General features: G+C 73.3%; 48 protein-coding genes and 1 tRNA gene (2 of these 49 cut by a window edge). 17 read left to right on the top strand and 32 right to left on the bottom strand.

The features are described from left to right. On the bottom strand, positions 1-2594 hold the 5' portion of the coding sequence (locus EDD54_RS13120) for an NAD-glutamate dehydrogenase (protein WP_126539850.1). 2188 nt of this gene lie to the left of the window's left edge; 2594 of the gene's 4782 nt are visible here — the first part of the coding sequence; it begins with the start codon at positions 2592-2594; its stop codon lies beyond the left edge, outside the window. A 76-nt stretch (positions 2595-2670) separates the two neighbouring features. Continuing rightward, complete coding sequence (locus EDD54_RS13115; RefSeq protein ID WP_126539848.1) at positions 2671-3213, bottom strand: MarR family winged helix-turn-helix transcriptional regulator; 543 nt, start codon at positions 3211-3213, stop codon at positions 2671-2673. A gap of 156 nt (positions 3214-3369) precedes the next feature. Between EDD54_RS13115 and EDD54_RS13110 the strand changes: the two genes are divergently transcribed. Then, entirely contained in the window at positions 3370-4263 is an 894-nt protein-coding gene (locus EDD54_RS13110; RefSeq protein WP_126539846.1) for a DMT family transporter, read from the top strand. A 16-nt stretch (positions 4264-4279) separates the two neighbouring features. Here the strand turns inward: EDD54_RS13110 and EDD54_RS13105 are convergent, their stop codons facing one another. Continuing rightward, on the bottom strand, positions 4280-5347 hold the full coding sequence (locus EDD54_RS13105; protein WP_126539844.1) for an acyltransferase family protein: 1068 nt from the start codon (positions 5345-5347) through the stop codon (positions 4280-4282). A 106-nt stretch (positions 5348-5453) separates the two neighbouring features. Continuing rightward, positions 5454-5993, bottom strand: a complete 540-nt coding sequence (ppa, locus tag EDD54_RS13100) for an inorganic diphosphatase (protein WP_126539842.1) — start codon at positions 5991-5993, stop codon at positions 5454-5456. A 257-nt stretch (positions 5994-6250) separates the two neighbouring features. On the opposite strand from ppa, the gene EDD54_RS13095 reads away from it, so the two are divergent. The 4 genes from EDD54_RS13095 (at position 6251) to EDD54_RS13080 (ending at position 13648) form a co-directional block, all read left to right on the top strand. Next, on the top strand, positions 6251-8467 hold the full coding sequence (locus EDD54_RS13095) for a glycosyltransferase (RefSeq protein ID WP_126539840.1): 2217 nt from the start codon (positions 6251-6253) through the stop codon (positions 8465-8467). Positions 8468-8525: 58 nt separating this feature from the next. Then, complete coding sequence (locus EDD54_RS13090; RefSeq protein ID WP_126539838.1) at positions 8526-9197, top strand: LbetaH domain-containing protein; 672 nt, start codon at positions 8526-8528, stop codon at positions 9195-9197. A 96-nt stretch (positions 9198-9293) separates the two neighbouring features. Then, on the top strand, positions 9294-13058 hold the full coding sequence (locus tag EDD54_RS13085; protein ID WP_126539836.1) for a glycosyltransferase: 3765 nt from the start codon (positions 9294-9296) through the stop codon (positions 13056-13058). Then, complete coding sequence (locus tag EDD54_RS13080; RefSeq protein ID WP_126539834.1) at positions 13055-13648, top strand: hypothetical protein; 594 nt, start codon at positions 13055-13057, stop codon at positions 13646-13648. Before EDD54_RS13085 ends, EDD54_RS13080 begins: the two co-directional genes overlap by 4 nt. Before the next feature lie 154 nt (positions 13649-13802). Here the strand turns inward: EDD54_RS13080 and EDD54_RS13075 are convergent, their stop codons facing one another. From EDD54_RS13075 to EDD54_RS13055, 5 genes are all read right to left on the bottom strand, one after another. After that, positions 13803-14315: a GNAT family N-acetyltransferase gene (locus tag EDD54_RS13075; protein WP_126539832.1), complete on the bottom strand. Its 513-nt coding sequence runs from the start codon at positions 14313-14315 to the stop codon at positions 13803-13805. A gap of 167 nt (positions 14316-14482) precedes the next feature. Continuing rightward, positions 14483-16177 (bottom strand): L,D-transpeptidase family protein, encoded by a 1695-nt coding sequence (locus EDD54_RS23220; protein ID WP_208112194.1) that lies wholly within the window; start codon positions 16175-16177, stop codon positions 14483-14485. Between the two features lie 122 nt (positions 16178-16299). Beyond that, complete coding sequence (locus tag EDD54_RS13065) at positions 16300-17259, bottom strand: acetyl-CoA carboxylase carboxyltransferase subunit alpha (RefSeq protein ID WP_126539830.1); 960 nt, start codon at positions 17257-17259, stop codon at positions 16300-16302. 127 nt (positions 17260-17386) lie between these two features. Next, positions 17387-18310, bottom strand: coding sequence for a site-specific tyrosine recombinase XerD (locus EDD54_RS13060; protein WP_126539828.1), 924 nt, complete (start codon positions 18308-18310; stop codon positions 17387-17389). Between the two features lie 17 nt (positions 18311-18327). After that, positions 18328-18498 (bottom strand): histidine kinase, encoded by a 171-nt coding sequence (locus tag EDD54_RS13055; protein WP_126539826.1) that lies wholly within the window; start codon positions 18496-18498, stop codon positions 18328-18330. Between the two features lie 111 nt (positions 18499-18609). On the opposite strand from EDD54_RS13055, the gene EDD54_RS13050 reads away from it, so the two are divergent. The 4 genes from EDD54_RS13050 to EDD54_RS13035 all read left to right on the top strand — a co-directional run bounded on the left by EDD54_RS13050 (position 18610) and on the right by EDD54_RS13035 (position 22926). Further along, positions 18610-19242 carry a shikimate kinase gene (locus tag EDD54_RS13050; RefSeq protein WP_126539824.1) on the top strand — a complete coding sequence of 211 codons (633 nt, stop codon included), beginning with the start codon at positions 18610-18612 and terminating at the stop codon, positions 19240-19242. Continuing rightward, positions 19239-20360, top strand: coding sequence for a 3-dehydroquinate synthase (gene aroB / locus EDD54_RS13045; protein WP_126539822.1), 1122 nt, complete (start codon positions 19239-19241; stop codon positions 20358-20360). Before EDD54_RS13050 ends, aroB begins: the two co-directional genes overlap by 4 nt. Before the next feature lie 243 nt (positions 20361-20603). Beyond that, positions 20604-21407 (top strand): thermonuclease family protein, encoded by an 804-nt coding sequence (locus EDD54_RS13040; RefSeq protein ID WP_208112192.1) that lies wholly within the window; start codon positions 20604-20606, stop codon positions 21405-21407. A gap of 49 nt (positions 21408-21456) precedes the next feature. Then, positions 21457-22926, top strand: a complete 1470-nt coding sequence (locus EDD54_RS13035; protein WP_245515760.1) for a M48 family metalloprotease — start codon at positions 21457-21459, stop codon at positions 22924-22926. A 30-nt stretch (positions 22927-22956) separates the two neighbouring features. Here the strand turns inward: EDD54_RS13035 and EDD54_RS13030 are convergent, their stop codons facing one another. The 8 genes from EDD54_RS13030 to EDD54_RS12995 all read right to left on the bottom strand — a co-directional run bounded on the left by EDD54_RS13030 (position 22957) and on the right by EDD54_RS12995 (position 34232). Then, complete coding sequence (locus tag EDD54_RS13030) at positions 22957-24513, bottom strand: acetolactate synthase large subunit (RefSeq protein WP_126539816.1); 1557 nt, start codon at positions 24511-24513, stop codon at positions 22957-22959. A gap of 111 nt (positions 24514-24624) precedes the next feature. After that, positions 24625-26319 carry a methyl-accepting chemotaxis protein gene (locus tag EDD54_RS13025; RefSeq protein ID WP_207620521.1) on the bottom strand — a complete coding sequence of 565 codons (1695 nt, stop codon included), beginning with the start codon at positions 26317-26319 and terminating at the stop codon, positions 24625-24627. 265 nt (positions 26320-26584) lie between these two features. After that, positions 26585-27448 carry an RNA polymerase factor sigma-32 gene (locus tag EDD54_RS13020; RefSeq protein WP_126539814.1) on the bottom strand — a complete coding sequence of 288 codons (864 nt, stop codon included), beginning with the start codon at positions 27446-27448 and terminating at the stop codon, positions 26585-26587. Positions 27449-27809: 361 nt separating this feature from the next. Next, positions 27810-28397, bottom strand: coding sequence for a CarD family transcriptional regulator (locus EDD54_RS13015; RefSeq protein ID WP_126539812.1), 588 nt, complete (start codon positions 28395-28397; stop codon positions 27810-27812). A gap of 408 nt (positions 28398-28805) precedes the next feature. Then, the gene (fdxA, locus tag EDD54_RS13010) at positions 28806-29144 is read right to left on the bottom strand and encodes a ferredoxin FdxA (protein ID WP_126539810.1); all 339 of its coding nucleotides are present in this window, start codon (positions 29142-29144) and stop codon (positions 28806-28808) included. A gap of 142 nt (positions 29145-29286) precedes the next feature. After that, on the bottom strand, positions 29287-29586 hold the full coding sequence (locus EDD54_RS13005; RefSeq protein ID WP_126539808.1) for an RNA-binding S4 domain-containing protein: 300 nt from the start codon (positions 29584-29586) through the stop codon (positions 29287-29289). Positions 29587-29623: 37 nt separating this feature from the next. Next, entirely contained in the window at positions 29624-32884 is a 3261-nt protein-coding gene (locus tag EDD54_RS13000; protein WP_126539806.1) for a helicase-related protein, read from the bottom strand. 499 nt (positions 32885-33383) lie between these two features. Further along, positions 33384-34232: a DUF3108 domain-containing protein gene (locus tag EDD54_RS12995; RefSeq protein WP_165644706.1), complete on the bottom strand. Its 849-nt coding sequence runs from the start codon at positions 34230-34232 to the stop codon at positions 33384-33386. Positions 34233-34663: 431 nt separating this feature from the next. Between EDD54_RS12995 and rpmB the strand changes: the two genes are divergently transcribed. Continuing rightward, complete coding sequence (gene rpmB, locus EDD54_RS12990) at positions 34664-34963, top strand: 50S ribosomal protein L28 (protein ID WP_126539802.1); 300 nt, start codon at positions 34664-34666, stop codon at positions 34961-34963. Positions 34964-35800: 837 nt separating this feature from the next. On the opposite strand, the gene EDD54_RS12980 is transcribed toward rpmB, so the two are convergent. From EDD54_RS12980 to EDD54_RS12965, 4 genes are all read right to left on the bottom strand, one after another. After that, on the bottom strand, positions 35801-36835 hold the full coding sequence (locus EDD54_RS12980) for an esterase-like activity of phytase family protein (RefSeq protein WP_126539800.1): 1035 nt from the start codon (positions 36833-36835) through the stop codon (positions 35801-35803). Further along, the gene (gene cobT, locus EDD54_RS12975; protein WP_126539798.1) at positions 36832-38766 is read right to left on the bottom strand and encodes a cobaltochelatase subunit CobT; all 1935 of its coding nucleotides are present in this window, start codon (positions 38764-38766) and stop codon (positions 36832-36834) included. Before cobT ends, EDD54_RS12980 begins: the two co-directional genes overlap by 4 nt. A 169-nt stretch (positions 38767-38935) precedes the next feature. Beyond that, positions 38936-39922, bottom strand: a complete 987-nt coding sequence (gene cobS, locus EDD54_RS12970; RefSeq protein WP_126539796.1) for a cobaltochelatase subunit CobS — start codon at positions 39920-39922, stop codon at positions 38936-38938. A gap of 139 nt (positions 39923-40061) precedes the next feature. Then, a complete protein-coding gene (locus EDD54_RS12965; protein ID WP_321184077.1) occupies positions 40062-40676 on the bottom strand; it encodes a J domain-containing protein in 615 nt (204 codons plus the stop codon). Positions 40677-40790: 114 nt separating this feature from the next. Between EDD54_RS12965 and EDD54_RS12960 the strand changes: the two genes are divergently transcribed. The 3 genes from EDD54_RS12960 to EDD54_RS12950 all read left to right on the top strand — a co-directional run bounded on the left by EDD54_RS12960 (position 40791) and on the right by EDD54_RS12950 (position 42042). After that, positions 40791-41060 carry a BolA family protein gene (locus EDD54_RS12960; RefSeq protein WP_245515759.1) on the top strand — a complete coding sequence of 90 codons (270 nt, stop codon included), beginning with the start codon at positions 40791-40793 and terminating at the stop codon, positions 41058-41060. An 84-nt stretch (positions 41061-41144) separates the two neighbouring features. Next, positions 41145-41495, top strand: coding sequence for a hypothetical protein (locus EDD54_RS12955; RefSeq protein WP_126539790.1), 351 nt, complete (start codon positions 41145-41147; stop codon positions 41493-41495). Between the two features lie 175 nt (positions 41496-41670). Further along, positions 41671-42042 carry a hypothetical protein gene (locus EDD54_RS12950; RefSeq protein ID WP_126539788.1) on the top strand — a complete coding sequence of 124 codons (372 nt, stop codon included), beginning with the start codon at positions 41671-41673 and terminating at the stop codon, positions 42040-42042. A gap of 39 nt (positions 42043-42081) precedes the next feature. Here the strand turns inward: EDD54_RS12950 and EDD54_RS12945 are convergent, their stop codons facing one another. The 3 genes from EDD54_RS12945 to EDD54_RS12935 form a co-directional block, all read right to left on the bottom strand. After that, complete coding sequence (locus EDD54_RS12945; RefSeq protein ID WP_425374997.1) at positions 42082-42534, bottom strand: YaiI/YqxD family protein; 453 nt, start codon at positions 42532-42534, stop codon at positions 42082-42084. Between the two features lie 272 nt (positions 42535-42806). Continuing rightward, entirely contained in the window at positions 42807-43265 is a 459-nt protein-coding gene (locus tag EDD54_RS12940; RefSeq protein WP_126539784.1) for an SRPBCC family protein, read from the bottom strand. A gap of 88 nt (positions 43266-43353) precedes the next feature. Further along, positions 43354-44661 carry a PQQ-dependent sugar dehydrogenase gene (locus tag EDD54_RS12935; protein ID WP_126539782.1) on the bottom strand — a complete coding sequence of 436 codons (1308 nt, stop codon included), beginning with the start codon at positions 44659-44661 and terminating at the stop codon, positions 43354-43356. A 221-nt stretch (positions 44662-44882) separates the two neighbouring features. Here EDD54_RS12935 and EDD54_RS12930 point away from each other — a divergent pair. From EDD54_RS12930 to htpG, 3 genes are all read left to right on the top strand, one after another. Then, a tRNA-Ala gene (locus EDD54_RS12930) sits at positions 44883-44958 on the top strand. A gap of 197 nt (positions 44959-45155) precedes the next feature. Next, on the top strand, positions 45156-47705 hold the full coding sequence (gene mgtA / locus EDD54_RS12925; RefSeq protein WP_126539780.1) for a magnesium-translocating P-type ATPase: 2550 nt from the start codon (positions 45156-45158) through the stop codon (positions 47703-47705). Between the two features lie 83 nt (positions 47706-47788). Beyond that, entirely contained in the window at positions 47789-49672 is a 1884-nt protein-coding gene (gene htpG, locus EDD54_RS12920; protein WP_126539778.1) for a molecular chaperone HtpG, read from the top strand. A gap of 69 nt (positions 49673-49741) precedes the next feature. On the opposite strand, the gene EDD54_RS12915 is transcribed toward htpG, so the two are convergent. The 8 genes from EDD54_RS12915 to argC form a co-directional block, all read right to left on the bottom strand. Continuing rightward, a complete protein-coding gene (locus tag EDD54_RS12915) occupies positions 49742-50533 on the bottom strand; it encodes a DUF1223 domain-containing protein (protein ID WP_126539776.1) in 792 nt (263 codons plus the stop codon). 114 nt (positions 50534-50647) lie between these two features. Further along, positions 50648-51031: a RidA family protein gene (locus tag EDD54_RS12910; RefSeq protein WP_126539774.1), complete on the bottom strand. Its 384-nt coding sequence runs from the start codon at positions 51029-51031 to the stop codon at positions 50648-50650. A 17-nt stretch (positions 51032-51048) separates the two neighbouring features. Then, positions 51049-51675: a LysE family translocator gene (locus EDD54_RS12905; RefSeq protein WP_126539772.1), complete on the bottom strand. Its 627-nt coding sequence runs from the start codon at positions 51673-51675 to the stop codon at positions 51049-51051. A gap of 73 nt (positions 51676-51748) precedes the next feature. Then, positions 51749-52354, bottom strand: a complete 606-nt coding sequence (gene leuD / locus EDD54_RS12900) for a 3-isopropylmalate dehydratase small subunit (RefSeq protein ID WP_126539770.1) — start codon at positions 52352-52354, stop codon at positions 51749-51751. A gap of 153 nt (positions 52355-52507) precedes the next feature. After that, positions 52508-53377: a collagen-like protein gene (locus tag EDD54_RS12895; RefSeq protein WP_208112190.1), complete on the bottom strand. Its 870-nt coding sequence runs from the start codon at positions 53375-53377 to the stop codon at positions 52508-52510. A 55-nt stretch (positions 53378-53432) separates the two neighbouring features. After that, on the bottom strand, positions 53433-54278 hold the full coding sequence (locus tag EDD54_RS23660) for a collagen-like protein (protein WP_126539768.1): 846 nt from the start codon (positions 54276-54278) through the stop codon (positions 53433-53435). Between the two features lie 56 nt (positions 54279-54334). After that, entirely contained in the window at positions 54335-55201 is an 867-nt protein-coding gene (locus tag EDD54_RS23655; RefSeq protein ID WP_208112188.1) for a collagen-like protein, read from the bottom strand. 420 nt (positions 55202-55621) lie between these two features. Next, the gene (gene argC / locus EDD54_RS12880; protein ID WP_126539766.1) at positions 55622-56572 is read right to left on the bottom strand and encodes an N-acetyl-gamma-glutamyl-phosphate reductase; all 951 of its coding nucleotides are present in this window, start codon (positions 56570-56572) and stop codon (positions 55622-55624) included. 170 nt (positions 56573-56742) lie between these two features. Here argC and zigA point away from each other — a divergent pair, with 170 nt between their 5' ends. Continuing rightward, positions 56743-57671 carry the 5' portion of a zinc metallochaperone GTPase ZigA gene (zigA, locus tag EDD54_RS12875; protein ID WP_126539764.1) on the top strand. It continues 277 nt past the right edge of the window, so 929 of the gene's 1206 nt are visible here — the first part of the coding sequence; it begins with the start codon at positions 56743-56745; its stop codon lies beyond the right edge, outside the window.

The following is a 57671-nucleotide window of genomic DNA, read 5'->3' as shown; positions in this document are numbered from 1 at the left end:
AACACCGCCTCGCGCCCGCCGCCCGCCGGCAGGCGCTTCGGGAAGAAACCGCCCTTGGCGCCGACCGGTACGATCACCGCGTTCTTGACCTGCTGCGCCTTGACGAGGCCGAGCACCTCGGTGCGGAAGTCCTGCGGCCGGTCCGACCAGCGCAGGCCGCCGCGCGCCACCTTGCCGAAGCGCAGGTGCACGCCCTCGACCTCGGGTGCGTAGACCCAGATCTCGGCGAAGGGCCGCGGCTCCGGCAGGCCGTCGACCCGATGCGGGTCGAACTTCAGCGAGATCTCGCCGCGCGGTCGGCCGTCGGCGCCGAGCTGGTAGAAGTTGGTGCGCATGGCCGCCTGGATCAGGTTCCTGAGCCGGCGAAGGATTGCGTCGTCGTCGAGGCTTGCGACCGCGTCGAGCGCGGTGTCGATCTCGGCGGAGATCCGGGCCTCCGCGACGGCGCGGTCGCCGGCGAGCGCCGGGTCGAAGCGGGCGCGGAACAGCGCGACCAGCGCGGTGGCGATCGCCGGCTGACGGTTCAGCGCGTCGGCGACGTAGCCCTGCTCGTAGGGGATGCGCGCCTGCTGCAGGTAGCGCGACAGCGCCCGGATCAGCGCGATCTCGCGCCAGGCGAGGCCGGCGGAGACGACGAGGGCGTCGAGCCGGTCGCTCTCGGCGGCGCCGAACCAGATCGCCATGGCGAGCGCGCGCAGCGGCTCGCCGTGGCGGGCGAGGTCGATGGCGCGGCCGTCGGCGCGCTCCAGCGCCATGTCGTGCATCACCACGCCGCGGCCGTCGAAGGCGATGTCGACCGAGCGCTCCTCGATGACGCGGAAGCCCATGGCCTCCAGCACCGGCACCCGCAGCGACAGCGGCACCGGCCCGCCGGCGTGGAACAGCTTCAGCGCCACCTCGGTCGGTGCCGCGCCGGTCGGCTTGCGGAACACCAGCGACACCCGCCGCTCGCCCGTCAGACGCTCGAGTTCGGCGATGTCGGCGATGGCGTCGTCGGCGCCGTAGACGGCCCGGTAGGCCGGCGAGAAGGCACCGGCGAAGCGCTCGGCCACGGCGCGGGCGCGGTCGGGCAGGAAGCGGACGCGCACGGCGTCCTGGAAGGCGTCGGCCCAGGTGCGCACGATCGTGGCGACGGCGGCCTCGAGGTCGGCGCGCGCCGGGTTCGGCGTCTCGCCGCCGTCGCGGCCGACGATGAAGTGGACCCGGGTCAGCGTGCCCTCGGGGAAGGCCGGGTAGAAGGCGGAGACGCGGCCCTGGAACACGGTGCGGAAATGCTCGCCGAGGGCGATGCGCACCTCGGTCGAATAGCGGTCGCGCGGCACGAAGCACAGGATCGAGACGAAGCGGTCGAACTTGTCGCGGCGGGCGAGCACCCGGATCCGCGGCCGCTCGCCGAGTTGCAGGATGGCGATGGCGAAGTCGTGGAGCGTCTCGCCGTCGATCTGGAAGATCTCGTCGCGCGGATAGCTCTCCAGCACGTTGAGGAGGGCCTTGCCGGAATGGCTGTCCGGGTCGAAGCCGGCGCGGTCCATCACCGCCTGCGCCTTGCGGCGCAGATACGGGATCGCCAGCGGCGAGCGGGTGTAGGCGGACGCGGTGAACAGGCCGACGAGGCGCAGTTCGCCCACCAGCGTGCCGTCGGCGGCGTAGTGCTTGACGCCGACGTAGTCCATGTAGGCGCGCCGGTGCACCCGGCTCTTGACGTTGGCCTTGGTGACGATCAGCGCCTCGGGCCGGCGCATGAAGTCGCGGATCTCCGGCGTCACCTGGACGAGTTCGCGGCCGCGCCGGAGCACCCGCACCTCCGGGTCGGCGAGCAGGCCGAGGCCGCTGCCGGCCTTCAGCGCGATCCGGTCCTCCTCGCCGCCGGCGAGGTCGACGTCGTAGTCGCGCATGCCGAGGAAGGTGAAATTGTCGTCGGCGAGCCAGGACAGGAACGCCACCGCCTCGGCGACCTCGTCGCGGTCGAGCGCCGCCGGCGGGTTGGTGCGGTAGCCCGCGATCACACCGTCGAGCCGCTCGCGCATCGCCGGCCAGTCGGCGACGGCGGCGCGCACGTCCGTGAGCGTGGCGTCGAGCTGGGCGGCGAGGTCGGCGCGGGCGCGGGCGTCGGGCAGGCGGGCGACATGGACGTGGATCAGGCTCTCGCGCAGCGCGCCGGGTGCGCCGGGCTCGGCGAAGCCGGTGAAGCGGCCGTCGCCGTCGCGGTACACCGACAGGATCGGGTGGACCAGGAGGCGCACGTCCATGCCCGCCTCGGTCAGCGCCAGCATGGTGCTGTCGACGAGGAAGGGCATGTCGTCGTTGAGGAGTTCGACCACCGTGACGCCGGTGTGCGCCGTGCCTGCGCCGCCGAGGTCGGGATCGTGGATACGGATACGGTGGCGGCCGGGCTCGCGGGCGCCGAGGTCGTCCATAGCCGCGGCGGCGAAGCCGGCGAGTTCGGCGGCGGTGTAGCGCGTCACGTCCTCGGCGGCGCCGCGGGCGAGGAAGACGCGCAGGAAGTCGCCGCGCTCCGGCCCGCCCGCCGCGGTCGCCAGCGCCGCCGCCTCGTCGATGCGGGCCTGTTCGAGTGTGTCGAGATCGATCTGCATGTCGCGCCTCCGGCCGTCGGCCTCGGGTCCCCGGCGAGGGGCCTCGCGACCTTCTTAGGCGCATCCTCCGGTGGCCTTAAGTGCTAATCCGGTCTGCGTCATCCCGTTTCGGAATGCCCCCGTCCACCGTCCCGGTCGCCGCGAGCGACGCGATGAGCCGGCTAAGGAGCGTCGCCAATGTCGCGCGCTCGGCGCCGTCGAGCCCGGCGAGCATCCGGTGCTCGTTGGCGACGTGGACCGCTACGACCTCCTCGACGAGCGCGAATCCGGCCGCCGTCAGCTCCACCAGCACGCCGCGGCGGTCGTCCGGGTTGGGTCGCCGCGCGATCAGGCCGGCGCGCTCCAACCGGTCGAGCCGTGCGGTCATCGCGCCCGACGACACCATGGTGCTCTCGTAGAGCGCCGTCGGCGTCAGCCGGTGCGGCGCGCCGGAGCGGCGCAGCGTCGCCAGCACGTCGAACTCGCCGGGGGCGAGGCCTGCGCGGGCGAACACCGCGCGGATCCGCTCCTGCGCCAGCGCGGCCGCCTCCGAGAGCCGCCCGAACACCGCCATCGGCGAGACGTCGAGGTCCGGCCGCTCCCGCCGCCACTGCGCGATCGCCCTGTCCGCCCGATCCATCCGGTCCTCCGATATGTCTCGACATCGAGTATCTTGACACAAAGGTAAACCCGACCGAGGATCCGCGTCCACTCCCTCCCGGACACCGCCGCCGGGTTTTCGCGCGCCGCGCCGGTTGCGACTTTCCGGCCCGGCTCCGCCACAGGTCCTCGTCCGATGTCCCCCCGCTTCGATTCGCCGCTCGTCCTCCTGCTCGTCACCGGCACGCTGCTCGGCCTCGCCCCGCCGCTCGGCAAGGCCGGGATCGCCGCCGGCGTGCCGCCGCTCGGCTGGGCGCTGCTGATCTCGGCAGGCACGGCAGCGGTGTTGACGGCGATCCTGGCGGCGCGCGGCACCCCGCCGCGCCTCGACCGCGCCCGCGCGGTCTACGCGACGGTGACGGCGGCGCTGTCCTACGCCATCCCCAACGCCCTGATGTTCCTCGCCATCCCCCATCTCGGGGCGGGCTACGCCGGCATCATGCTGACGCTGTCGCCGGTGACGACGCTGTGCATCGCGATCCTCTGCCGCGTCCGCCGGCCGACCGCGCTCGGCGTCGCCGGCATCGTGGTCGGGTTCGTCGGCGCCGTGGTGGTCGCCTCGACCCGCGGCGAGGTCGGCCGCCCGGCCGATCCGCTCTGGGTCGCCGCCGGCCTCGCCATGCCGCTGTTCCTCGCCTCCGGCAACGTCTACCGCAGCCTCGGCTGGCCGCCGGGCGCGACGCCGACCGAACTCGCCGCCGGCAGCCACCTCGCCGCCGCCGCGATGCTGCTCGCCGCGCTGGTTCTCGCCGGCGACGCCGGCGGCCTCGTCCGGATCGCCGACGTCCCCGGCCTCGCCCTCGCCCAGGTCGCCGCCTCGGCGGCGATGTTCGCCTGCTTCTTCCGCCTGCAGGTCGCCGGCGGCCCGGTCTATCTCAGCCAGATCGGTTACGTCGGCGCCGCCGTCGGCCTCCTCGGCGGCATCGCCTTCCTCGGCGAGCACTACGGCCCGGCCACCCTCGCCGGCGCCGTGGTGATCGCCGCCGGCGTCGCCATGACCACCGTCGCCCAGCGTCGCGCTACGGCCTGAGCGCGGGCGGCCGACGTCAGGCGGCGAGCGCGCCGAGCCCGATCCGCTTCAGGACGACGCCGACCGCGAGGCACGCCGCCGTCGTCGCCGCCACAACCGCCGCGGCCGCGGCGAGGCCCGCCGATCCGGACGGCGGCGTCGTGCCGGCGGCGGCGGCGAGGCGGTCGAACCCCACGATCACCAGCGGGTTGAGGCAGAACACCACCAGCGTGTTGCGGCCGAGGAACTCGAGCGGCCGGCATCGCAGGCCGCGGAAGGCCGGGCCCGCGAGCAGGATCGCCGCCACCGACGCCGTCAGCACCGGCAGGTTGAGGTAGGGGCTGCGATCGGCCGGCAGATCGGCCGTGGCGAGCGCGAACGGGATCGCGGCGAAGCCCGCGAGGGCGAGCGGACGGGGGATCCGCCCGGCGAACCGCTCGGCGCGGCCGGCGTCGGCGAGGAGGAGACCGAGGGCGCCATAGGTCGCCCACCAGAGGAACGGCCGATCGGAGATCTTGCCGAGGACGGGGGAGATCGCCAGCAGCGGCCCGGCCGCGGCCACGAGCAGCGCCCCGCAGAGGGCGACGGCGACGAGCAGCGCCGGCGGCGGGCGCCGCGACGCCGCGAGCGCGACCAGCGGCACCAACTGGAACATCACCAGGAAATAATACTGCCCGGCCCAGGCATAGCCGCCAAGGTGGCCCGTCGCCACGTGGAGCAGGTCGAAGCTGCCCGGCGCGCCGAGAACGGCGGCGTAGAGCAGGCTGTAGGCGAAGAAGGGCAGGGCGAGGCGCTTCGACCGATCGGCGGCGAGCCGCCAAGGGTCGGCGCCGGGCCGGGCGACCGCACGGGCGAGATGGAGGCAGCCGTAGAAGACGAAGACCGGAACGGCCCAGCGCGAGGCGGTCGCGAGGGCGAGCGTGGTCGCGGGGTCGAGCACCACGTGGCCGGCGTGGATCGCCACCACCGCGAGGATGGCGAGCGCCCTGACGATGTCGGCGCCGCTGTCGCGGGCCTTCGCGACATTTCCGGTCGAGGCGAGGGTCGGGGCGGCCGGGCTCGGGATGATGCGGCCTCCCGCAATGGACGCGACGCCCGGCGGCACCGCGCGGCGCGAGCATGTGGTGCGTCGGGACGGCGGCCGGTCGGGTCGCCGTCGGGTGACCGGAACCGCACGCGTCCCGACCGTCGGGACGCGTGCGCGCCGGACCTCAGTCCTTCTTGGCGGCCTTGGCGGCCTCGATCGCGGCGACGATCAGCGAGCGCGACTCCTCGGCGTCGCCCCAGCCGATGATCTTGACCCACTTGCCGGGCTCGAGATCCTTGTAATGCTCGAAGAAGTGCTCGATCTGGTGGAGGGTGATCTCCGGCAGGTCGGTGTGGTTCTGCACCTTGTCGTAGCGCTTGGTCAGCTTCGAGGAGGGGACAGCGATCACCTTCTCGTCGTGGCCGCTCTCGTCCTGCATCTTGAGGACGCCGATCGGCCGGCAGTTGATGATGGCGCCCGGGATGATCGCGCGGGTGTTGATCACCACCACGTCGATCGGGTCGCCGTCGTCCGACAGGGTGTGCGGCACGAAGCCGTAGTTCCCCGGGTAGCGCATCGAGGTGTAGAGGAAGCGGTCGACGTACATGGCGCCGGCTTCCTTGTCCATCTCGTACTTGATGGGCTCGCCGCCGATCGGCACCTCGATGATGACGTTGATGTCGTTCGGCGGGTTCTTGCCGATGGGAACGGCGTCGATGCGCATCCGGTGCTCTCCCGTGAGGGGCCCGCGCGGGCCAGAAAGTCGCGCGTGTGTAGCCGGATCCCGGCAAACCGGCAAGTCGCCTATTGTGCAATGCAGCATGAGGCGCCCGCGGCCCGGCGGACCGGCGCGCGCCGAACGTCCGCGGCATCGACGGGCGAAGCCCCTCTCGCCGACGCCAGGCCGTGCCTCGCCGACCTGGACTCTGGTCTGCGCCGCGCATACACCGGTGCGCTAAACCGGCGCATGCAAGATTGGCCATGATTCTCGTCCTCACCTACGGCAAGGTCTGCACGACGTCGCTGCGCCGTCTCCTGGGGGCGAACTTTCCCGGCCGCTTCGCCTTCAGCCACGGCCTCGGATCCTGGATCGTCGATCCGCTCGAGCGCTTCGCGGCGGCGACCACGGCGGACACGTCCGGCCTGCGCGCCGCCTTCGACAACGCTCCGATCCGCGCGATGATCGAGCGCGCCCGTGCGGCGGGTGAGACGCTGACCGTCGTCAGCGGCGTCCGCGATCCCGTGACCCGCTCCCTGTCGGTCGCGATGCAGAACCTCGAAGCCGGCTTCGCCGACTGCCTCGGCCCCTCGCCGGAGGCGTCGGCCGACATGCTCGGCGGCCGGATCGCCGATCTCTGGCTCCGCGACACCGCCGACGACGATCCCGTCCGCGGCTTCCTCGAGCGGATGATCCGCGCGCCGGCCGACTGGTTCCGCGAGGAGCTCGAGACGCCCTTCGGCTTCGATCTCGCCGCCGCGGGCTTCGACCGCGGCCGCGGCTACGCCATCCACGAGCGCGACGGCGTGCGCCTGCTGCTGTTCCGCCACGAGAACGCGCCGGCCGCGATCGAGGCCGGGCTGGCGGAACTCTTCCCCGGCATCGACGTCGCGCTGCCGCACGACAACGACGGCACCGCCAAGCCGACGGCCGCGATCTACCGCGCCCTGCAGCGCCGCTTCCGCCTGCCGCGGGCGGCCCTGCAGGCGATCTACGACCACCCCCACGTCCGCGCCTTCTACGGCGAGGACGAGATCGCCGCCGCGATCGACCGTTGGGCCGAGCCGGCCCCGCGGCGCGCCTGGGTGCCGCCACCGCCGCCCGCCGCGCCGCGCGCCGCCTTCTCGGCGGCGGTGTTCGTGCCCCTGCGCAACCATGCCCGTTGGATCGGCGCCGAGCTCGACAGCCTGTTCGCCCAGTGGCGGCCGGACGTCGAACTGGTGCTGGTCGACGACGGCTCCGACGACGGCAGCCTCGCCGCCGTCATGGACCGGCTCGGCGGCCGGCCCGATGTCGCGGCGACGGTGATGCGCAACGGCAAGGCGCTCGGCCACGGCATGCTGGCGACCGTCACGGCGCTGACGCGCGCGCCGGTGATCGTCCAGGCCGATAGCGACGACATCGCGCTGCCGGGCCGTCTCGACGTTCTCCTCGGCCGCTTCGCCGCCGAGCCGGACCTGCGCCTCGTCACCTCCAACGCGGTGCTCCTCTCCGAGGGCGGCATCCCGATCGGCCTGCTCGACACCCGATTGTCGGACACGGTGCTCGACGACCCGGTGGCGCTCGCCGACATGCAGGAGGCGCCCTACTGGCTCGGCGCCACTTCCGCCTTCCACCGCTCGGTGCTCGAGGCCTTCCCGCCGCTCGACCCGGATCTCTGCCCCTACGGGCTCGACCTCCTCACCGGCTACCGCGCGACGATGCTCGGGCATCAGCGCTATCTCGCCCGGCCGCTGGTCGGTTGGCGCCAGCACGCCCGCAACAGTCACCGGGCGATCGGTGCGCACGGCGCCGATCCGGTCTCGCTCGAGCACATGGGCGCCATCCACGTTATGGTGCGCGCCCAGCGCCTGCGCGACCTCGCCTGGCTGCGCGACCAGGGCGGCATCGCCCCGGAACGGGCGGCGGTGATCGCGGCGCGCTGGCAGGCGGACCAGCACTCGACCCTCGACACCTGGATCCGCGCCCGCAACCGTCTCACGGGCGCGCACGCCGCCCCGGCGCCGCGCGTCGAGGCCGCCGCGGAGCAGGCGCCGCACGTGCCGGCGGTGCCGCCGATCCTCACGCTCCGGCGCGGCGTCGAATGCTCGACCGGCTCGGCGGGCGCCGCCCTGGAGCGCTGGCCCGGCATCCGCCGCCACGACCGGTCCTTCGTCTGGACCGCCCGGCGAACGGCCGTGGTGCTGCGGGTGCCCGATCCCGACGCCACGGCCCTGGTGGTCACGCTCGCCGGCCTGCCCTTCGTCGACCGTCAGCAGGTCGCGCTGTCGATCGACTTCGGCCCGCCGGTCGAGACGACCGTGATCGCCGGCGAGGCGCGGCGGGTGACCGTGCCGCTGGTGCGGCGCCTCGATCCGGCCGGCGGGCTCGTCACGCTGACGGTGCACGCCCCGGCGGCCGCGGTGCTGTCCGAACTCGATCCGACCAGCCGGGACGGCCGCCTGTTCGGCGCCGCGCTGTTCGCCCTCGAGGTGATCTGAGCGAACGCGCGGCACCCCGCCGGGGCGCCGCGAGACCGTCGAAGGGACTTTTTTGCCCATGTACCGACACCCCGTTCTCGACCCCGCCGCCCCCGAGGGCGTGCTGCTGATCGGCGGCGGCCGCAACGCCCGCAACCTGATCTGCATCTTCGAGACGGCGGGCGCGCCGATCCGTGGCGTCGTCGACGACCGTCCGGCCGGGATGGTGCTCGGCCACGACGTCGGCACGATCGACTCGGTCGACGGCGCCGCGGTCGACGCCTTCCTGACGGTCGCCGATCCCGACCACGCCGCCGCCATCCGCGCCCGTCCCGCCCTGCGCAACTGCCGCTGGCCGCGCTTCGTGCACACCTCCGCGGTCGTGTCGTCCCACGCGACCCTCGGCGAGGGCTGCTACGTCGGCCCCTTCGCCGTCCTGACCGACGTCGTGCTCGGGCGCCACGTCCACCTGTTCGCCCACAACGTGCTCGGCGCGCGGGTCGAGGTCGGCGACTTCACGGCCATCCTGCCCCACGCCACCGTGGCGAGCGACACCCGGATCGGCGCGCGCTGCACGGTCGCCATGGGCGCACGCATCCACGCCGGCCTCACCATCGGCGACGACTGCCGGATCGGCGCCGGCGCCATCGTCCGCCGCGACATGCCGGACGGTTCGATCGCGCTGCCAGAGAGCCGGACGCGGGTGCGCTCCCGCCTGTCGTTCCGCCGGCCGGGAGCGGACGGCGCGTGATCGGCGCCCGCGCCGGGCGCATGACGGAGGGAAGCCCGGGCCTCAGGGGGGTGCCGCGGGTCGCCGGACGCCGCAGGGGCGGCGGTGAAGGTCGAGATGACGAAGCTTTTCCAGTACCACGCCGGAAACCATCCGCTGGACGCCATCACCAACGCCATGCTGCTGCTCGCCGAGCGGCTCGGTCGCGTCGGGCTGGCCGGCTCGGTCGGCACCTGGAACGTCCACCGCGACCTGGCGGGCCGGATCGAGCGCTTCTCCGCCGACGCGCTCGGCCCCGACGACGTCCTGCTGATCCACCATTCCGCCGACAACCCCGTGATCGACGAGGTCGTCTCGGCAAAGTGCCGCAAGATCCTCGTCTACCACAACATCACCAAGCCGGCCTTCTTCGGCCCCGGCGACGAGGTCGTCCGCAGATCCGTCGTCGAGGGCTACACCCAGTTGGCGCGGTTGCGCGGGGTCGTCGACGGTGCGGTGTGCGACAGCGCCTTCAACGCCCGCGCCCTCGTCGAGCGCGGCTTTTCCGACGTCGAGCCGATCTGCCTGCTGGCCGACTTCGAGGGCCTGCCCGACCGTCCCCACCGCGCCCGGCCCTACCGCCACCGCGACGACGTCTTCCACGTGCTCTTCGTCGGCCGGATCTGCCGCAACAAGGGGCAGCACGACCTGATCCGCGCGGTGCCCGCGATCGAGCGCGCGGTCGGCCGGCGCGTACGGCTGACCCTGTGCGGCCACGCCGACCACGGTCGCGACCATCTGCGCGCGCTGCGCGACGACACGGCCCGCCTCGGCCTCGGCGACCGTGTCGCCGTGGTCGGCGCGGTCCCGAACGAGGAGCTCTACGGCCTCTACCGCGACGCCGACGCCTATGTCTCCTACAGCCGGCACGAGGGTTTCGGCGTTCCCCTCGTCGAGGCGATGGCCTTCGGCGTCCCCGTCTTCGCCCTGCGCGCCGCCGCCGTGGCCGAGACCCTCGGCGGCGCCGGCCGTCTCCTGGAGAGCCCCGACCCGGAGGAACTCGCCGCCGCGATCGCGGAGGTCTTCCGCACGCGGTCCGGCCTTCGCGGCCTCGTCCGGCGCCAGCGGGCGCGCGCCGCCGAACTGTCGATCGACCGAAGCCTGCCGAAGCTGCTCGCGTTCCTCGACCGCCGCTACGGCCTGTCCCTTTCGGCGGCCCTGGTGCCGACACCCGCGCCGTCCGGCCGCCGGCAGGTCCTCGTCGAGGGCCCCCCCGAACCGGCTAGCACTCCGGCCGGCTTCGACGACGCCTTCGCCCGGGCGCTGCAGGCGATCGACGCGACACCCGTCCACGCGGCCGATCGCGTCGACGAACCGGACGCCGCCCCGGCCGCCGGCACCGCCGCCCCGCTCTCGATCGCCGCACCGAGCGTCGGCTTCCGCGACGCCGCGGCACCGACCGCACGCGGCCAGTTGGCCGACCTCCGCCTGCAGCGGCTCGCCGGCGGCGGGAGCCGGCTGCCGTCGTGGCTGGTGCGCCAGGTCAACGCTGGCCTCGACGGCGTCCTGGTGTCCGGGCGCCACGGCGCCAAGGTCTGCCGCGACAGCGGCGTCCGCGTGCCCGTCGCGGTGATCGACGACGGTTCCGCCGCACCGGCGCCGCCCGCGGCGACGCCGCGGGCGCGGGGCGAAGGGCCCTTCGTCTTCCTGCTCGTCGCCTCGGGACACCCCGACGAGGAGACCCACGCGGTGCTGAAGGCCTATGTTTCCGCCTTCGCCGCCACCGACGATGTGGTCCTGGTCGTCGCGGCCGGCACCGACCCGTCGACCGGCGTCCAGGCCGTGGTGGACCGCATCCGTGCCGAGCCGGACGCGCCGCGCGTCGTCGTCGACGGCGCCGAGCCGACGCCGGCGCGCCTCGCCGCGCTCTGCCGCGCCGCCGACGCCGTCGTCCCGCCGACCGCCGGACCGGTGGTCGAGGCCGTCGCCGCCGCCGCCGTCGCGGCTGGACGACTGGTGATCGCGCCCGCGATCGGCGCGCGGTTCGACCCTCGCCGCGGGGGGCGGGTGATCCGCGTGCGGTCGCGTTTCGTCGCGTCCGGCGATCCCGACGCGGAACCGGGATCGCACCGGGTCGCCTTCGACCGGCTCGACCTCGCGCGGGTGCTGAGAGCGGTCGCATCCGGGCGTGCACCGGGATCGGCGGAGCCGGAGAGAGAACGAGGGGAGGGGGAAATGCCTTGCGAGCACGTCGCGGCCTTGGTCGATCGGCTGGAGGCCCCACGGCCGACGAAGGAGCGGATCCGCCTCGCCGCGATCGCGCGCTACGACGACGGCCCGTCCGGCGACGTCGCGGCCATCGCCCGCGCCTTGCCCGCCGGGCCCTACGAGGTCGAGCACTGGGGCGCCCGGGACGCGGCCGAAGCCGCGCCCGGGACCGTCCGTCGGCTGTGGTCGCCGCGGGCGGGCGATTTCGAGTCGCTGTGCCGCCGCGCGGTCGACGAGCGCTTCGACGCCGTGCTGGTGGGCCACGACCCCGCCGCCTTCGCGGCCGACGACTTCGTCCGCGGCCTCGCCCATTTGCGCGTCCACCGGATCGTCGTGCACGTCGTCCTCGACGAGGCGCCGGAGGACGGCGCCGATGCGCGCGAAGCCTTCCTCCGCGACCACGCGGCCGAACTCGCCGCCGTCGACGGCGTCTTCGTCCACACGCTCGCCGACCTGAACCGTCTCGCCGAACACGGCCTCCACGACAGGGTGACGCTGCTGCCCCGCGTCGTCCCCGATCTCCCGGTGCTCGCGCGCGACGGGCTGCGCCACGTCCTCGGCCTCGCGGCCGACGGACCGATCGTCCTCTCGGTCGGCCCGCCGCCGCCCGACCTGATCGAGGCCTTCGCCCTGTCGCGCGGGCGCTTTCCGCGGGCGCAACTCGTCCTCGCCGCGTCGGCGGGGTCCGCTGCCGACATCCGCTGTCTCGATGCGACCTGCCGCGAGCTGATCGCCCTCCACGGCCTCGCCGACCGGGTCGTCGCCGCCGACGCGGCGCTGGCGGTCGAGCAGGTCCACATCCTCGCCGCGGCGTCCGATCTGGTCGTCGTCCCCGGCGGCGGATCGCGGGCCGAGACCGGCGCCGCCATCCGCCGTACCCTCGCCGCCCGTCGTCCGGTCCTCGCCGTCGGCGCCGACTTGGCCGAGGACGTGCTCCCCGTCGTCGCGCGGGCCGAGCGCGGCGATCCCGAAGGCCTCGCCGAGGCGATGCTCGCGATCCTCGGGTCCGAGCCACGGCTCGCCGAGGCCGACGCGCTCGCGGAGGCCTTCGTCCGCGGCCGGACGGCGCGGGACGTCGCCGAGATCGTCGTCGGCGCCGTCGAGCAGGCCGTGATGCACCGCGACGGCGTCGAGCGGCCGCTGTTCACGCTGGCGGCCGGTCCGCCGCCGGTGGCGCGGGCCTCCGAGACCGTGCTCGGCCGGCGCCGCGGCCGCGAGCTCCTCGCCGGGCTGCTCGGGCGCGCGCCGACCGACGCCGAGGTCGCCGGCATCGACAGGGCGCTCGCCGCCGGCGTTCACCTCGCCCGGGCCGTCGACGAGCTGATCGCCTCGGACGAGTATTTCGAGGCCGTCCACGCGAACCCCCGGCTGCTCGCGGCGCTGGCCCTGCCCGGCGTCGACCTCGCCGAACTGCGACGCCTCGACGGCCGCGCCTTCGTCGAGGCCTGCTACCGCGAGATCCTCGGCCGGGCCGGCGACGAGGGCGGCATCGCGCAGTTCATGCGGGCGTTCGAGCGCGCCGCGCCCGACGACGCCAAGCGCATCGTCGTCGACGTCATGACGGCCTCGCCGGAGTACCGCGACGCCGTCGTGCCGCGGATCGTGGTCGACTCCCAAGCGGGGGACGGATCGTGACCGCGCCGGCGGACCGCCCGGGCCGCGAACGTCCCGGCCGCGATCGGCTCGTCGGCGTGCGCGCGGTCGTCTTGAACGTGGTCGAGGCCGCCCTCGCCGAGCCGGCGTCGGCGTCGGCGGCCCGGGTGGCCCATCTGCGCAACGCGCTCAACTGCTTTCCCGAGCTCCGCGCCGACGTCGCCGCGCGGCTGCGCCGCGCCGGCCGGCCCGACGAAGTCGACCGCTTCGTCCACGGCCTCGCCCCGGCCGACGGCCCCGGGCCGGCCGCCGACGTCCGCTGGTCGGACCTGCGCTCGGGGGAGGCGGTCGAGGCGATCGTCGCCGCGGCGAGCGGCGGCGTCGCGGGCGCGGTCGCGCCCGGCGACCGGCTCGTGCTGGCCGCCTCCGTCCTGCTGCTGCGCCGCATGCTCGCCGACCCCGTGGTCCCCCCCGACGAAGACGTGCCCGCGGAGATCCGGTCGGCCCTCGCCGATCTGCGCCGCCACCTGCCGCCGCGACCGTCGCCGCCCGGTCCGCCCCGACCGGCGGTTTCGCTGGACGACCTTCTCGCCCGCCGCGCCGGCGACATTGATCCGTCCGCGGAGGACTAGCGGGCGCGCGATGGAGGAGGAGCGGAAGGGTCGAAGCGGGTGCAACGGCCGGGCGGCCCGCCGATCGCCCAAGGATCCGGTGGCGACCAGAGGTCCCGGGCGCTGCTCGCGCGCGAAAGCTCCGTCCACGGGTCGGAACGTCGCGAGTGCGGTATCAGCCCTGGTCCCAGCCGAACACGACCACGGGGAGCACGGTGTCGCCGATGCGTTCGCCGGTCTCGACCACGGGCCGACCGCCGCGGCGTTTGTAGAAGGCGACGGCGCCCTCGTTGGCGGCGAGGGCACGGACGGCGACGCCGGTGAACTTGAGGTCGCCGAGCAGTCGCCGGGCGGCCTGGAACAGCCGGCCGCCGAGGCCGAGGCCCTGGTATTCCGGCACGAGGTAGATCTCGTAGATCTCGCCCTTGTAGGGCAGCGTGCGCATCCGGCTCGGCCCCAGCGTGGCGTAGCCGACGATCCGGCGGTCGACCTCGAGCACGAGCACCAGCACGTGCCGGCGGATCGCCTTCTGCCACCACGTCGGGCCGCGGCGCTCGACCATCCGTTCGAGGTCGATGCCGGGCAGGATGCCGCGGTAGGCGTGGCGCCAAGCGCCGTCGTGCACCGCGGCGATCCCGGCTGCGTCGTCAACCCTGGCCCTGCGGACGTCGATCGACAGCGTGCTCATGAGGGTGAGCTTAACCCGGGGAGTCCGGTCGCGGAAGACCCGTCGCGCGCCCGCGTCACGCCGTCCGGATCACGACTTCGCCAACCGGGGCGAGCGGTCCGCGGCGGCGGTCCCCCCTTCTGTCGAGGGCGCCGCGGGGCCGGGTTCCGTACGAACGGACGGTCGGGTCAGAACCAGTTGCCGATGCGGTCCATCAGGCTCTTGTCGCTCGGCGTCGGCTCGGCGGCGGCGGCCGTCACCGGGGCCTGGCAGGGCGCGGCGGCGGTGCAGGCCGGTTCGCCGACGGCGGGGGCCGACGCCGCGAGGGCGGGACCGGACGGCGCCGGGGCGGCGAGCGGCGGGATCGCGGCGGCCGGCGTGACGGCGGGCGGCGCGGCCGCGACCGGGGCCGTCGCGACGGTCGGGTTCGGGCGTGCCGCCGCGGGCCGGGCGGCCGACGGGCGGGCGGTGGCTACGGTGGCGGCAGCCGCGACGGGAGCTGTCGCGACGGGAGCCGTCGCCGCGGGCGCGACGGCGGCGACGACCGGCTCGGGCGCGGCCTCGGCCGGCGGCGCCTCGTCCGATCCGAAGGAGAACAGCCGGCCGAACATCGCGCCGACGCCGGAGGACGGCGGCTGCGGCGCGGCCACGAGGGCGAGCGCCGGCTCCGGCTCCGGCAGGCGCGGATCGCGCCGGGGCAGCGGCGCCGCGTCGACGGCGGCGGTCGTGACGGGGTCGCCGGCGTCGGTCGGCGCCGGTGCGGTCGCGACCAGGGTGCCGGTGGCCGTCGGCTCGCCGCCGACGCCGGCGACGTTGCCGACGCTGGTGGCGGCGCTGCGCACGGTGTCGACCAGCGCGGTGATCAGCTTGCCGCCGTCGCCGCGCGGCTGCAGGGCGGCGATCCGCGCCTCCTCGGCGCGGCGGCGCTCGGCCTCGACGTTCTGGGCGATCAGGATCTGGCGGCGCTCCTCGGCCTCCCGCTCGGTGCGGAAGCGGGCGGCCATCACCACCGCCTTGTCGTCGTCGGCCTTGGCCTTGGCGGTGAGCGCCGCCACCAGTTCCGGCGGCTTGACCAGTTCGGGGCAGGCCGCGGCCGGGTTCAGCGCCGCCTTGGCGGTGGCGTTGAAGACGTACTTGCGGCCGCAGACGTCGACCCGCGGCTCCTGGCGCGTCAGCTCGAAGGTATCGTAGCCCTCCTTGAGCATGCGCCAGAACGGCATGTTGGGGTCGTCCCAGTGCCGCGCCATGTTCTCGGCGGTCATGCGGAAGGGATAGGCCTGCAGCTGGAACGCCTTCTGGCCGCCGCGGAAGGCGTCCCGCGCCAGGGTGTAGATCTCCTGGATCTGCGCGTCGGTCATGGCGTAGCAGCCGCGCGACGAACAGGCGCCGTGCACCATCAGCGCCGAGCCGGTGCGCCCGTTGGCGCGGTCGTAGGCGTTGGGGAATCCGGTGTTGAAGGAGAGGTGATAGGCCGAGTTCGGGTTCATCAGGCCGGGGGTGATGGTGTAGTAGCCCTCCGGCGCCTGACGGTCGCCCTCCTTGATCTTCGGCCCGAGCCGGCCCGACCACTTGCAGATGTCATAGGTGGCGAGCAGGGCGTAGCGTCCGGTCCGGTCCTTGCGCCAGACCTCGAACTTGCTCTCCTCCTTGAAGATCCGCATCAGCACCGGCGCGTCGGACGCGATGCCGAGCCGGCTCATCGCCTCGTTCATCTTCGGCCCGAGCGGACGGGAGGCCTTGGGGCCGTAGCCGAGTTCGTCGGCCTGACAGCCCGCCAGCGTCGCGGCGACGACCAGCGCGCCGACGAGGCGTGGCAGCCGGCCGATGGCGGCCTTGCCGGAGAAGGGCTTGCCCGAGAGGATCTTGCCGAGGAGAGCGCGCATGCGTCGGTTCGCCGTCGATGTGGGACGCCCCCCCGCGCCCTGGACCACCGCCGGCCCCGGGCCGGCATCCGACCCGCATCCTCGGGGGATACGGTTACCGAAAGGTTACCACGACGGGAGCGTCAGAGCTTCAGGTCGCGCCCGATCGCCAGGAACTTGTCGCGCCGGGCCTTGCGCACCTCGGCCGGGGTCAGCGGGTCGAACTCGGCGAGGCCGGCCTCGATGGTGTCGCCGGCCGCCTTCATCACGGCGGCGGGGTCGCGGTGGGCGCCGCCGACCGGCTCCTTGACGACGCCGTCGACGATGCCGAGCCGCTGCAGGTCCTGCGCGGTGATCTTCATGCCGGTGGCGGCGTCCTGGGCACGGGCGCTGTCCTTCCACAGGATCGAGGCCGCGCCCTCGGGCGAGATCACGCTGTAGATGGCGTGCTCGAGCATGTAGGCCCGGTTGGCGGTGGCGATCGCGATCGCGCCGCCCGAGCCGCCCTCGCCGATCACCAGCGCGACGTTGGGCTGGCCGAGGCGCAGGCACGCCTGGGTCGAGCGCGCGATCGCCTCGGCCTGGCCGCGCTCCTCGGCGCCGATGCCCGGATAGGCGCCGGCGGTGTCGACGAAGGCGATCACCGGCAGGCGGAAGCGCTCGGCGAGGTCCATGACGCGGACCGCCTTGCGGTAGCCCTCGGGCCGGGCCATGCCGAAATTGTGCTTGATGCGGGTCTGGGTGTCGTGACCCTTTTCCTGGCCGAGCACCGCGACCGGGCGGCCGCGGAAGCGGCCGAGGCCCGCCAGGATCGCCTCGTCCTCGCCGAAGGTGCGGTCGCCGGCGAGCGGGGTCCAGTCATCGATCAGGCTGCCGATGTAGTCGGCGGCGTGCGGCCGGTCGGGATGGCGGGCGACCAGGGTCTTCTGCCAGGGCGTCAGCTTGGCGTAGAGGTCGGCCAGCGCCTGGGCGGCCTTGGCCTCGAGCTTGGCGATGTCGTCGCCGATCGCCACGGCGTCGCCGGACTGGCCGAGCGCCTTCAACTCCTGGACCTTGCCGTCGAGGTCCGCCACCGGCTTTTCGAATTCGAGGTAGCTGCGCATCCGGTTCTCTCGTCGGGCCCCCGGCGTCGTGGGGCGGGCGGCTCGCGATGGGCGAAGCGACGGCGGCGCACACTGGCCGCGACGCTCGCTCCTGTCAACGGCGATCGCGGCGAATCCAAGGCGGGGCTCAGCCGCCCGACAACGGGTGGTGGTCGGCGACGAGGGCGGCGAGCCGGTGCTCGAGCACGTGGGTGTAGATCTGCGTCGTCGCGATGTCGGCGTGGCCGAGCAGCTCCTGCACCACCCTGAGATCGGCGCCGTTGGAGAGCAGGTGGCTGGCGAAGGCGTGGCGGACGACGTGCGGCGACACCTTGGCCGGCGCGATGCCGAGCCCGGCGGCGAAGGCCTTCAGTTCGCGCGCGAAGGCCTGCCGGGTGACGTGGCCGCTCTCGCTCTCGGCCGGGAACAGGTGGCGCCCGCCCGCCCCGCCGGCCGCCTTCAGCGCCGCGCGATAGGCGAGCACCGCCTCGCGGCCGCGGGCGCCGAGCGGCACCAGCCGTTCCTTGCCGCCCTTGCCGCGCACCGTCATCGCGCGGGTGTCGGCGCGCACCGCCGCCGCGGGCAGGCCGACGAGCTCGGACACGCGCAGGCCCGAGGCGTAGAGCACCTCCATCATCGCCGAGAAGCGCAGCGTGCGCAGCTTGTCGCGCGGCTTCTCGGTGTCGGCGGCGGCGAGGAGGGCGGCGGTGTCGAGCATCCGCCCGACCTCGTCCATCGACAGCACCTTCGGCAGCGGCCGCGCCGGCTTCGGCCGGTCGACGGTGGTGGTCGGGTCGTCGGACCGGCGCCCCTCGGCGAACAGGAACTTGTGCAGCTGGCGCACCGCCGACAGCCGCCGCGCCTGGGTGGTACGGGCGAGGCCGCGGGCGGAAAGGTCCGCCACGAAGGCAGTGACGTCGGCGCGGCCGGCATCCGCCACCGAGCGTCCGCGCGCCTTCAGGAAGGCGGCGTATTCGGCGAGGTCGCGGCCGTAGGCGGCGAGCGTGTTGGCCGCCGCCCCGCGTTCGACGGCGAGCGCCTCCAGGAAGGCCTCGGTGAGATGGGCAGCCATCGGCGCCTCCGTGGCTGTCACCGGTCCGACGGCGCCGGCTTGCCGGCGTCGCGGATGATCCGGGAATCGATCGGCTCTGTGATGGTGCGCGTCCTCGGCGCGACCAGGTTCGCCAGCGCCATCATGGCGCCGACCACCAGGGCGACGGCGATCACGACGGTGCGGGCGAAGCGGCTGAGCGTCGGCATGGCCGCCATCCTCGGCGAAGACGGTTAAGGAGAGCGAAAGCCCGGGGGAGGGCGCGTCGGCGGACCGGGCCGCGCTTGACAGGACGGCCGGGCCGGTCCCAAGAGAAATTCATGAGCGAAGCCACGACGGACGCCGAGACGGCGTCGCACCCGACGGCCGCCGACGCCGACCGTGTCCGCGGGCTGCTCGCCCGCCTGGGCGAGCGTTCCATCGTGCTGGTCGGCATGATGGGCGCCGGCAAGACATCGGTCGGCAAGCGCCTCGCCGCCCGCCTCGGCCTGCCCTTCGTCGATGCCGACCACGCCATCGAGGAGGCCGCGGCCAAGACCATCCCGGAGATCTTCGCCGAGCACGGCGAGGCCTATTTCCGCGACGGCGAGCGCCGCGTCATCGCCCGGCTGCTGCGCGAGCGCCGTCAGGTCGTCGCCACCGGCGGCGGCGCCTTCATGAACGCCGAGACGCGCGAGGCCATCCGCGCCGCCGGCGTCTCGGTCTGGCTGAAGGCCGACGCCGACGTGCTGTTCGAGCGCGTCAAGCGCCGCGCCAACCGGCCGCTGCTCCAGACCGAGGATCCCGAGGGCACGCTGCGCCGCCTCGTCGCCGAGCGCTACCCGGTCTACGCCGGGGCCGACCTCACCGTGCTCTCGCGCGACGTGCCGCACGAGGCCGTCGTCGAGGACGTCTTCACCGCGCTCGAAACCGGGCTCGCGCCGCAACACCGACCCGCCGAGGGCACCCGATGACCGCCGACGCCGTCCGTGTCCCCGTCTCGCTCGGCGAGCGGTCCTACGACATCGTCATCGGCGACGGCCTCCTCGCCGACGCCGGCAGCCTGTTCCGCGCCGTGCTGCCGAAGGCGCGCGCGGCGATCGTCACCGACGTCAACCTCGCCAACCGCCACCTGCCGGCGCTCGAGAAGGCCTTCCTCGCCGCCGGCGTCGAGGCGAGCGCGATCGTGATCCCGCCGGGCGAATCCTCTAAGAGCTTCGAGGTGTTCGAGCTCGTCGTCGATCAGATGATCGGCGGCCGCTACGAGCGCGGCGACGCGGTGGTGGCGCTCGGCGGCGGCGTCGTCGGCGACCTCTCCGGCTTCGTCGCCGGCGTCGTGCGCCGCGGCATGCGCTTCGTCCAGATCCCGACCTCGCTGCTCGCCCAGGTCGACAGCTCCGTCGGCGGCAAGACCGGCATCAACGTCCGCCACGGCAAGAACCTCGTCGGCGTCTTCCACCAGCCCGACCTCGTCATCGCCGACACCGGCGTGCTCGACACCCTGTCCGAGCGCGAGTTCCGCGCCGGCTACGCCGAGGTCGCCAAATACGGCCTGATCGACGATCCCGACTTCTTCGCCTTCCTGGAGGCGAACTGGCGCGAGGTCTTCGCCGGCGGCCCCGCCCGCGGCCACGCCATCGCGGTGTCCTGCCGATCCAAGGCCGCGATCGTCGCCCGCGACGAGCGCGAGACCGGCGACCGCGCGCTGCTCAACCTCGGCCACACCTTCGGTCACGCCCTCGAGGCGGCGACCGGCTATTCCTCCGCGCGGCTCGTCCACGGCGAGGCGATCGCCATCGGCATGGTGCTGGCGCACGACTTCTCCGTGCGCATGAACCTGATGGGCCCCGAGGACGCCGTCCGTGTCCGCCGTCACTTCGAGACCGTCGGCCTGCCGACCCGGCTCGATCAGGTCCCCGGCGGCCTGCCCGACGCCGACGGCCTGATGACCCTGATCGCCCAGGACAAGAAGGTCGCCCGCGGCGCGCTCACCTTCATCCTCTCGCGTGGTGTCGGCCGGTCCTTCATCGCCCGCGACGTTCCGCCCGAGGCTGTCCGCCACTTCCTCGCCGGCGAACTCGGCGCGGCCTGACGCGCCCGACCCCCGTGGCCGGCCCCGCCGTTGCAGCGATGTCGCGTCGGCGCGCGGATGCGGCCGGCCGGTGTCTGCCGCAGTGCAAAAGGCCGCCCGGGCGTGCTATCCCTGCGGTGGACAGGGACCGGGGCGGGCACCCGCCGGGATAATTCGATGCGATCGACGAGGGGGCACGGCGCTTGGCTGCGGCTCCGCGGCAGGCTGGCCGCGGCGGCCCTCGCCTCGTCGGTGGTCGCGCCCTTGACCATCCTCCCGGCGATCGCCGCAGCCGCGGAGGTGTCCGGACCCGTGGACGCCCGCTGTGGCGGCGAGACCGTCGCGGCGGCGCGGGTGGCCGGGGACGCGGCCGACGCGACCCCGGGTCTCCTCCGCCCCGCCACCTTCCGGCCGGTGCTGCCCTTCGCGGCCACCTCCGGCGCCGGCCCGACCGGCGCCGCCCTCGAGGGCGTTCTGCTGCCGGCCGACGCCCGGCCCGCCGACCGCACGGCCCTTGCCGCGGCGCTCGCGGCCCTCGCCGGCCGTGCCGTCGTCGTCCACGGTGCCACCGCGCGGCTCGACCGCCGCGGCCGGATCGTCGGCGCCGTTTCGGTCGACGGCCACGGCCATCTCCAGGCCCGCCTGCTCGCCGCCGGCCTCGTGCTGTTCGACGGCGCCGAAAGCCCTTGCGCGACCGCCCTCGCCGCGGCGGAGGCCGGGGCACGGCGGGAGCGGATCGGTCTGTGGTCGGATCCCGCGCGTCCGCGCGCCGCGGCCGCACCCGCCGTCGGCCTGCCGGACTTCGCGATCCTGTCGGGACGGGTGAAATCGGTGGGCAAGAGCGGCCGGACCACCTATCTGAATTTCGGCGACCGTTTCGCGGAGGACCTCACGGTCCGCGTCGCGGAGCGAGTCGTCGCGGCGCTGCGGGGCGCCGGAACGGACGTGGACGGCCTTGCCGGTCGCCGCGTCCTGGTGCGCGGCTGGGCGAGCCCGCGCGCGGGGATCGACGTCGCGCTCGCTTCGGCGGCCGCGCTCGTCCCCGACGACGACGGCAGGGATCGGTGACGGCATGACGGAGGCGGTTCTGCGACGGCGGCGACGCTCGGGATCCGGTTTGACGGCGGGCGTGTTCGCGCTGCTCGCCGCGCTGGCACTGGCCGGTTGCGCGGACACCCTCGGCGGCGACGAGGGCGTCCGGGCGAGCGCGCTCGCGCCGACGCCGCCACCGCCCGCGGCCGAGACGCCCAAGGTCGATCCGGCCGAGGTGGCGATCGCCGAGCGCGAGCACCCGAAGATTCTCGCCGCCTTCGGGGGCACCTACGAGGACCGCGACGCCGAGATCGCGATCGCCCGTGCGGTCGGCCGTCTGGTCACCGCCAGCGACGAGCCCTGGCGCAACTACCGCGTCACCATCCTGAACTCGCCGGCGGTCAACGCCTTCGCGCTGCCGGGCGGCTACGTCTACGTCACCCGCGGCCTGCTCGCGCTCGCCAACGACACCTCGGAGGTCGCCGCGGTGATCGCCCACGAGATGGCGCACGTCACCGCCCGCCACGCCTTCTCGCGCGCCGAGCGCGCCCAGGCCGCGGCGATCGCCAACCGCGCCGTCCAGAACGTGGTCGACAATCCCGACCAGCAGAAGACCGTGCTCGCCAACACCCAGCTGTCGCTGGCGCGCTTCTCCCAGGAGCAGGAGCTCCAGGCCGACGCCATGGGCATCCGCACCCTGGAGCGCGCCGGCTTCGATCCCTACGCCGCCGCCCGCTTCCTGACCTCGATGGCGCGCTACGCCGCCTGGAAGACAGCGGTCCCGGCCGACGGCGGCAAGGACGGCACCGACTTCCTGTCCTCCCATCCCTCGACGCCCGAGCGGATCAGCCAGGCGGTCGCCGCCGCCGCGGCGGCCGGAACCGGCCCCGGCGACCGCGACCGCGACGGATATCTCACCCACGTCGATGGGTTGATGTTCGGCGACGACCCGGTCGAGGGCTACGTCCGCGGCCGCGAGTTCCTGCACGCCAAGCTCGGCCTCGCCTTCACGGTGCCGGCGGGCTTCCAGCTCGAGAACACTGCCCGGGCCGTGCTCGCCACCGACCCTTCGGGCACGGCGATGCGCTTCGACGGTGCCGACGTGCCGCGCGGCGGCGACCTCGTCGGCTATCTCACCGCCGGCTGGATCAACGGGCTCGATCAGGCGAGCGTGCGCACGCTGTCGATCAACGGCCTGCCCGCGGCGGTCGCTTCGGCTGCGGCCCGCGGCTACCACTACCGCATCGCGGTGATCCGCTTCGGCGACCAGACCTACCGCTTCCTGTTCGCTTCCAAGGTGCCGGGCCCCGCCTTCGACAAGGCCTTCCTCGACACCGTCGCCTCCTTCCGGGCGCTGCCGCCCGGCGAGCAGGCCGGCCTTCGGCCGCTGCACATCCGCGTCGTCACCGTCCAGCCCGGCGACACCGTCGAGACGATCGCCCGGCGGATGTCGATGATGGACCGCCCGGTCGACCTCTTCCGCGTCCTCAACGGCCTGGGGCCGGCCGACCAGCCGACGCCCGGCAGCAAGGTCAAGATCGTCTCCGAGACCTGAAAGGAATTCGGCGATCCCCTTGGGCCGCCGTCAAAGCACGGCCTCGATCAGGAACGGCCCGGGCTCGGCGACGGCGGCGGCGAAGGCGCGGCGGAAGCCGGCGACGTCGTCGCAGCGGATCCCGGGCACGCCCATGCCGCGGGCGAGCGCGACCCAGTCGAGCGGCGGGCCGTCGAGGTCGAACATCCGGCGGGCGTTGCGGCCGATCTCGGCGACGCCGACGCCCCGCATCTCGCCGTAGAGGATCGCGTAGGCGCGGTTGGACAGGATCACCGTGACGACGTCGAGGCCCTCGCGGGCCTGGGTCCACAGCCCCTGCACCGTGTACATGCCGCTGCCGTCGGCCTGCATCGACACCACCTTGCGCCCGGGCGCGCCGACCGCCGCACCGGCGGCGAGCGGGATGCCGATGCCGATCGCGCCCCCGGTGAGCTGCAGGAGGTCGTGCGGCGCCGCGCCGGCGGTGGCGGCGTAGAGCGGCGCGCCGGCGGTCAGTGCCTCCTCGACCAGCACCGCGCCCTCCGGCAGCGCCCGCGCCACCACCGCGGCGATCGCGTCGGCGTCGAGCCGGCCGTCCGCGGGATCCGGCGGCAGCGGCGCGTCGGGACCGGCGGGGATCGTCGCCGAGGCGTCGACGGCGTCGGCGAGAGCGGCGAGTGCCGCCGGCAGGTCGTCGGTGCCCTCGGCGAGGCGGACGATCATGCAGTCGGGTCGGGCGAGGAAGCTCGGCTTGCCGGGATAGCCGAAGAAGCCGGCCGGCGGCCGGGCACCGACGAGCACGACGAGGTCGAGGTCGGCGAGGAAGCCGGTGGCGACGTCGACCGGGTAGGGCACCTTCGGCGCCGCGGGGCGGCCGGCGCCGCGCTCGACGCGGGCGTTGAACATCTCCGAGAGGAGCCGGGCCCCGGTCGCGGCGGCGATCCGGGCGGCGTCCGCGAGGGCGGCACCGCGGAGCGCGTCGCCGGCGAGCAGCAGCCCGGCGCGGCGTCCGGCCCGACGGGCGTCCGCGAGTGCCACGGCGACCGCCGCGACCGCGGCGGCGTCGAAGCCGCGGCGGGCGGGCGCGGGACCGGCGACGGCGGCCGCCGTCTCGGGTCCCCAGGCGACGTCGGCCGGCAGGATCAGGGTCGCGATCCCGGGCGTCGCGCGGGCCGCCTCGAGGGCGCGGCGGGCGCCGGCGGCGACGCTCTCGCCCGGCGCGAGCCGCGTCACGTGGTCGGACATCGGGCGGGCGAGGCCCTCGATGTCGGTCGTCAGCGGCGCGTCGGCGGCGACGTGCCAAGTGGCGTGGTCGCCGACCACCACCACCATCGGCGAGCGGGCGCGGCGGGCGTTGTGGAGGTTGGCGAGGCCGTTGGCGAGACCGGGCCCGAGGTGGAGCAGGGCCGCGGCGGGCCGGCCGGCCATGCGGGCGTAGCCGTCCGCGGCGGCCGTGACGACGCCCTCGGCGAGGCCGAGGATGCAGCGCATCTCCGGCCGGCGGTCGAGGGCGGCGACGAAGTGCATCTCCGACGTGCCCGGGTTGGCGAAGCAGACGTCGATGCCCCCGTCGAGCAGCGCCCCGCACAGGGCTTCGGCTCCGTTCATGTCCTTGCCTCCCGCCTCGCCGCCGCGCCGCCGGACCCGGGTCCGGCGGCGTGGCGCACGCATCGTGGCGGCGAGGATAGCCGTCCGGCGCGCCGGACGCGACCGCCCCGCTCAGGCGGCGTTCAGTTCGGCGACGAAGGCGTCGACCTCCCGCCGCATCTCGGCGGAACGGCCGTCGAGGCCGGTCGACAGCGTCATCAGCTGGGTCGAGGCCGCGCCGGTCATCTCGGCGGCGGTGCCGACGCCGGCGATGTTGCCGGTCACCGACGCCGCCCCGGCGGCGGCGCGCTGGGTGTTGGCGGCGATCTCGGCGGTGGCGGCGCCCTGCTCCTCGACCGCGCCGGCGATCGCCGAAGCCGCTTCCCGGATGGTGGCGATGGTGCCGACGATCCGGCCGATCGCGCCGACGGTCGTGCCGGTCGCCGCCTGGATCTCGCCGACCTTGCGGCCGATCTCCTCGGTCGCCCGCGCGGTCTGGTTGGCGAGTTCCTTGACCTCGGCGGCCACCACGGCGAAGCCGCGCCCGGCCTCGCCGGCACGGGCCGCCTCGATGGTGGCGTTGAGCGCCAGCAGGTTGGTCTGGCCGGCGATGTTGGAGATCAGCTCGACGACCTCGCCGATCTTCTGGGCGGAGTCGGCGAGCGAGTGGACGCTGGCGGTGGTCGCCTCGGCCTCGCGGGCGGCGTCCTCGGCGACGTGGGCCGAGTGGTCGACCTGGGTGCCGATCTCGCGCACCGACACGGCGAGTTCCTCGGTGCCGGCTGCGACGGTGGCGACGTTGGTGGAGGCCTCCTCGGCGGCCCCGGCCACCGACTGGGCCTGCCTGGACGTCTCCTCGGCGGTCGCCGACAGGTTGCGGGCGGCGTCGGCGACCTCGGCAGAGGCGCGCACGAAGCCTTCCGCCAGCTGCTGCATCCGGCCGACGAAGCGCTCGGCGAGGCCGGCGCGGCGCCGATTGGCGGCGTCCTCGGCCGCCTTGGCGGCTTCACGGGCCTCCCGCGCCGCTTCGGCGTCGGCGAGACCGAGCCGCAGGGCGTCGAGGCCTTCGGCGAGCACGCCGATCTCGTCGCGCCGGCCGCGGCCGGCGATCGCCGTCGCGTAGTCGCCGCCGCGCAGCCGCGCCATCGCGTCGGTGACGCCGGCGAGCGGTCGGATCACGGTGACGCGCAGCACCATGAACGCCGCGAAGCCGATCGCCAGGGTGATCGCTACGATGCCGCCGATCGACCAGACCACGGCGCCGTCCGTGGCGACGCTGTTGTCCGCGCTGGTGGTCTGGAGCGCGGCGATGTTCGTCTCGTTGACGGTGGTCATGTCGCGCTGGTAGGCGGCGAGGGCGGTCTCGCAGGGGCCGGTCATCGCCGCCATGGCGGCGGCCTTCTCGGCGGGGTCGAGCGAGTCGGTGCGCTTCACGACCTCGCCGCATGCGCCGGCGAACAGCTTGTCGAAGCCGGCGCGAACGCCCTCGAACGTGGCCGCCTGCGACGGCTGCGCCGTCTTCGCCGCGTCGATGCGATCGTTGAAGCCCTTCACCATCTCGATCCGGTCGGCCTCGGCGGCGTCGACCGTGGCGCGATCGGTCGAGGCGGCCTCGCGGTAGATCGCGCTGCGCACCGAGGCGACGTAGCGGTTGGCGCGGGCGAGCTGGACGCTCGCCATCGCGTCCCCGGAGAGGAGCGCGCTGTAGCGCTGGTCGATGTCCTTCATCTGGAAACCGGCATAGCCGGCCCCGCCGATCGCCCCCAGACCCAGCAGGGCGATCATCGAAACGACCTTCGTCATCAGGGAGATGTTCTCGAGCGACATTGCGCGTCTCCTGCACCGTGATGCCGGAAACGTGGCCGATCGAGGTTAACGAATTCACTTCTCATGCGTGCATATATGAGGCGTGATACCACTTACAGATTATATACATCGCACTAGGACGTTCTGACGAGCGGGCGGCCGGAACGGATCGTCGCAACCGTGGCACCACCGCGAAGACGCCGAGTCCGGAGCCCCGCACCAAGGGACCACCCTCGCATCCGGGACCGCGACGCCTGCGCGGTCGGCGAATCGCCGGCTACCGCCGTCACGCCGGCGCCATCTCCGGGTGGGCGTCGAGCAGCGCCGAGCGCAGCTTCTCGAGCGCGCGGCTCTCGATCTGGCGCACCCGCTCCTTGGAGATACCGAGCTCCGCGCCGATCGCCTCCAGCGTCGCGCCCTCCTCGTCGAGCCGGCGCTCGCGCAGGATCCGCATCTCGCGTTCGGACAGCACCGTCATCGCCTGACGCAGCCAGCCGATCCGGCGCTCGCCGTCGATCTGGTCGCCGACGGTCTCGTCCGGCAGGGGCGCGTCGCAGACGAGGAAGTCCATCCGGTCGGCGCCGCCGCCCTCGGTCTCGCCGACCGGGGCGTTGAGCGAGGTGTCCGGACCGGAGATCCGCGCCGCCATGGTGGCGACGTCCTCGCGGCTGACGCCGACCGCATCGGCGATCCGGCGGTGCACCTCGTCCTCGGTCAGCGTGGCGTCGCCGGCGGCGATCTTGGCGCGCAGGCGCCGGAGGTTGAAGAACAGCGCCTTCTGCGCCGACGACGTGCCGCCGCGCACGATCGACCAGTTGCGCAGGATGTAGTCCTGGATCGAGGCGCGGATCCACCACGTGGCGTAGGTCGAGAAGCGGACGTTGCGTTCCGGCTCGAAGCGCGCGGCCGCCTCGAGCAGCCCGACGTGGCCCTCCTGGATCAGGTCGGGCGTCGACAGGCCGAAGTTGCGGAAGCGGGCGGCGATGGCGATGACGAGGCGCATGTGGGCCTGGGTCAGCCGGTGCAGCGCCTGCTGGTCGCCGGCGTCCTTCCAGGCTTGCGCCAATTGCTGCTCCTCCTCGCGTTCGAGGTAGGGCGCGCGCATGGCGGCGCGGACGAAGGAACGGGCGGCGGTGGGTGTCCTCGTCATGAGACGCTCCCTTCGGGTGGTCCGGCCCCGGAAACGTCCTCCTCTACGCATGATCGGACGGGCCGGATTGTGGCGGTGCCGCGCACGATCCCGTGTACGCGGCGGCACTGACGCGAACGTGATCGCACCGGCGGCCGGACCGACGTCCGGCCCGCCCCGCCCTCGCTGAACACGCGGACCGCGCGGCATGTTCCGCCCGGGGCGCGACGCCGCCCCGTCGGCGCCGGTACCCGCAGAGCCGGTGCGCCTGCCCGTGACCCGGCCACGAAACGCCGAAGGGCGCGGCCTCGTCCGAGGCCGCGCCCTTCGCGCGAAGTCGTTCGCGACCGTCCGTCGGACGGCCCCGGTCGGATCGTTCCGATCAGGCCGCCTCGGCCTCGTCCTCGTCGGCCTCGTCGGTCGTCTCGGCGTCGCCGCGCGCGGCGACCCGGCGCGGGCTCTTGTTCAGGCTGTCCTCGATCCGGCGGATCGCTTCGGTCTCGGTCATCTTCGAGACGGCGGAGATCTCGCGGGCCATGCGGTCGAGCGCGGCTTCGTAGAGCTGGCGCTCGGAATAGGACTGCTCCGGCTGGCTGGCGGCGCGATGCAGGTCGCGGACCACCTCGGAGATGGCGATCAGGTCGCCGGAATTGATCTTGGCCTCGTATTCCTGGGCGCGGCGGCTCCACATCGTCCGCTTGACGCGGGCGCGGCCCTTGATGATCTCGAGCGCCTTCTCCACCGTGTCGGCCTCGGCGAGTTTGCGCATGCCCACCTGCTCGGCCTTACCCGTCGGCACGCGCAGGGTCATCTTGTCCTTCTCGAAGACGATGACGAACAGATCGAGTTTGAGACCGGCGATTTCCTGCTCCTCGATCGAAACGATCTGGCCGACCCCGTGGGCCGGGTAGACGATGTGTTCGCCGGTCTTGAAACCGTTGCGGGCAGCGGCTTTCTTCGCAGTGGCCATTCGGTCCATCCACTCCTGGTGACGGCGGGGCTCACGGCGCTGGCCTCCCGTGCGCACGGGATGCGGACATACGTCGTTGCGACCGGGCTCGCGGCCCGCCCTGCCGGCACGCTCTCGCGTTTGTTTACAGCCGATCGGGGTGATGTCCCGGTTCCGAGGTCGCGTCCCCCACCGGGGTGATGGGGGCGCCGGCTTGGTGCCGGCGGAACGACCGACCATAAAAAAGCCCCGGGAGGGGGGCCTCTTGGCGACCGGGGACGATATGTCGACTGCCGAGATTTCTATAGCACAATATGCGCGGGGATCAAAGCACTAAGCGGCCGCCCCGGCGAAGCGGCCGGCGACGTCCGTCATGCCTGCCCTGCATTTTCTGCAGGTCTCCGGTGCGGGCCGCAACGGCCCGCCCGCTCAGTCGCCCTGGCCGGGCTCGGGGGAGAAATACTTCTCCAGCTTGCCTTCGACGCCGTCGAACTCCTTGGCGTCGGCCGGCGCGTCGCGCTTGGTGGTGATGTTCGGCCACTTCGCGGCGAAGTCGGCGTTGAGCTGCAGCCAGCTCTCCAGCCCCGGCTCGGTATCCGGCTTGATCGCCTCCGCGGGACATTCCGGCTCGCAGACGCCGCAGTCGATGCATTCGTCCGGATGGATGACGAGCATGTTCTCGCCCACGTAGAAGCAGTCCACCGGACAGACTTCCACGCAATCCGTGTACTTGCAGCGAATGCAGTTGTCGGTGACGACGTATGTCATGTCGGCAGGGCTCCCGGTCGGACCCGGTCAAGCGGTATCGATGCGTTCGTCGGCTGCGTAACGGAGTTCGCCGCGGGGTGCAAGAGGGTAGGACCGCGGTCCACCGGTCCTCCTCGACCACCCGCAGGGACGGCGCCGACCGTCAGGACTCCTCGTCCTCCGGCGCCGGCTCAGGGGTCGGCGAGCGGTCGACGTAGAGCCGGATCGCCTCGGGATGGGAGCCGCGGCGCTCGGCGAAGCCGGCCACCTCCAGGATGCGCACGCGCCCGGCGATCCCGATCGTCAGCACGTCGCCGATCCTGACCGGCTGCGCCGCAGCGTCGATCTTGCGGCCGTTGACGCGGACCTTTCCGGATTCGGCCAGCGCCTGTGCCAGCGGCCGGGTCTTCACGACCCGGGCGAACCACAGCCACTTGTCGATCCGCTGGCGTTCCTCGGCCATCGTCCGTCCCCGCGGCGGCCGGGTGCGGGACCCGCCGTCACTTCTTCTTCTGGCGCTGCTCCAGGTCGGCCTTCAGCGCGGCGAGCGCGGCGAAGGGCGACGACGGATCCACCGGCTTCTCGCGCTTCGGTGCGCGCTCCTGCGGCGGACGGCGGTCGTCGCGGCGCGGCGCCTCGGCCGCCGCCGGACGGTCGTCGCGACGCGGGCCGGACGGACGGTCGTGCCGCTCCGGGCGCGGCGCGCCGCCCTCGGGCCGGCGATCCCCGCGCGGCTGGTCGTTGCGGTCGGGGCGGCGCTCGCCGCGGCCTTCCCCGCGCCCCTCGCCGCCACGTCCGCCGTCCTGGCGCGGGGCGCGGTCGTCGCGGCGCGGGCCGCCGTGACCATGGCCGTGGCGACCCTGCTCGGGCCGCCGGCCGCGGTCGAACCGACCCGGCCGCCAGATCTCGATCTCGCGCTCCTCCAGCACCGGCGCCTCGGCGGCGGCCTCGGCCGGAGCGGATTCGGCCGGAGCAACCTCGGCCTCGGCGGCCTCGGCAGGGGCCTCGGTCGGCGCGGCGGTCTCCTCGGCGGGTGCGGCGCCGACCTCGACTTCGGCGCTGCCGACGGCGTCGACGGTCTCGGCCGCAGCGGCTTCCGCCGGAGCCTCCGCCGTCTCGGCCGCCACGGCCTCCGCCGGCGCGCCCTCGGGCTCGTCCATCCCGGCCGATTCGGCATTCTCGCCGTCCGGGATCGCCACGGCCGCGGCCGAACCGGCGACCACGACCGGCGAGGCGGTCGCCTCCGGCGCGGCGGCGGCGGCCGCCGCCGGGCGGACCGGCACCTCGACCTTGCGCTTCTCCATGCGGTAGCCGAGGCCGCGCAGGATCGAGGCGAAGTCCTCGCCGGAGCAGCCGAGCAGCGACGTCATCGCCACGGTGACGGTGAAGGCGCCTCCCTGGGCGATCGCGCCGTCGGGCGGGGTCGCGCCGTCGCCGGTCGGCTTCCAGGCGATCAGCGGGCGAATGATGTCGGCGAGGCGCTCCAGGATGTCGATGCGGACCGCGCGCTCGCCGGCGACGCGGAAGCCGACCAGCCGGTAGAGCGTCTTCTCGAAGGTGGGGTCGACCTTGATGGAGGTGCGGCCGGAGGCGGACAGCTGCGGCAGCTCGGCGAGGCCCGGCATGTCGAGCGTGCCGTGCTTCAGCGCCCAGAGCTGGGCGACGAGGGCGGCCGGCGCGGGCTTCAGGAGCGCCGGCACGTAGATGTGGTAGGCGCCGAAGCGGACGCCGTGCTTGCGCATCACCGCGCGCTGGGTCTGGTCGAGCGCCTTGACGTCGTCGGCGACCTCGGCGCGCTCCAGCGTGCCGAGCGCCTCGACCATGCGGAAGGCCACGCCGCGGGCGAGGCCCTCGAGATCGGCGGCGGTCCTGAGGTCGACCAGCGGCTTCAGCAGCGTGCCGACGTGGGCACCGACCCAGAGGTCGAGCCGGGCCTGGACCTTGTCGCGCGCCGGGCCGGTCAGTTGCTCGTCGGCGAGCAGCTGGACGCGGGGGGCGAGCGCGTCCTCGCCGGGCAGCAGCTTGGCGACCGGCTGGCCGAGCCAGCGCAGGCTGCCGTCGCTCGACAGCACGACGTCGTCGTTGGGGGCCTTGGAGATCCGGTCGGCGCGGCGCTCGAACTCGCTCGACAGCGCCTTGGCCGCCGCGGCCCGCACCGCCTTGCCGTCGGGGGATTCGGCGACGGTCGACGGGTCGGGCAGGAACCGGAACCCGTGGAGCTCGCCGACGTGCTGCCCTTCGACGAGCACGGCGCCGGTCCCGGTGATTTCGGCTTCGAGCATGGCGTTTTCTCTCAGGCGTTTCATGAGGACGGACGTGCGCCGGTCGACGAAGCGCTGCGTCAGGCGGTCGTGCAGCGCGTCGGACAGACGATCCTCTATCGCGCGCGTGCGGTCTTGCCAATGGAGGGGATCGTCGAGCCATGCGGAACGATTGGCGACGAAGGTCCAGGTGCGGATGTCGGCGAGGCGCTGCGACAGGCTGTCGATGTCGCCGTCGACCCGGTCGGCGAGCCCGACCTGCCGGGCGAACCAGTCGTCGGGGATGCGGCCGCGATCGGTCAGGAAGCGGTAGAGCGAGATCACGAGGTCGCCGTGGTGGGCCGGCGAGATCTTGCGGAAATCGGGGACCTGGCAGGTGTCCCAGAGCAGGCCGACCCGGTCGCGGCCGGCCGCCCGGTCGGCGACCGCCTCGTCGCGGAGCGCGTGGTCGAGGGCGCGCTGGTCGTCCGAGGGCAGGGCGCGGGCGAGGCCGTCGGTGTTCGGCTGGCGGTCGAGCGAGCGCCGCAGCGCCGCGACCGAGGCGAAGTCGAGGTCGGCGTTGCGCCACTGGAACGTCTTCACCGGCTCGAAGTCGTGGCTCTCGATCGCCTGGACGAGGTCCTCGTCGAACGGGGCGACCCGACCGGTGACGCCGAAGGTGCCGTCGTTGAGGAAGCGGCCGGCGCGGCCGGCGATCTGGCCGAGTTCCGACGGGGTCAGGTTGCGGAACTGGTAGCCGTCGAACTTGCGCGCCTGGGCGAAGGCGACGTGGTCGACGTCGAGGTTGAGACCCATGCCGACGGCGTCGGTGGCGACCAGGAAGTCGACGTCGCCGTTCTGGAACAGCGCCACCTGGGCGTTGCGGGTGCGCGGGGAGAGGGCGCCCATCACCACCGCCGCGCCGCCGCGCTGGCGCCGGATCAGTTCGGCGACGGCGTAGACCTCCTCGGCGGAGAAGGCGACGATCGCCGAGCGCTGCGGCAGCCGCGTGAGCTTCTTCTCGCCGGCGTAGACGAGCTGGCTGAGCCGGGGCCGGCTCACCACGTTCACGCCCGGCATCAGCTTTTCGATCAAGGGCCTGGCGGTGGCCGAGCCGAGCAGCAGCGTCTCGTGGGTGCCGCGGACGTTGAGGAGGCGGTCGGTGAAGACGTGGCCGCGCTCGAGGTCGCCGGCGAGTTGGACCTCGTCGATCGCCACGAAGGCGACGTCGAGGTCGCGCGGCATCGCCTCCACGGTGGAGACCCAGTAGCGCGCGCCGGGCGGGACGATCTTCTCCTCGCCGGTGACCAGTGCCACCTGCGACACCCCGGCGCGGGCCGAGATGCGGCCGTAGACCTCGCGCGCCAACAGGCGCAGCGGCAGGCCGATCGCGCCGGAGGCGTGCCCGAGCAGCCGCTCGATGGCGAGGTGGGTCTTGCCCGTGTTGGTGGGTCCGAGCACCGCCGTGACGGTCCGGGCCCGGGTCGCCGAGGCCAGAGGGGCCCGCTGGATCACTGTCATCGGTTCGGCCGGCGTCCTGGAACGTCGTCTCGAAGGGGCGTCGGCGGCAGGGACGTCCCCGGCCGGCCGGCCGTCTCTAGCACGGGGCGAGGCCGGACGCGCGGGGATATTTCCGCGCGCCGACGGAACAATCCCGCCCGGTGGGCGGCGCCGGCGGCGTTCGGAACCTACGCCGAACAGATGGCGACCGAATCGGCGTCCGCAAGGGATTCCGGATTCGTTCCCCACCAGATCTCGGGTCCGGGCGCCCTCGGGGGACAGGATCTGGAGTCGAACGGCGTTTGCGTCGGCAAGATCGATTCGGCACCGGAATCGTCGTCAAGACGATTCCGCGCGCTCTGCTTCGACCCGGCGACATGGTTAACCAATGCTGCTTTTCGCCAACCGACCGTTAACCGGACGTTAACCGGTGTCCACCGACGTGAACCGGGCGCCGGAAACGGACGAGGCGCCCGGAAGGGCGCCTCGCGAACCGACGGACACGTGGCCCGGACGGGGGTCAGTTGGCGGCGGTGGCCTGCTCGACGGCCGGCTTGGCGCCGTCGCCGAACTGGCGGGCCTGGACCACCAGCATGCCCTTCATGGTCTTCACGGAGATCTTGTAGGGCAGCATCAGGCCCTCGTCCGCGGCGGGGACGAACCAGGCCTCGAGATCGCGATTCGATTCCATGAAGGCGGTCGACTTGTTGCCGGCGCGGTGGCCGGCGACCGGGACCCAGCGGGCGCCGCAGACCACGGCGTCGCCGGAATAGCCGGGCACCTCGATCTTCTTGGTGTCCTTGTAGGACAGGCGGATGTCGTAGCGGGTCCAGCCGTCGAAGATCGGCAGGGTACGGTCGCAGACCTCCTTGCCGCCCTTGCCGGAGACCGGCACCAGCGCCGCCGACAGCGGGTCCATCACGCCGCGCTTGTGCTCGGCCTTGACGGGGATGCGGTCGTCGCGCTCGGCGAGTTCCGGGATCGCCTTCAGGCTGCGGATCCGGCCGCCGGCGAGGCCCATGTCGACCTCGGTGACCTTGTCCCCGCGCGACATCAGCTCGTAGCTCGCCGGCGTCAGGCTGCGGCCGAGCCGGCCCTTGGCGGTGGCGTAGCTCTCCTCGGAGGAGATGATCCGGGCGAGGCCCGAGGTCGAGATGTGCAGCTTGGCGGCGTAGGAGCCGCGCTCGACCCGGACCGCCAGCGAACCCTTGGCGATGCCGAAGCCCATGAAGGAGACGTCGTAGAGCGCCTGGGTCTCGCCGGCGCGCGGCGCCGCCACCGCCAGCGGCGTCGTCGAGAGCAGGGCGGCGACCGCCGCGACCGCGGAGCCCCGGATCGCCGTCGACAGGGAAGATTCCAACTGGGACACCACTGATCGCCTCCAGACGCCGGACGTCACGAGAATGCCCCGATCCCGGCCTCGAGGTCGGCCGTCGACGCCGGTCCGGCGTCGCGGTTCCCGCGGGGCGGGACGGCTTCGGAACAACTTGCCCCGGACGCGAGGATCGCGGCGGGGCACGTCCCGAATGTTCGGGCGATATGGTAACAGGAGGGTTAACGCCTGTCTCGCCGAGACTGCCCGAGGCCAGCCGATGCCGCGCGCCGGAGCCGTCGCGGCCGGCCCGGAGCGGCGGAAACGGCCGGTTCCGAGGGTTGACGGGTGGCGGCGGCGTCTCTATAGAAGCGCGACTTTCAAATCGGCGGCGTCCGGATGGCCCGGGCGGCGCTCGTCTCACGCATGGCGGAGGCAGCCGACCGCAAGGTGCGCGCGCCCCGCTGCCAAAGGAAGAGGGTATCGCGATGGCTCGGCGCTGCGAACTGACCGGCAAGGCCGTCCTCGTGGGCAACAACGTCTCCCACGCCAACAACAAGACCAAGCGCCGCTTCCTGCCGAACCTGTGCGCGGTCACCCTGATCAGCGACACGCTCGGCCAGTCGGTGCGCCTGCGCATCTCGGCCAACGCGCTGCGCTCGGTCGAGCACCGCGGCGGCCTCGACGCTTTCCTGGCGAAGTCGTCCGAGGACGAGCTGTCGCCGCGCGCCCGCCTGCTGAAGAAGCAGATCGCCAAGAAGGCCGCCGAAGCCGCCGTCGCGGCCTGACCGGCACGGCGCCCACGGGCGCCGTTTGGTCGAGACGAGTTTCGGAACCCCGACGCGGTGCGAGCCGCGCTCGGGGTTTCGTGCGTTCAGGGTGATTTCGGATGGGCGGGCGTGTTCGGGGGCATCCGGCCGCGCGGGGCGCCCGCTCATCGACTGTCGACGAACGCGCCGTCCCCGGCGGCGAGCGGGCGGAGGGCTGCGTGACGGCGGCCACCCCGGGTGCGGCACCGGGGCTCGGTCGGCATCCGACGTCGGCGCGTCGGCCCCCTCTCCCTGTCCCTCCCCCTCCAAGGGGGAGGGGACGCGGTGGGGAGGTTCGGGTTCGTTCGAAGGCCGTCGGCGGGACGGGAGGAGGTCGGCGCGATCCTGCTTGGGTCTTCTCGCCGGCCATTGTCCTCGCGCGTCGGATCGACACTGCGACGGATTTCGTTGGCCACACCCTTCGCCTCGCCCTCGACGGGCCCTCTCCCCCCTTGTGGGGGAGAGTTGGAGAGAGGGGTCGCGACGTTGCGACCGCCACGGCGGTGAAGGTCGCGCGTACCCCTCTCCCTGTCCCTCCCCCACAAGGGGGGAGGGGACGCGGCCGAGGCGTAGTGCGGCCTTGTCGACGGTGGCGGTGTGGAGTCCGCTTCTCCGAAGCCCGAAGCCCGAAGCCCGAAGCCCGAAGCCCGAAGCCCGAAGCCCGAAGCCCGAAGCCCGAAGCCCGAAGCCCGAAGCCCGAAGCCCGAAGCCCGAAGCCCGAAGCCCGAAGCCCGAAGCCCGAAGCCCGAAGCCCGAAGCCCGAAGCCCGAAGCCCGAAGCCCGAAGCCCGAAGCCCGAAGCCCGAAGCCCGAAGCCTCACTCCGCCAGCCGGAACTCCAGGTAGACCGTGCGCTGCAGGAAGGAGCGGTTGTTGTCGGAGATCAGGGAGACGCGGGTCTCGCCGGCGCTCGTGCGCCAGAGCGAGAGGCCCTCCATGTTGTCGATCTGGTCGGCGAGGCTCGCCTCGAACACGACCTCGCCGTCGACCACGGCGCCGTCGACGAGGTCGGCCATGGGAATGCGGCGGATGCGGGCGCGGACGCCCTCGGAGAGCGTGTAGAGCCGCTCGAGGACGTAGAGCCGGCCGTCCGGGCCGAACTTGGCGTCGGTGGCGTCGTAGGCGCCGACGGCCTTCAGGTGGAAGCGCAGCGGCTCGGGGCCGCCGAGGATCCAGCCGGGGCGGTCGTCGTCGACGGCGTCGCGGGGCGCGCGCTCGGCGATCAGGACGGTGCGGCCGTCGAGGGGCGAGCCGACGGGGCCGAAGGCGAGGCTCTCGAAGCCCTTGGTGTTGCGCACGCGGCGGGCGTCGGCCGGCAGCGGCCGATTTTCCAGCGTCCCGGGAAAGCCGTCGGCGCCGATCGGCGCGACCATCATCCGCGGCTCGCCCTCGAAGCTGACGCCGGCGATCGGGACGCCGTCGCGGACCGTGACGTCGAGCGACTCGCTGTCGACCTCCCACTTCGACAGCCGGCCCTCGCCGGCGACGTCCATCGGCCGGATCCGGCCGTCGGCGAGCCCGACCGGCCGGCCGGCGTCGTCGCGCAGGATGGCGGCGCGCAGCATCAGCCCGTCGTCGGACAGCGACAACAGGCCGCCGCCGCCGGGGTCGACCACGAGGCCGGAGAGGCCGCCGAGTTCGGGCGCGGGGGACTCGACCTCGAAGCCGCCGACGAAGTCGAGGCGGCCGAAGCGGACCATCTCGGGGTGGCCGATCCGGAAGGCGTCGAAGCGGTGGACCGCGAAGGGCACGGCGATGTCCGCGGCCGCGGCGGGCCGCGCGACGGCCGCGGCCGTCGCCACGGCCACGAGGACCGGCGCGAGCGCGAGGGCGGCGCGCCGGAGGGGCGTCACTTCAGGCCCATGCCGGCGACGCGGCGCGGGCGCGGCGCCGCCGGCTGGCGGCGCGGGGCGCCGCGGCGGCGGTCGGAGGCGTCCTCCTCGGCGAACAGGGAGGCGAGCTGCTCGGTCATGGCGCCGGCGAGCTCCTCGGCATCGACGATGGTGACGGCGCGGCGGTAGTAGCGCGTGACGTCGTGGCCGATGCCGATCGCGATCAGCTCGACCGGCGAGCGGGTCTCGATCTCCTCGATGACGTGGCGCAGGTGGCGCTCGAGATAGTTGCCCGGGTTGACCGACAGGGTGGAATCGTCGACCGGCGCGCCGTCGGAGATCATCATCAGGATCTTGCGGTTCTCCGGCCGCGCGAGCAGGCGCTCGTGCGCCCAGTTCAGCGCCTCGCCGTCGATGTTCTCCTTGAGGAGGCCCTCGCGCATCATCAGGCCGAGGTTGCGCCGGGCCCGCCGCCACGGCGCGTCGGCGGCCTTGTAGACGATGTGGCGGAGATCGTTGAGCCGGCCGGGCTGGGGCGGCTTGCCGGCGGCGAGCCAGGCCTCGCGCGACTGCCCGCCCTTCCATGCCTTGGTGGTGAAGCCGAGCAGCTCGACCTTGACGCCGCAGCGCTCGAGCGTGCGGGCGAGGATGTCGGCGCAGGCGGCGGCCACCGTGATCGGCCGGCCGCGCATCGAGCCGGAATTGTCGATCAAGAGGGTGACGACGGTGTCGCGGAAGTCGGTGTCGCGCTCGAGCTTGAAGGCGAGCGGCTGCATCGGGTCGGTGACGACGCGGGTGAGGCGGGCGGTATCGAGCAGGCCCTCCTCCATGTCGAAATCCCAGCCGCGATTCTGCTGCGCCATCAGGCGGCGCTGCAAGCGGTTGGCGAGCCGGGACACCGCGCCCTGGAGATGGACGAGCTGCTTGTCGAGATAGGCGCGCAGGCGGTCGAGCTCCTGGCCGTCGCACAGGTCCTCCGGCCGGGTGATCTCGTCGAAGCGCTGGGTGAAGACCTTGTAGTCGCTCTCCGGCGGCTGGTTGGAGAACGGCAAGTCGGGCCGTTTGGCCTCGCCGGCCTCGCGGGCCTGGTCGGCGGCGTCCTCCTCCATGCTCTGGTCGGAGACGTCGGCCTCGACCTCGGTCTCGCCGGTCTCCTGGTCCTCGCCGGTGGCCTCCTGCTCCTGCGGCGCCGCCTTGTCGGCGGCCTCCTGCTCGTCGGCCTCACCGGACGACTGGTCGTCGGAGGTGTCGTTGCGGTCGCCGTCCTCGTTCTCGTCGGGCTCGTCCGGCTCGCCGCCGAGCTCGTCCGCCATGTCGAGCGAGACCAGGAGGCCGCGCACGGCGCGGGCGAAGTCCTTCTGGCTGCCGACGACGGCGTCGAGATTGGCGAGGTTGGCGCCGGCCTTCTCCTCGATCCACGGCCGCCACATCTGGACCAGTGTCTCGGCGCTCCGGGGCGGCGCCTCGCCGGTGAGGCGCTCGCGCACCATCAGCGCCACGGCATCCTCGAGCGGGGCGTCGGCGCGGTCGGAGATCTCGTGGTAGTTGCCGCGGAAATAGCGGTCCTCGAGCATGGCGCCGAGGTTGGCGCCGACGCCCGGCATCGCCCGGGCGCCGAGCGCCTCGCAGCGCGCCTGCTCGACCGCCTCGAACACGGCGCGGGCCTTCGGGCCCTCGGGCACGTGGTCGCGGTGGACGGCGGCGTCGTGGCAGGCGAGGCGCAGCGCCATCGAATCGGCGAGCCCTCGGGTGACGGCGACGTCGTGGGCGGTCGGCCGACGCGGCGGCTCGGGCAGGCGGGCGCGGTGGCCGGCGAGCGAGGGCCGGTCGGTGGCGAACACCACCTCGAGTTCGCCGTCGCCGGCGATGGCGCGCATGGCGACGCCGACCGCCTTCTTCAGCGGCTCGGTGGGGGGCGGGGATTTCGCCGAGGAGGACGGTTCGCGTGCCATGGGACCCATCGCAGTCGAGGCTCGGGAGGAGCGGTGCCCTCCCCTCGGGGGACTTCGCGGGCGGGCGGGCGAGGGGACGCCTCGATCCGCACACCGCCCGCTCGCCCCTTCGTCGGGCCCTTTCGGGCCGGCGTCTCCCGCGCGGGGGAGGAGGGGACGGCGTCCGCCGTCAGCCGAGCACCATGTTGGCGGCGCTCTCGGGCAGCTCCTTGCCGAAGCAGCGCTGGTAGAACTCGGCCACCAGCGTGCGCTCGAGCTCGTCGCACTTGTTGAGGAAGGTGACGCGGAAGGCGAAGCCGATGTCGCCGAAGATCGCCGCGTTCTCCGCCCAGGTCAGCACCGTGCGCGGGCTCATCACCGTCGAGAGGTCGCCGTTGACGAAGGCCGAGCGGGTCATGTCGGCGACGCGGACCATCTTGGAGATGGTGGCGCGGCCCTCCTCGCCGCCGAAGGCGCGGGCCTTGGCGAAGACGATGTCGACCTCCTTGTCGTGCGGCAGGTAGTTCAGCGTGGTGACGATCGACCAGCGGTCCATCTGACCCTGGTTGATCTGCTGGGTGCCGTGGTAGAGGCCGGAGGTGTCGCCGAGGCCGACCGTGTTGGCGGTGGCGAACAGGCGGAAGGCCGGGTGCGGGCGGATGACGCGGTTCTGGTCGAGCAGCGTCAGCTTGCCGGCGACCTCGAGCACGCGCTGGATCACGAACATCACGTCCGGGCGGCCGGCGTCGTATTCGTCGAACACCAGGGCGACGTTGTTCTGCAGCGCCCACGGCAGGATGCCGTCGCGGAACTCGGTGACCTGACGGCCGTCGCGGATCACGATCGCGTCCTTGCCGACGAGATCGATGCGGCTGATGTGGCTGTCGAGGTTGACGCGCACCAGCGGCCAGTTCAGCCGCGCGGCGACCTGCTCGACGTGGGTCGACTTGCCGGTGCCGTGGTAGCCCGAGATCATCACGCGACGGTTGTGCGCGAAGCCCGCCAGGATGGCCAGGGTGGTGTTGCGGTCGAAGAGATAATCGGGGTCCAGATCCGGCACGTGCTCGTTCGGCTCGGAATAGGCGGGCACCTCGATGTCGCTGTCGATGCCGAACACCTGCCTGACGGAGAGCTTCATGTCCGGCAGCGGCGCGGCCTCGATCGAAGTCTGAACCATGGAACCTCCTGGCGGCCGTCGGTCACGCCCCACGGGCGGCGGCCGTCGACAGACGTGGCGGGACACGGGTAAGCCATCGGGATCCCGTGCCCTTTCGGGCGGAACGCGCGGCCCCGCGCGGGCCACGAGCCGGTCGACGTTAGCAGAAGCCGGCGGTCTTCAGGTAGTTATAGGCTTGGATGATTTGCCGCAACCGTTCCTCGGACGCCCGGTCGCCGCCGTTGGCGTCGGGATGGTGGCGCTTCACCAGTGCCTTGAAGCGCGCCTTGATGTCCTCGCGGCTCGCGGCTGGATCGAGGTCCATGGTGTCGAAGGCCTGCTGGGTGGGCGCCGAGACCTTGCGGCGCGGCTCCGCCGCCGCGCCGTGCGAGCCGGCCGGACGGGCGCCGTGGAAGATGCCGAAGGGGTCGTTGACGGTCGTCGACGGGTCGGGCCCGTCGAAGCCGCGGCGCGGATCGGCGCCGCGGCGGTCGACGCCGATCGTCCAGGTCGGGCGGTGGCCGGTGAGGGCGTCCTTCTGGAAGGCGGCGACGGCCTCGTCGGCCATCCCGGCGAAATAGTTGTAGCTCTTGTTGTACTCGCGCACGTGGTCGAGACAGTAGCGGTGGTACTGGCCCTCGCGGCCGCGGCCCTTCGGCGCGCGGTGGGTGCCGGCGGCCTCGCAGCCCGCCCATTCGCAGGTCGGGAACCGCTCGCGCGCGGTGGTCTCCGCGTCGGGGCGGATCCGGATCCGGTCGAAGAGCTTGGAGTTCATGGCCATGGTCGTGCGAGTATGGGGGCCGGCCCCCGGCCGGACAAGGCGTTGACAAGCGGCCGCGGATCGGTTCGGTGCCGGCGGGGCCCGCCGCCGCACCCGGAGGAGACGACAGTGACCACCCGCCGCGACCGTATCGCCGCCGCCCTGAACGAAGCCTTGCGCCCGTCGGCGCTCGACGTCGTCGACGAATCGGCGCTGCACCACGGCCACGCCGGCGCCAGCCCGGCCGGCGAGACCCACTTCCGCGTCGCCGTCACGGCGGCCGTCTTCGCCGGCCGGCCCCGCGTCGCCCGCCACCGCATGGTCACGGAAGCGCTCGCCGCCGAGTTCGCCGGCGGCCTGCACGCGCTGGCGATCGACGCGCGCGCGCCGGGGGAGTGAACGGGCGCCGGGCGAATCCGGATTGAAACCGGTGGTGGCGATCGGTAGGAGTGTTCCCGACACTCCAGGGTGAGGGGAACGTCCGTGAACATTCGTTTCGTTGCATTCGGGATCGTCCTGGCGCCGATCCTGCTGTCGGCCTGCGCCCAGAAGGCAGAGCCGGACTTGGCGACCGTCGTACAGGTCACCAGGGAGAGCGCGACTCTGCGCAAGAAGATGTTCGCCGACTGCATGGACGACGTGAGGGAGACCCGCCTCGAGCGGCAAGAGAAGATCGTCAGGCTGGTCGGCGTGCCGCGCGACAAGTTCGCCGTCACCTTCTGCAACCGCTTCATCGCCGGCTACGTCGCCGGACAGTACACCGAGGCGGACATGGCCATCGTGAGGAGAGGTGGGTTCCCCCCGTCGGTGGTGCTCGCGCTCGCCGGGCGTTGAGCGGAGCTCACCGATCCCGCCACGGCAGACGCGGCCGCCCGATTGGAATCCGACTAGGCGCGCTCCGGTCGGACGTCGGGTAGCGATGCGCCATGAGCGATGGTTTCGGCAGTTCCAAGCCCGGGGCGACGGCTGACGGACACGAGCGCGTCCGGCAAAGGCTAGGGAGGTTTACGTGGTCAACGCGCGCATTTTCGCAACCGGGATCGCTCTGCTGACGATCCTGCTCTCCGCCTGTGCCCGTGAAAAGGTGTCGAGCTCGGAGCCGAAGACGGCCGATGTAGACTTCGTCACTCTCGCCAGAGAAAGCCCGACCGCGCGCAAGTTGTTGATGGAAGATTGCATCCGATATACGAAAGATGAGGGTTTCGATCAAGATGAGAGCTTCATCGAATTGGTCGGTGTGCCGCGAGAACGGACGGCCGTCGTCGCTTGCGGGCGCTTCGTCGGAGCCATCGCATCCGGACGGCTGACCATGGACGACATCCAGGCGGCGCGACGGAAAGAGTTCCGTATGGACACGTTCGACGTAATACGGGGACGCTGATCCGGCCCCGCGGCCCCGCGGCTCCCGGCGCACGGGCGGTCAGCCCCGCCCGATCCGGACGATCGCCTGGTGCAGGGCCGAGAGGAAGCGGGAGCGGTCCTCCTTGGCGAAGGGGCGCGGGCCGCCGGTGACCAGGCCGGCCGAGCGCAGGTCGGTCATGAGGTCGCGGACCGCGAGGGTCATGCCCATCGAGGCCTCGGTGAAGGGCTTGCCGGTCGGCGCGATCACGGTGGCGCCGGCCTTGACGCAGCGCGCGGCGAGCGGCACGTCGGCGGTCACCACCACGTCGCCGGCCCCGGCCGCGGCGGCGATCCAGTCGTCGGCGGCGTCGAGCCCGCCCGGGACGAGCTGGAGCCGGACGTCCTGGTCGCGCGGGATCATCATGCCGGAGTTGGCGACCAGCACCACCGGCCAGCGGTGCCGCTCGGCGACGGTGTAGACCTCGGCCTTGACGGGGCAGGCGTCGGCGTCGACGTAGATGGTGCGGGCCACGACGGGATCTCCCGGAATGCGAGAAGGGCCGCTCCCGCGAGGGAACGACCCTTCCATTGCCTTGCCGCGGGGCCGCGAGGGCCACCCGGCGACCGCCGTCAGGCGGCGGCCGCTCCCGCGGGAGCGGCGATCCAGGTGGCCGACGCGGCGGACCGCGCTCCGTAGCAATGAGACACTGGATCACCTCCTTTCGGTCGTTGACGACGACCCCAAGATGGGCCGGTCCGGCCCGGGGCGCAAGGGGCGGCCGCGATTTCGCGGACGTGCGCGGTTCAGAGCCGGCGCACCAGTTCCTCCAGCTGGTCGGTGGCGGCGTTCCAGCCGGCGTGGAAGCCCATGGCCTCGTGGCTGTCGCGGTCGGCGGCGGTCCAGTGCCGGGCGGCGGCGACGTAGCGGGTGCCGCCGTCCTCGTCGGAGAGGTCGAGAACCAGCGTCATGAACGGCTTGGCCGAGGGGACCCAGCCGACCGTGTAGGCGTCGGTGCCGACGAGGCGGCGCTCCGGGATCACCTCGAGATAGACGCCGTCGTTCGGGTGCTCCTCGCCCTCCGGCGAGCGCATCACGATGTGGTTGGCGCCGCCGGGCCGGACGTCGAGTTCGGCGTGCGACACCGTCCAGGGCTTCGGGCAGAACCACTGCTTCAGGAGCGCGGGCTCGGTCCAGCAGCGCCAGATCTTCGCGCGTGGGGCCGCGATCAGGCGGGTGAGCACGAGATCGTTGGGGGCGGTCATGGCGGGGCTCCTCCTCGGTTCGGTCGATGGCCCGAGGACGGCCGACCCGCGGCCGTCCCGACAGCGGGCTGCGAATTTCTCGCGGCCGTCACCGCCGCGCTGGCGGCACCAGCCGCCAGATCCGGCCGCCGCCGTCGTCGCTGACGAGGAGCGCGCCGTCGGCGGCGACGGCGACGTCGACCGGCCGGCCCCAGACGTCGCCGCCCGGCAGGACGAAGCCGGTCGCGACGTCCTCGTGGACGCCGGTGGCGCGTCCGTCCTCGAACTCCAGGCGGACCAGCTTGTAGCCGGTGCGGCGGTCGCGGTTCCAGGAGCCGTGCATCGCCACGTAGGCGTCGCCGGCGGCGTCGAAGGCGATGCCGAGCGGCGCGGAATGGGCCTGGAACAGCACGTCCGGCACGGTGACGGCGTCGGCGAGGTCGGGCCGGGCGCCGGCGTGGCGCGGATCCTCGTTCGCCCCGATGTAGTACCACGGCCAGCCGTAGAAGCCGCCGTCGGCGACGCGCGTCGCGTAGTCGGGCGGCAGGTCGTCGCCGAGGCCGTCGCGCTCGTTGACGACGCACCAGAGCGCGGCGGTCGCCGGCTGCACCGTCAAGCCGGAGCAGTTGCGCAGGCCGGTGGCAAAGAGCCGCCTGCCGCCGCCGTCCGGATCGAAGGCGAGCACGGCGGCGCGGCCCTCCTCGTCGCCCCAGGCGGCGCCGACGGGATTGGCGGCGACGAAGCCGTCCGGTGCCTTCGACAGCGCCTTTCCGCCGACGTTGGACTGCGACCCCACCGCGACGAACAGGGTGCGTCCGTCCGGCGAGAAGGCGAGGTCGCGGGTCCAGTGGCCGCCATCGGGCAGCGACGACACCACCGTCTCGGCCGGGCCGGTCGGGGCGTCGGATCGGCCGTCCCAGGGCAGGCGCACGACCTTGTCGGTCTCGCCGACGTAGACGTGGGTCGGCTTCGGTCCGGGCGGCCAGAGCGCGATGCCGTAGGGCCGCTCGAGGCCGGAGGCGAACACGCTGCGCATCGGGCGTCCGTCGGGGCCGGGCGAGAGCCGCACGATCTCGCCGGCGCCGCTGTCGGCGACGAGCACCGCGCCGTCCGGCGCCACCGTGACCACCCGCGGTTCGGAGAAGCCGGACGCCCATTCCTCGACGGTCCAGCCCTCGGGGACCGCCGGCAGCGCCCCGGCCGGGCGGGGCACGGTGGCGGGGGCGTTGGACGCCGAACGGGTGGCGTAGGGCGCCGGCAGGTCGCCCGGCCGGATCAGCCGCCTGACGCCGGGCGCCGACGCCTCGGCGCCGCCGAAAGCCCGGGCGCCGGTGAGGAGATCGGCGGTCGCGGCCGATGGCACGGCGGGGACCGCGAGGGCGAGGGAGACGGCGGCGGCGAGACGGGTCGGGGTCATCGGTGGTCTCCGCGGGCGGACGACGGGGCACGTTGGAGGAACCGCATGGTGCCACGCCGGTTCGTCCGCAGCGGATGACGTTCGCGCGAGCGGGTCGGATCACGAGGGAGCGCGGGGGGCGAGCGGGAGGACGGCCGGGGCGACGCACGGGGCCGCTTCCCGCCCGTTCGCGTCCCCCTTGACACCCCGCTCCACCGCCCCTAAAAGCGCCTCACCTGACCGGGGCCGTAGCTCAGATGGGAGAGCGCTGCAATCGCACTGCAGAGGTCAGGGGTTCGATTCCCCTCGGCTCCACCAGGTCCCTCCCCACGGGACACGATCGATCCGCCCGGTGAACATGCGTTCGCCGGGGTTTTCGCGTTTTCTCGCCTCCCCGTGACGTCACGACCGGGCCAGTCGGGTCCGTAGTCGCCGGCGGAGGCCGATCGCGCGCGGGCGTGCTAGACCGTCGGCGGGCGTACCCTCGGGGCGTCGCGGCTTTCGGGAGAGGCGGCATGTCGGACGGGCGCGTCGCGGCGGACGATCCTTCGGAGGGCTCGATCGACGACCTGCTCGCCCGCCTCGGCACCGGGCCGGACGGGCTCGCCACGGCCGAGGCGGCGCGCCGGCTCGCGGTGCACGGCCCGAACGAGACCGGCGCCGGCCGCGGCCGGCCGGCCGTACTGCGCTTCCTGGCGAAGTTCCTCAACCCGCTGGTGCTGATCCTCTTGTTCGCCAGCGCGCTGTCGGCGGCGACCGGCGACGTCGCCAGCTTCGCCATCGTGGTCTTCCTGGTGGTCGCCTCGGTGACGCTCGACTTCGTCCAGGAGACCCGGGCCGAGGCGGTGATCGCCGCGCTGCGCCGCTCGGTCGCGCTCGGGGCGAGCGTGCGCCGCGACGGCCGCGACGCCGCGGTGCCCGCAGCGACCGTGGTGCCCGGCGACGTCGTCCGCCTCGCCGCCGGCGACCTCGTGCCGGCCGACGGCCGGCTGATCTCCGCCGCCGACCTCTACGTCGGCGAAGCCGCGCTGACCGGCGAGCCCTACCCGGTCGAAAAGCGCGTCGACCCGGAGGGTGGTGCCGCGGATGGCGCCGGCGCGGTCTTCGCCGGGACGTCGGTGATCTCCGGCAGCGCCCTCGCGGTGATCGTCCGCACCGGCCGCGCCACCGCCTTCGGCCGGCTCGCCGGCTCGCTCGCCGCGGCCCCGCCGCCGACCGCCTTCGAGCTCGGCATCCGCCGCTTCGGCGCGATGATCCTGCGGCTCACCGTGTTCCTGGTGCTGTTCGTCGCCACCGTGAACGTCGCCTTCGACCGGCCGTGGCTGGAAGCGCTGATGTTCGCGCTGGCGCTCGCCGTCGGCCTGACGCCCGAACTCCTACCGATGATCGTGACGGTGACGCTGTCGCGCGGCGCCCGCCGCCTCGCGGCGCGCCGGGTGGTGGTGAAGCGCCTCGCCACCATGCACAACGTCGGCGCCATGGACGTGCTGCTGACCGACAAGACCGGCACGCTGACCGAGGCACGGATCCGGATGATCCGCCACGTCGACTGCCGCGGCGCCGACAGCGACCGTGTCTTCCGCCTCGCCTATCTCAACAGCCGCTTCGAGAGCGGCATCCGCAGCGCCCTCGACGAGGCGATCCTGGAGCACGGCGAACCCGACGTCTCCGCCGTGACCAAGCTCGACGAGGTGCCGTTCGACTTCGAGCGTCGCCGCGTCTCGGTGCTCCTCGACGACGGCGGCACCCGCCTCCTGGTCGCCAAGGGCGCGCCGGAGGACATCCTGGCGCTGAGTTCGTTCTACGAAGCGGCGGACGGCACGGTGCTGCCGCTCGACCCCGCCGCGCGGGCGGCGATCGCGGCGGTGTTCGCCGGTCTCGGCGAGGACGGCCTGCGCGCCCTCGGCATCGCCTCGCGGGCGATGCCGGCGGACCACGTCTCGGCCGTGCTCTCCGACGAGAGCGCGCTGGTGTTCGCCGGCTACGCCGTCTTCCTCGACCCGCCCAAGGCGAGCGCGGCGGAAGCGGTGCGCGACCTCGTCGACGCCGGCGTCACGGTGCGGATCCTCACCGGCGACAACGACCGGGTGACGCGCCACGTCTGCCGCGAACTCGGCATTCCCGTGCGGGCGCTGGCCACCGGCGAGGATCTCGCGGCGATGGGCGAGGACGCGCTCGCCGCCAGGGTCGGCGAGGTCGACGTCTGGTGCCGGGTGACGCCGGCGCAGAAGGAGCGCGTGCTGGCGGCGTGGCGGCGCACCGGCGCGGTGGTCGGCTTCCTCGGCGACGGCATCAACGACGCCTCGGCGATCCACGCCGCCGACGTCGGCATCTCCGTCGACAGCGGCGCCGACGTCGCCAAGGAGGCGGCCGGGCTGATCCTGCTCGACCAGGATCTCCGCGTGGTGCGCGACGCGGTGATCGAGGGCCGCCGCACCGTCGAGAACGTCACGAAATACGTGCTGATGGGCTCGAGCTCCAACTTCGGCAACATGGTCTCGATGGCCGGCGCGTCGCTGTTCCTGCCGTTCCTGCCGATGGCGCCGACCCAGGTGCTGCTCAACAACCTGCTCTACGACGCCTCCGAGGCCGGCATCCCGTTCGACCGCGTCGACGACGCCGCGCTGGCCCGGCCGGTGCGCTGGGACCTCGGGCTGATCCGGCGCTTCATGCTGGTGCTCGGCCCGGTCTCCTCGCTGTTCGACTTCGCCACCTTCTACCTGCTGCTCCGGCTGTTCGGGCCGGATCCGGCGCTGTTTCGCACCGGCTGGTTCGTCGAGAGCCTGGCGACGCAGGTGCTGGTGATCTTCCTGATCCGCACCCGCGGCTCGCCGCTGGCGAGCCGGCCGCATCCCGCCCTCGCCGCCCTGTCGCTCGCCGCGGTGGCGGCGGCGCTGCTGCTGCCCGTGACCCCGCTCGGCGCCGCCTTCGGCTTCGTGCCGCTGCCGTGGAGCTTCCACCTGCTGCTGGTCGGACTGGTCGGCGGCTATCTCGCGGTGGTCGAGGTGGTCAAGCGCGCCTTCTTCCGCCGCCGCGCCGCCGCGCCGTCGCACCGAAGCGCTTGAATCGGCGGGCGCACTCGCCGATATGTCGCGCGCCGCGGCGGAGACGCCGCCCTTGCATCGCAACGACACCGGACGAACGCGCCATGACCGAACACGCCACGTCGCCGACGGTGGAGCGCCACGCCTTCGAGGCCGAGGTCTCCCGTCTCCTGCACCTGATGGTGCACGCGGTCTATTCCGACAAGGACATCTTCCTGCGCGAGCTGATCTCGAACGCGGCGGACGCCTGCGAGAAGCTGCGCTACCTCTCGATCGCCGAGCCCGCCCTCGCCGCTGGCGCCGAGGGCTTCGCGATCACCGTCACCGCCGATGCGGCCGGCCGCCGCCTCGTCGTCGCCGACGACGGTATCGGCATGAGCCGGGACGAGCTCCGGGACAATCTCGGCACCATCGCCCGCTCCGGCACCAAGGCCTTCCTCGACGGCCTCGAGAAGAAGGAGGACGGCGGCGCGCTGATCGGCCAGTTCGGCGTCGGCTTCTACTCCGCCTTCATGGTCGCCGACCGCGTCCGCGTCGTCTCGCGCCGCGCCGGCTCCGACGAGGCGTGGGCCTGGGAGAGCGACGGCAAGGGCACCTACGAGCTGACGCCGGTGCCGCTCGAAGAGGCGCCGGTCCGCGGCACCCGGGTGGAGCTCGCGCTCGCCGAGGGCATGGAGACCTACGCCGAGGCCGCCACCGTCGAGCGCATCGTCCGCGCCTATTCCGCCCACGTGCCGGTGCCGATCCGCTTCGCCGAGGTGGGCCGCGACGAGGTCCGCGAACTCGCCGACGGATCGGCGCTGTGGGCCAAGCCGAAGGCATCGGCGACGGCCGAGGAATACCGCGAGTTCTACGGCACGGTGGCGCAGGCCTGGGACGAGCCGGCGCTGACGCTGCACTACCGCGCCGAAGGCCGGCACGAATATTCCGTGCTGCTGTTCGTGCCGTCGGAGAAGCCGTTCGACCTGTTCGACCCCGCGCGCAAGGGGCGGGTCAAGCTCTACGTCCGCCGCGTCTTCATCACCGACGAGGCCGAGATCCTGCCGGGCTGGCTGCGCTTCGCCCGCGGCGTCGTCGACAGCGAGGACCTGCCGCTCAACCTCTCGCGCGAGATGCTGCAGAAGAACCCGGTGATCGAGGCGATCGGCAAGGGCGTCACCAGTCGCCTGCTGTCGGAACTCGCCAAGACCGCCGACAACGACGCCGACACCTACGCCAAGGTCTGGGCGGCCTTCGGCGCCGTGCTCAAGGAGGGCCTCTACGAGGCGCCGGAGCGGCGCGACGAGCTGTTCCGTATCGCCCGCTTCCGCACCACCACGGCGGGCGAGGCCTGGCGCTCGCTGGCGGACTACGTGAAGGATCTGAAGGAGAACCAGACGGCGATCTACTACGCCCTCGGCGAGAGCCGGGAGGCGGTGCTCGCCTCGCCGCATCTCGAAGGCTACGCCGCCCGCGGCCTGGAAGTGCTGATCCTGACCGACCCGGTCGACGCCTTCTGGGTCCGCACCGCGCTCGGCTTCGACGGCAAGCCGTTCAAGTCGGTCACCCAGGGCGCCGCCGACCTCGACGCCATCGCCAAGCCCGAGGGCGCGCCCGAGGAGGCCGGTGCCGCCGAGGTCGCCGCCCTCGCGGCGCTGCTGAAGGAGGCGCTCGCCGAGCGCGTCTCCGACGTCCGCGCCTCGGCGCGCCTCGCTTCGAGCCCGGTCTGCCTCGTCGCCGCCGACCACGCGCTCGACAAGCTGACCGAGAAGCTGGTCGCCCGCCAGGAGGGCGGCAACCGCGGCCTCGCGCCGGTGCTGGAGCTCAACCCGGCCCACGACCTCGTCAAGGCGCTCGCCGCCAAGGCGGTCGGCGGCGGCGCCGACGCGGTGCGCGAGGCGGCGGTGCTGCTGCACGGTCAGGCGCGCATCCTCGACGGCGAGGCGCCGGAGGACCCGGCCACCTTCGCGGCGGCGGTGGCGAAGCTGATGCGGGCGCAGCTCGGCTGAGGGCGTCGACCAAGCGGGGAGGGGCGGTCCGCCGGCCCTCTCCGTCGCCGATCCCTCCGGGGATCGACGTCAGCTCCGCCCTGCGCCGAGGTCGATCTTGGCGGCGCCGAGGATCGGGCCGGGACGGCCGTCGACCTTGGTCTGCAGGATGACGGCGAGGCCGCCGGTGCCGGCCTGGGCGATGTCGGACAGCGGCAGTTCCACGGTGAGGGCGTCGCCGTCCCACATGCCGAGCACCTGCCAGCGGTCGACCACGTTGTGGTAGGTCACGGTCCGCCCGCCGTTCTCTCCGCGCTCGATCTCGACCTTCTGCGGGGTGCGGTAGGCGGCGATCCAGACGGCGGCGCGGGGCGCCGGCTTGCCGTCCTGGCTCGCCCGCGCCGGCACGGTGACCAGCACGCGGTCGCCGGCGATCCGGGCCTCCACCGGCACGGCGAGGCCGGTGCCGTCGCGGCGCATCGCGCGCATCATCGTCTCGATGCCGGCCTCGTCGGAGCCGACGATGTCGTCGCGGCCGTTGACCACGACCTGGGGCGTGTAGATGCCGTTGCGGCCCTGCGCCTCGGCGTAGCCGCGCTGGCGCTTGGTGAACTCGGGGCGGGCGAAGCTGTCCTTCCAGCCGAGATAGTCCCAGTAGTCGACCGCGAAGGTGAGGGCGACCACGTCGGAATCCTCGGCGAGGTGGCCGAGCACGTCGTCCGCCGGCGGGCAGGACGAGCAGCCCTGGCTGGTGAACAGCTCGACGACGCCGAGCGGTTCGGCCAGCGCCGCGGCCGGCGCGGCGACGAGGGCCGCGACGCAGCAGCAGGCCGCACCGGTGCGACGGGTCGATTTCGCGAGGGCCGACGCCACGCTGGCCATGCTGAGATCCGCTCCTTCGTTGCCCCGAGCCTAGAGGTAGGCGTCGCCCTGCACACGATCCAGTCACATGTCCGCGACGCCGAGCGGATCCGGATCGCCCGCGCCGGGCCGCGGTCAGCCGCGCCGCTTGGCGGTGACGTCGATCTCGACCTTCATCTCCGGCCGGATCAGGCCGCAGACGACCATGGTGGCGGCCGGGCGGATCTCGGCGAAGCGGGCGCCGACCACCGGGAACACCGTGTCGGCATGGGCGGGATCGGTGACGTAGTAGGTGGCGCGCACCACGTCGGCGAGCGAGAAGCCGGCCTCGGCGAGCGCCTTCGCGATGGTGTCCATGGCGTTGGCGGCTTGGTCGGCGACCGCGTCCGGCATGGACATGGTGGCGTAGTCGTAGCCGGTGGTGCCGGCGACGAAGCACCAGTCGCCGTCGACCACGGCGCGGGAATAGCCGGCGACCTTCTCGAAGGGCGATCCGGTGGAGATCAGGCGGCGGGTCATGGGCGGTCCCTCGCGGGTCAGGAGGTGGCGGGGCGGCTCGCGACCGCCATGGTGAGCCCGGCGACGACGAGCGCGAGCCCGGAGACGCGGTTGACGATGCCGAGGCCGCGGGCGCCGCGGGCGATCCGACCGATGCGGGCGCCGGCGAAGGCGTAGAGCACCACGGCGACGAACTCGAGCGCCAGCGCCACCGCGCCGAGCGCCAGGATCTGGCCGGCGGCGGGCTCGCCCGGGTCGACGAAGGGGGCGAAGAAGGCGGTGAACACCAGCATCGCCTTCGGATTGGTGACCGCGGTCAGGAACTCGCGGCGCACGAGCGCCGTCAGCGCGACGTCGCCGTCGGCGGTCGAGAGGTCGGCGGCGCCGGCGCGCAGCATCTTGACCCCGAGCCAGACCAGATAGGCGGCGCCGACCAGCTTCAGCACCACGAACACTTCGGCCGAGGTCGCCAGCAGCGCCCCGAGCCCGACGGCGGCGCCGAGCACGAAGGCGGCGAAGGCCGGGAAGCGGCCGAGGGCGGCGACGGTCGCGGTGGCGAAGCCGAAGCGGGCGCCGTGGGTCATCGCCAGCACGTTGTTCGGGCCGGGATAGCAATTCAGCGCGAAGGCGGCGGGCACGAAGATCGCCCAGGTCTCGAGGGTCATGGCTCTGGTCCACGGCGAAAGGGGCCGCCTCGCGGCGACCCCTCGGGAAACATGGGCGAGGACGAAAGGCCGGTCAGGCCCAGGGGCGTTCGGCGGCGAGCTTCTCTTCGAAGCCGGCGATCGCCGGGGCCTTCTCCATGGTCAGGCCGATGTCGTCGAGGCCGTTCAGCAGGCAATGCTTCTTGAACGGGTCGATCTCGAAGGTCACCGTGCCGCCGTCCGGGCCCTGGATGGTCTGGGCCTCGAGGTCGATCGTCAGGGTGGCGTTGGCGCCGCGGTCGGCGTCGTCCATCAGCTTCTTGAGGTCCTCCGGCGAGACCACGATCGGCAGGATGCCGTTCTTGAAGCTGTTGTTGTAGAAGATGTCGGCGAAGCTGGTCGAGATCACGCAGCGGATGCCGAAGTCGAGCAGCGCCCACGGCGCGTGCTCGCGCGAGGAGCCGCAGCCGAAGTTGTCGCCGGCGACCAGGATCTGGGCGTTGCGGTAGGCCGGCTTGTTCAGCACGAAGTCCGGGTTCTCCGAGCCGTCGTCGGCGTAGCGCATCTCCGAGAACAGGCCCTTGCAGAGGCCGGTGCGCTTGATCGTCTTCAGGTATTGCTTCGGGATGATCATGTCGGTGTCGACGTTGATGATCGGCATCGGCGCCGCGACACCCGTGAGCGTGGTGAACTTCTGCATGACCGTCCTCGAAGTCTCGACCGGCGCCGCCCTTTCCGGGCGGCCTCGTCGTCCGGCCTTCTCCTGCGGCCTGCGGGGCGAAAAATCAAGAGCGGAGGGCCGGGCGGAGCGGTTCGCAGGGGCGTGCCGTCCGCTCCCGGCGCCCGGGCCGCATCAGTCGCAGACGGCGAAGAGGCGGAAGGCCTCCTCGATCGGGTGGGGGATGTAGAGCTCGGCGACCGGCGGCTCGCCGTCGAACAGGCGCACCCTGGCCTCGTTCGTCCGCGCGTCGCCTGCGACGGGCGGCTCGACCTTGACCAGGATCGCCTTGGAGTTGAAGGCGGTCGCGGATGTGGCGGTGAACGTGCAGGCGGTGACGTCGCGCGGGAAGCGCACGAGGTAGTTGCCGACGCCGGCGTAGACGACAGCGACGCCGGGGCTGCCGTGGTCGAGCACCGCGACCGGGCGGACGCTCACCTCGAACATGCGGCCGGCGAAGGAGCCGTCGGGACCGGCCGGCCCGGTGGCGCCGCGCGGGCCGGTCGCACCCTCCGGGCCCGGCCGTCCCTCGGCACCGTCCGGGCCCGGGAGGCCCTCCGGGCCGTCGGGGCCACGCGGTCCGGCCTCGCCGGCCGGTCCGGCGACGCCCTGCGGACCGGCGTCGCCGACCGCCCCGGCACCGCCGCGCGGTCCTGTCGGTCCGGCCGGACCGCGCCGGCCGCAGTTCGCCAGTTGCACCGGCAGTACGGCGGTCGCCGCCTTCAGGACGACCCGGCAGGTGTCGGGGTGCAGGAAGCCGGACAGGCGGAAGGCGCCGTCCTTGCCGCTGGTGACCGTGAACCGGGTGCCGTCGATGGTGACGGCGGTGCCGGGCGTCGTCGTGCGGCCGACGATCACGAGGCGGCCGGCGGTGATGCCGGCTTCGGTGACGGCGAGGCCCGCGACCGCCACCGGCGCCGGAGGTTCGGCCGCCGTGGCGGGCGTGGCCGCAGCGGCGAGGAGGAGGGCCAGGACGGCGGCGGACGTTCGGGATCGATGGGACATGGCGGGTCTCCCGTATCCGGTTCGCGGATGTCGGTGTGGCGGTTCGGCGCGGCGCTCAGTTCGGGCAGACGACGACGACGTGGAACGGCGTGGGTTCGAGTGGAGGCTCGAACGTCTCGTCGAAGAAGCCCACGTCGAACGCCATGGCGAAGGCGCGGACCTCGATCTCGCCGATGCCGTTGAAGCCGACGGCCGTCGCCATGTGCGGGACGTTGGGGTCGATCGCGGTCACGGTGTGTGCGCAGCGGGTGATGTCGCGGGGGAAGCGCACGACGTAGCGCTGCCCCTGCTTCAGGAACGACGTCGCGCCCGGCGAGCCGTGGACGATCGTGCCGTCGGCGGCGACCTGGGCGAAGAAGACGCCGCCGGAAAAGCCGCCTGCCGGCCCCTGCGACCCGGCCGGACCCGGCTGTCCGGCGGGGCCGGCGGGGCCGGCCGCGCCGTCGGCGCCGCGCGGGCCGGGCGTTCCCTGGAAGCCGACCTCGCCCTCGGGGCCGTCGGGTCCCTGCGGCCCGGCGGGTCCGGCGGGGCCGGTGGCGCCCTTCGGACCGGCGGGGCCGGCGGCACCCTTCGGACCGGTGCGGCCGCAGTCGGAGATCTGGACCGGCAGGGCCGCCTCTGTGGTCCGGAGCACCACGGAACAATCGGCCGGGGCGAGCGCGACCGAGAAGGCGAAGGCGCCGTTCGCCGCCGACACCGTCCGGAACCGGGTGCCGTCGATCGAGACGGTGACGCCGCCGCGCGACGTGCGGCCGGCGATCACGACCCGGCCCTTGGCCAGGGTGGCGTTCGTGACGGCCATGGCCTTGTTGGCGGCACCGGCCTCGGCCGGCAGGTCGCCGGCGGCGACGGCGATGGCCAGCCCGAGGGCGGCGGTGGAGAGGCGGACCGGAAGCGACATCGGGTCACCCGTTCGGTGGGCGGCGGAAGGGAGGGACGCGGGACGGCGGGCGAGGCTCACGGTGCGCAGACCACGAGCAGGTTGAACGCGGCGTCGACCAGGGGAATCGCGACGCGCGATCCGCTCTTCGCGGTCTGCGCGAGATAGGTGCTGACGAGGATCGCGTTCGGATCGTCGCCGAAGCCTGGGAAGCTCGGCGGCGTCGCCGTCACCACGTAGGGAAATCCGAGCCGGTCGGTGGCGGCGGCGGCGTAGCCGCAGGCGTCGATGCCGACGGGGAATTCGACGAGGTAGCTGCCGGTGTTGACCCGGAGCGCGGTGACCCCGGCCGTGCCCGACCGCACGGTGCCGGCGGCCGAGACCGAGACGCGCATGATCTTCGCGGGGAAAGTGCCGGCGGGTCCCGCCGGCCCGGTCGGGCCCGTCGGGCCGTCGGGACCGGTCGGCCCGTCGGGACCGGTCGCGCCGGCCTCGCCGGCCTCGCCCTGCGGCCCCTGCGGGCCCTGCGGACCCTGGACGCCGGCGGCGCCGACGGGGCCCTGCGGGCCGGCGTTCCCCCGCGGACCGGCCGGACCGATTGCGCCCCGGGATCCACGCGCGCCCTGCGCGCCGCAGGCGTCGATCGGCACGACCAGAGGGCCGCGCAGGGTGACGAGCGTGACCGAGCAACTCGCCGGGTGGAAGTCGAGCGAGAAGCGGAAGGTCCGCTTGGCGTTCGAGGTCCGCACGGCGTTGGTGCCCTGGATCTGCACCCGGGTGCCGGCCGCGGCGGTGGTGCCGACGATCTCCAGCCGGCCGGCGAGATAGGTCGAGGTCGTCACCTCGAGGCCGTTGCCGGAGACGCCGGCGGCGGAGGCCGCGACGGAGGTCGCCGCCAGGACGGCGAGTGCGAACGGGGCGGCGGTCGGCCGGATCGAAGGCATGGCTCGTCTCTCCTGCCGCTCCGCCGGGGCGGCGGCTCGGGTGGCTGTCGTTGTCTGAAGGAATTCTGCCGGAGGAAGCGGGGGGACGCTGTTCCGCGGGAAACAGGCGGGCCGGAAAAGAAGCGGTCGCGGTGGCGCGAAGAAGAACCTACCGATCGGCGAAGTCGATCGGGTGAAAAACGCGCTCTCGAAGTGGCCTGTGCATCGGCGAAGAAGAAGAACTGAACAATTCGTAGCACGCACGCATGTGCCGCACCAGTGCCGATGCGAAGAATCCCTTTTCCGCCCCGGCGGCGTCGAGCCGCCGCGGACGTGCGGACGCGGTCGGCGCGCGCAGTCCGGTGGCCGTCTCGGGCAGGGAGGGATCCGCGGCGCCGGATCGGGCGGCCCGACCAGTGTCGCCGGATCGGGCGGACGTGATCAGGCGGCCATGACGAGGCCGAGGGTGGGTTCGCGGCCGAGCATCAGGTTGAGGTTCTGCACCGCCGCGCCCGAGGCGCCCTTGCCGAGGTTGTCGTAGCAGGCGACCAGCAGGGCCTGCCGGCGCGCCTCGTTGCCGAAGACGTGGATGCGCATCCGGTTGGTGCCGTTGTAGCTGCGCGGATCGAGCGCCTGCACCCGGTCGACCGCCTCGAACGGGGCGACCGACAGGAAGGCCTCGCCGTCGTAGCGTTCGGCCAGCACCTCGTGGATGCGCTTGGCCGTGACGTCGCCCGGCAGCGCCCACAGCTGCAGCGGCACCGTGGTGACCATGCCCTGGGCGAAGGCGCCGACCGCCGGCTGGAACACCGGCTCGTGGTCGATCCGGCCGTAGGCGCGCATCTCCGGCAGGTGCTTGTGCTTCAGCGCGAGGCCGTAGGGGAGATAGGGCGCCGGGTCCTCGGCCGCCTCGTAGTCCTCGATCATCTTGCGCCCGCCGCCGGAATAGCCGGAGATGGCGTTGACCGTCAGCGGCGCGTCGGCCGGCAGCAGGCCGGCCTCGACCAGCGGCCGCACGGTGGCGATGAAGCCCTGCGGATAGCAGCCGGGGTTGGAGACCCGCTTGGCGCCGGCGATGGCGCCCGCCTGCAGCGGCGTCATCTCGGCGAAGCCGTAGGTCCAGCCCTCGGCGACGCGGAACGCGGTCGAGGCATCGATGACGCGCGTCTCCGGGTTCTCGATCAGCGCCACCGCCTCGCGGGCGGCGTCGTCGGGCAGGCAGAGGATGGCGACGTCGGCGGCGTCGAGCAGCCGCCGGCGCTCGTCGGCGTCCTTGCGCTTGTCGGGGTCGATCGAGATCAGGCGGATGTCCGAACGATGCTCCAGCCGCTCGCGGATCTGCAGGCCCGTGGTGCCCGCCTCGCCGTCGATGAAGATGGTCGCCTCGCTCATGGCACGTCTCCGCAGCGGTGGCCGCACCGGCGGCCGTCCCGTCGCGGCCTTCCTATCACCGCGGGACCGCGCTGTCATGACGGCGTGCCGGCCGGTCTTGACGGGACGCGGTGGCGGCGGTTAGGTCATACGAGTTACGTTATAACGTAACATAAGCTTTGCGAGGCCGCATGACCGACCGCCGTCTCCCCGTCACCGTGCTGTCCGGCTTCCTCGGCGCCGGCAAGACCACGCTGCTCAACCACATCCTCGCCAACCGCGACGGCCGCAAGGTCGCGGTGATCGTCAACGACATGAGCGAGGTCAACATCGACGCCGAACTGGTCCGCCAGGACGGCGGCCTCAGCCGCACCGACGAGAAGCTCGTCGAGATGTCGAACGGCTGCATCTGCTGCACGCTGCGCGACGACCTGCTCGTCGAGGTCCGCCGGCTCGCGGCCGAGGGCCGCTTCGACCACCTCGTCATCGAGGGCACCGGCATCGCCGAGCCGCTGCCGGTAGCCGCCACCTTCGACTTCCGCGACGAGGCCGGCGCCAGCCTGTCCGACGTCGCCCGGCTCGACTGCATGGTCACCGTGGTCGACGCCGCGTCGCTGGTGCGCGACTATTCCAGCCGCGACTTCCTGCGCGACCGCGGCGAGACCGCCGGCGAGGGGGACGAGCGCACCCTGGTCGACCTCGTCGTCGAGCAGATCGAGTTCGCCGACGTCGTCGTGCTGAACAAGGTCGACCTCGCCGCCCCCGGCGATCTCGCCGCCGCGCGCAGCATCGTGGCGGCGCTGAATTCCTCGGCGCGGATCGTCGAGGCGGCGCACGGCCGGGTGCCGCTCGACGCCGTGCTCGACACCGGCCTGTTCGACTTCGACAAGGCGCAGACCCATCCGCTCTGGTTCAAGGAACTGAACGGCTTTTCCGACCACGTGCCGGAGACCGAGGAATACGGCGTGCGCTCCTTCGTCTACCGCGCCCGCCGGCCGTTCCACCCCGCCCGCTTCCACGCCTTCGTGAACGCGGCCCGGCCGGGGGTGATCCGCGCCAAGGGCTTCTTCTGGCTGGCGACCCGGCCCGACTTCGTCGGCGAGATCGCCCAGGCCGGCGC

This window comes from Oharaeibacter diazotrophicus, assembly GCF_004362745.1.
GTDB lineage: Bacteria > Pseudomonadota > Alphaproteobacteria > Rhizobiales > Pleomorphomonadaceae > Oharaeibacter > Oharaeibacter diazotrophicus.
Note: the sequence above shows the minus strand (reverse complement) of the source record. Positions and strands in the feature narration are given on the sequence as shown.

Bases quoted from the DNA above. Each gene is read 5' to 3' on its own strand.
- EDD54_RS12940 (WP_126539784.1), bottom strand. From the start codon at position 43,265: ATGACCGCCCCCAACGATCTCGTGCTCACCCGCCTGATCGCGGCCCCA.
- argC (WP_126539766.1), bottom strand. From the start codon at position 56,572: ATGAGCGAGGCGACCATCTTCATCGACGGCGAGGCGGGCACCACGGGC.
- EDD54_RS13020 (WP_126539814.1), bottom strand. From the start codon at position 27,448: ATGACGAGGACACCCACCGCCGCCCGTTCCTTCGTCCGCGCCGCCATG.
- EDD54_RS12905 (WP_126539772.1), bottom strand. From the start codon at position 51,675: ATGACCCTCGAGACCTGGGCGATCTTCGTGCCCGCCGCCTTCGCGCTG.
- EDD54_RS13055 (WP_126539826.1), bottom strand. From the start codon at position 18,498: ATGCCGACGCTCAGCCGCTTCGCCCGCACCGTCGTGATCGCCGTCGCC.
- EDD54_RS12935 (WP_126539782.1), bottom strand. From the start codon at position 44,661: ATGACCCCGACCCGTCTCGCCGCCGCCGTCTCCCTCGCCCTCGCGGTC.
- EDD54_RS13015 (WP_126539812.1), bottom strand. From the start codon at position 28,397: ATGGCCACTGCGAAGAAAGCCGCTGCCCGCAACGGTTTCAAGACCGGC.
- EDD54_RS13085 (WP_126539836.1), top strand. From the start codon at position 9,294: ATGACGAAGCTTTTCCAGTACCACGCCGGAAACCATCCGCTGGACGCC.
- EDD54_RS13060 (WP_126539828.1), bottom strand. From the start codon at position 18,310: ATGGCTGCCCATCTCACCGAGGCCTTCCTGGAGGCGCTCGCCGTCGAA.
- EDD54_RS23660 (WP_126539768.1), bottom strand. From the start codon at position 54,278: ATGTCGCTTCCGGTCCGCCTCTCCACCGCCGCCCTCGGGCTGGCCATC.
- EDD54_RS13050 (WP_126539824.1), top strand. From the start codon at position 18,610: ATGAGCGAAGCCACGACGGACGCCGAGACGGCGTCGCACCCGACGGCC.
- cobT (WP_126539798.1), bottom strand. From the start codon at position 38,766: ATGGCACGCGAACCGTCCTCCTCGGCGAAATCCCCGCCCCCCACCGAG.
- EDD54_RS13095 (WP_126539840.1), top strand. From the start codon at position 6,251: ATGATTCTCGTCCTCACCTACGGCAAGGTCTGCACGACGTCGCTGCGC.
- EDD54_RS12965 (WP_321184077.1), bottom strand. From the start codon at position 40,676: ATGAACTCCAAGCTCTTCGACCGGATCCGGATCCGCCCCGACGCGGAG.
- EDD54_RS12915 (WP_126539776.1), bottom strand. From the start codon at position 50,533: ATGGCCAGCGTGGCGTCGGCCCTCGCGAAATCGACCCGTCGCACCGGT.
- EDD54_RS13030 (WP_126539816.1), bottom strand. From the start codon at position 24,513: ATGAACGGAGCCGAAGCCCTGTGCGGGGCGCTGCTCGACGGGGGCATC.
- mgtA (WP_126539780.1), top strand. From the start codon at position 45,156: ATGTCGGACGGGCGCGTCGCGGCGGACGATCCTTCGGAGGGCTCGATC.
- rpmB (WP_126539802.1), top strand. From the start codon at position 34,664: ATGGCTCGGCGCTGCGAACTGACCGGCAAGGCCGTCCTCGTGGGCAAC.
- fdxA (WP_126539810.1), bottom strand. From the start codon at position 29,144: ATGACATACGTCGTCACCGACAACTGCATTCGCTGCAAGTACACGGAT.
- EDD54_RS13005 (WP_126539808.1), bottom strand. From the start codon at position 29,586: ATGGCCGAGGAACGCCAGCGGATCGACAAGTGGCTGTGGTTCGCCCGG.
- leuD (WP_126539770.1), bottom strand. From the start codon at position 52,354: ATGCAGAAGTTCACCACGCTCACGGGTGTCGCGGCGCCGATGCCGATC.
- EDD54_RS13115 (WP_126539848.1), bottom strand. From the start codon at position 3,213: ATGGATCGGGCGGACAGGGCGATCGCGCAGTGGCGGCGGGAGCGGCCG.
- EDD54_RS13110 (WP_126539846.1), top strand. From the start codon at position 3,370: ATGTCCCCCCGCTTCGATTCGCCGCTCGTCCTCCTGCTCGTCACCGGC.
- aroB (WP_126539822.1), top strand. From the start codon at position 19,239: ATGACCGCCGACGCCGTCCGTGTCCCCGTCTCGCTCGGCGAGCGGTCC.
- EDD54_RS23655 (WP_208112188.1), bottom strand. From the start codon at position 55,201: ATGCCTTCGATCCGGCCGACCGCCGCCCCGTTCGCACTCGCCGTCCTG.
- EDD54_RS13075 (WP_126539832.1), bottom strand. From the start codon at position 14,315: ATGAGCACGCTGTCGATCGACGTCCGCAGGGCCAGGGTTGACGACGCA.
- EDD54_RS12895 (WP_208112190.1), bottom strand. From the start codon at position 53,377: ATGTCCCATCGATCCCGAACGTCCGCCGCCGTCCTGGCCCTCCTCCTC.
- EDD54_RS13090 (WP_126539838.1), top strand. From the start codon at position 8,526: ATGTACCGACACCCCGTTCTCGACCCCGCCGCCCCCGAGGGCGTGCTG.
- EDD54_RS23220 (WP_208112194.1), bottom strand. From the start codon at position 16,177: ATGCGCGCTCTCCTCGGCAAGATCCTCTCGGGCAAGCCCTTCTCCGGC.
- EDD54_RS13000 (WP_126539806.1), bottom strand. From the start codon at position 32,884: ATGACAGTGATCCAGCGGGCCCCTCTGGCCTCGGCGACCCGGGCCCGG.
- cobS (WP_126539796.1), bottom strand. From the start codon at position 39,922: ATGGTTCAGACTTCGATCGAGGCCGCGCCGCTGCCGGACATGAAGCTC.
- EDD54_RS13065 (WP_126539830.1), bottom strand. From the start codon at position 17,259: ATGCGCAGCTACCTCGAATTCGAAAAGCCGGTGGCGGACCTCGACGGC.
- htpG (WP_126539778.1), top strand. From the start codon at position 47,789: ATGACCGAACACGCCACGTCGCCGACGGTGGAGCGCCACGCCTTCGAG.
- EDD54_RS12910 (WP_126539774.1), bottom strand. From the start codon at position 51,031: ATGACCCGCCGCCTGATCTCCACCGGATCGCCCTTCGAGAAGGTCGCC.
- ppa (WP_126539842.1), bottom strand. From the start codon at position 5,993: ATGCGCATCGACGCCGTTCCCATCGGCAAGAACCCGCCGAACGACATC.
- EDD54_RS13025 (WP_207620521.1), bottom strand. From the start codon at position 26,319: ATGTCGCTCGAGAACATCTCCCTGATGACGAAGGTCGTTTCGATGATC.